We start from the raw sequence: 53766 nt of genomic DNA on the forward strand, positions 1-53766 counted from the left end.
GGGTGGAGGCAAAAGCGCACGACGACCAGGCGATGCGGCGCTGGGGCTGAGCGCGCGCGCCGCGCCCTTACCGATTCCGCCGATTCCTTTCAAGACATCGCAATGAAACTGACGATCAAATACTTTGCAAGCATTCGCGAACAACTCGATCTCGACGAGGAAATCGTCGAGATCGATGCGCTCGAACTCTCCGTCGACGCGCTGCGCGACATGCTGGCCGCACGCGATGCGCGCAGCGCGGAAGCGCTGCGGATGGACCGGCCCGTGCGCGCGGCCGTCAATCTCGAGATGGTGACGGGGGGATTCGTCGTGCGGGAGGATAGCGAGGTGGCATTTTTTCCGCCGGTGACGGGCGGCTGACATCATGGTGTGCCGGAAGGCACCCGGCATGACATCGATCGCCCGTTGCGATACGTGCGCATTGACGTCGCTTGTCAGCCGCTCGCGGCCCGGCTCGACAGGTAAAAAGCCGGCACAACGCCGGCTTCGTCGTCGAAACGCAAGATGCTGCTCCCGCCTGCTCACCGCATGCACGCCGAGGCCAGCTTGCCGACCGTGATCACCGCCTGCTCGATCTCCGGCGACCACGGGCTGCTGTAGTTCAGCCGGATGAAGTTCCGGTAGCTGTCCGTGATCGAGAACATGTAGCCGGGCCCGATCGTGATCCCCTGCTCCAGCGCGAGCTGGTACAGCCGCATCGCATCGACCGGCGCGGGCAGCTCGACCCACAGCACGTACCCGCCGGCCGGGCTCGAGATGCGCGTGCCTTCCGGGAAGAATCGCGACACCATCGCGCGCATCAGGTTCGCCTGCTGCGCATACGCCTTGCGAATCCGCCTCAGGTGATGCTCGTAGCCGTCGCGTTCGAGAAACTCCGCGATCGCGAGCTGCGGCAACGACGGCGTCGCGAGCGTGTTCAGGAATTTCAGCTTCTCGACCTGGTCACGATAGCGGCCCGGGAGCGCCCAGCCGATCCGGTACGCGGCCGTCAGGCTCTTCGAGAACGACGAACAATGCAGCACGATCCCGCTGCGGTCGTAGGACTTCAGCGAACTCGGATGCGCATCGCCGAAATACAGTTCGTTGTACACGCCATTTTCGATCAGCGGCATCCCGGCCTTCGCGGCGAACTCGACCAGCTCGCGCTTGCGCTCGTCCGGCATCTGGAAGCCGAGCGGGTTCTGGAAGTTCGGCATCACCATGCACGCGGCGATCGGCTGCGACTTCGCAATCGCCGCCAGCGCCGCGATGTCGATCCCGTATTCCGGATGCGTCGCCACCTCGATCGCCTTCATCCCCATCCGCTCGATCGCGTGCAGCATCGCGTAGAACGTCGGCGATTCCACCGCGATCGTGTCGCCCGGCTTCGCGACGGCCTGCAGGCACAGGTTGATCGCCTCCGTCGCGCCGACCGTCACGATGATCTCGTTCGGGTCCACCGACATCCCGTTTTCCAGGTAGCGTCGCGCGATCTGCCGGATCAGCCGCGGATGCCCCGGCGGCAACCCGTCCGTCACGCCCCACAGCGACTTGTCGCGGCCGGCCGCATACGCGTAGCGGTTCAGCTTCTCGAACGGGAACAGGCTCGGGTCCGGATACGGCGAGCCGAGCGGCACCGCGTCGTCGGCGCCGATCGAGCGCAGCGTCGACAGCACCAGCCGGCTCACGTCGACCGACGACGAGATCGCGATCGGCTTCGACGGCCGCAGCTCGCGCACCGGCGCATGGCCGTCGTCACGCCGCAGGTTCACGAAATAGCCCGACTGCGGCCGGCTTTCGAGCAACCCGCGGCTTTCCAGCAGCAGATACGCATGCAGCACGGTCGTGATGCTGATCCGGTGCTGCTGGCTCGCCTGCCGCACCGACGGAATCCGGTCGCCGTGCCGGTACACGCCCTGGCGGATCAGGCGCTCGATGTCGTCCGCGAGTTTTTCATAGAGCTTCATCGCGCGCCTCCCGCCGGCCTGCGCCGCCGTGCCGCCCTGCCGCGCGCGTCCGGCACGCACGTGTTCTGCCCGCCGACCGGGCCGTCGTGATTCCTGATCTTTCCCTCCGGTTTTGCCTTTTCCATCGCATTGGCTCGCTCTTGAAGATGCGCCAACAGGGTTCCGGTACAACGGGATCTGCGGCACTGTGCACTTGATGATGGAATCTTAAGAGCAGAACAGTTTGCGGCGAGAACACACATCGACCACGCGGACAAGAGTACAGTTCGGCGCGAATCGCGTATCGCGAGAAAACTGTACGTCTTATGAAACAGCTGGACGGACGGGAGCCTTGCACGACATGGCCGGATCGTCCTGGAACGCCCGCCGCACGGCCTTTCGCCCGGCTGCATCAATTGGGGTGCAATACTGTGCGTCCGCACGGTTTTCACTGCCGGAGTCAGACCATGCAATACACGATCGAACAGGCATCCGCCGTCGGCGGCATGATCCGCGCCGCCTGGAAAGTACAGAAACGGCGCCGGAACGACACGTCCGCCATGGAGACCGCGGATGACTGAACGCGCCCTCGTCGACCAGCTCGTCGCGCGGCTGACCGGCCGCACCGACCACCCGCACTTCACCGGCACGCCGATCGATCTGTCGACACTCGATGCGCACGGGCTCGGCACGGTCTGGCCCGCATTGCGCCGGGTCGAGCACGAGATCCTGGTGCGCGACCAGGCGTTCGACGATCCGCGCGCCAAATTCGCGCGCTGGCTGCACGATCAAATCGATGCGCTCGGACTCGTGCCGCTCGTCGACGCCGATGCCGCGCTCGAACTGTTCCGCGACATCCCGGCCGGCGAGTGGAAACGCGCGCTGGATGAGTTACCCTGCCTCGACACCATGCCGTCGCCGGCGCTGCAAGCCGAACTCGCGCGCATTGCGGGCGAACCGGAGGAAGGCGACGTCCGCTCGGGATCCAGCACGTATGGCGTGTATGCGCTCGATCGGTTCGCCGGCCGCCGCGACTTCTCGGCGCGACGCGACGTGTATGCGCAAGCGCTGGCGGATTCGCCGTTTCGCGTGCGCGAACTCGACGTACTGCCTGAACTCGGGCCGGCCGCGCTGCTCGCGCTGGCCGCGACGAACGACGGCTACTTCGCGCCGAAGCGACTGTGGCTCGACCTCAGCGATCCCGCTGTCACGCTCGCGGAAGACGCCGCGTACGTCGCGTTCGCGCGCGACGCACTGACCGAAGCCGCGCGGCAGGTCGCGGCGCTCCATGCGGGTGCCGTGCCCTACGAGGCCGATCGCGCGTTCACGACCGACGACGCGCAGGTCGTCGCGCGCGCCGCGCGCGTGGCCGCCTATCGCGACGAAGCGTGGCTGCGCCCGCTGATCGGGCCGTTGCTGACCGGCGTGTGCGTCGCGCCGACGGCCGCGAAGACTGCGCCGTCGCAATCGCTTGCGATCGCGCTCGGCCACGCGATCGAGACGATCCCGACACCCGAGAGCGTGCGTGCGCTACGCGATGCGCTCGCCATCGTGCGTCATGCCGGCGTGCAGAAGAAACTCGCGCGCAACCTGAAGCCGGCCGAACGCGCGCTCGGCGAGCGGCCGCACACCGCGCTGCGCATGACGCTCGACGCGAAACCCGACAAGAAGCAGCTTGCGATGCTCGCCACGTGCATGGAAGCCGGCTTCTGGCAGTCGATGACGCTCAGCCGTGCCGAATGGCGCGAGCGCCTCGTCGATGCGCCGGCCGGCGCGGCGTTCGCCACGCGCATGATCTGGCACGCGCGCGGCCCCGATGGGTCGACGCATTCGTTCATGCCGGACATCGCGAAAGGCAAGGTCGTGCTGCGCGACGTGGCCGGACACGCGATCGACCTCGCCGACGACAGCGAGATCAGGCTATGGCACCCGTTGCTGGCCGACGCGGACGAGCGACTCGCGTGGCAACGCGCGATCGTCGGTCGCACGCTGCGGCAACCGGTCAGGCAGGCCTTCCGCGAATACTACGTGCCGGCCGACGGCGACGCGCGGGCCAGCGAGTCCGCGATGTTCGAAGGCCACGTGCTGTCGAGCCGGCCGCTGATTGGCGTCGCGCGCCGCGAAGGCTGGTCGATCCGCGCGTACGACGACGGGCTCGTCCGCGAATTCGGCGACGTGCGCGCGACCTTCTTCGTCGATGCGCGGCTCTATCCGGGCTCGGAAAGCCACGGCACGTCGCGCCGGCTGCACTTCGAACGCCGCCACGACCAGCGCTGGGTGCCGCTGCCGATCGGCGAGATCGATCGTGTCGTGTTCTCGGAAGTGGCGCGTGCCGTCGACCTGCTCGTGAGCGTCGCCGCATTCGCGCTCGACGACGACGCGATGCGCGCGGCCGCCGCCGCACTCACGACCGACCCGGTGCGCCAGCGCGAACGCGAAGCGGAACGCTGGCAGCGCCTGAACCGGTTGTCGGAGATGCCGCTGGGCACGATGGCGCGGCATCGCCGGCACGTGCTGTCGCTCGTGTTCGCCGAGCCGGTGGCGCAAGGGAAGATGACGATCGACGAACGCCATGTGCGCGTCGGCGCGTGGTCGGTGCATTGCGCGACCGGGCGCGTGATGCGCGACGGCGAACCTGTCGAGCCCACGATCGAGCCGCCGCCGTCGCCGCTGCGCGCGGTGCCGTGGCTGCCTTACGACGAAGCGCTGCTGCAGCGGATCGTCGATGTGGTCGCCGGGTTGCTCGACTGAACGGCCGCCGTCAGATCGAACCGAACAGCGCGCGCGGCCGGTCTTTCAACGTGCCGGCGAGAATCCGCAGGCCGTTGACGAGTTCGTCGCGCGTGGCCGGGCACGCGAGGTTGATGCGCACGCCGTGCTCGATTTCCGCGCGATCGACCGCGAACGTCGACGACGGCATCACGATCACGCCGCGCGCCTTCGCATTCGCGGCGAAGTCGTCGGCCCGCCACGGCGGCGGCAGACGCAGCCACACGAACATGCAGGCCGGATCGGATTTCAGCTGCCCGACGGGCAGCAGTTCCCGCGCGAGATCGACGCGCGCGCGAATCTCCGCGAGTTGCGCGCCCATGATCCGCTCGGCGGTGCCGTTCTCGATCCACACCGTCGCGATCAGCATCGACGTGGGGGCCGGCATCCATGCCGTCGTGCGCACCGCTTCCGCGCACAGCGCGACGCTGTCGCGCGGGCAGCTCAGGTAGCCGAGGCGCAGCCCCGGCGCGAGGATCTTCGACGTCGCGCCGATATGGAACGTCAGCTCCGGGCACAGCCCCGCGATCGCCGGCAGCCGGTCGCGCACGAGCGGGCCGTATACATCGTCCTCGATGATCGTCACGTGATGACGCCGCGCGATGTCGACGAGCGCCATCCGGCGCGCCAGGCTCATCGTCGTCACGGTCGGGTTCTGCAGGTTCGGCACGACGAAGATCGCCTTGACCGGCATGCGCTCGCAGATCCGCTCGATCTCGTCGGGCAGCAGGCCGTCGTCATCGGAAGGCGCGCTGACGATCTCGAATTGAAACACCGGCGCGAGCGCCTTGAGCCCGTAATACGTGAGGCGATCGGCGACGATCACGCCGTCGGTGCCGATCAGGCTGTTGAGCACCGCGTACAGCCCGTGCTGCGCACCGCTCGTGACGACCACCTAGTCGCTCGACGGCGCGAAGCCGGGCGCGGCAAGCCACTGTGCGCCGGCCGCGCGCGCCCAGTCCGGGCCCTGCGGCGGCTGGTATTCCTGCAGCGCGGCAAAACGCGGATCGTTCGGCAGCGTGGCGAACGTCTGCGCGAGGCTCGCGAGAAATTCGCCGGTCGCCGGACGGTTCACGGTCAGGTCGAGCACGCCGTTGCCCGCCGCGAGCGACGCGCGGGCCGGCGCGATGCTCGGCATCGCGCCGCCGGTGACGAGCGAGCCGCGGCGCTTGCTGCCGATCACGAGGCCGCGCAGCTGCAACTCCTTGTACGCGCGGGACACGGTCGACACGTTGATCCCGAGTTCGGTCGCGAGCTGGCGTTGCGGCGGCAGGCGGCTGCCCGGCGGATACATGCCGTTGCGGATTTCCGCCTCGATCGAGCTCGATACCTCGACATAAGTCGGCCGCTTCGCCGGTGCCGGCAGGCTGCTATCCCGCTCGCCGGAAAGTTTGTCTGATGCCATTTGTCGCCCGTGACCACACAAAAAGCGTTTGTCTGCCATTTTGACCTGCCCAGCGATTGTATCCGACATCCCCTTCCCGTCAAACGTCAGTCCAAATATCCGTTGAATCGAGTAGTTGAGATCGGGTAAACACTAACACCACACAATCTCATTTTGATTGCACACAAAAATTTGCTGTGTGATTCTTTATCTCAACTTTGTGTGACTCATGTGGACCGGAGGAGATGCGTCATGGCGAACGTCGCCATCGTGGGTGCAGGCTTCATCGGGCTCGGCGCGGCGGCATGGCTGCAGCGCGACGGGCATCGCGTGACGCTGTTCGATCCGGCCGGCGTCGGCCAGGGCGCGTCGTTCGGCAATGCCGCGACGTTCGCGCCGTATGGCTGCGTGCCGGTGAACGGCCCGTCGGTGTTCCGCAACCTCCCCCATTTCCTGTTCGCCGCCGACAGCCCGCTGCGCATCCGCTGGCCGTACCTGCTGCACGGCGCGCCGTGGCTCGCGCGGTTCCTGCTCGCATCGACGCCCGGGCGCCACGCACGCAGCGCGACCGCGCTGGCCGCGCTGCTGTCGCGCGCCGCCGACGGCTATGCGCCGTTGCTGGGCACCGCGCGGCTCGCGGCGTTCGTGCGGCCGCGCGAATGCCTGTACCTGTACGCGCGGCAGGCGTCGTTCGACGCCGCGCAGCCGTCGCTCGCGCTGCGGCGCCGGCTCGGCGTGCCGTTCGAGACGCTCGACGCCAGCGCGATCCGCCAGCTCGAACCCGCACTCGCGCCGATCTTCACGCGCGGCGTGCGGTTCGCCGGAAGCTGGCATTTCTCCGATCCGGGCGGCTTTCTCGGCGAACTGTTCGCGCACCTCGCCACCGGCGGCGCGACGCTCGAACGCGCGCGGGTCGACCGGATCGAGCCCGCCGGTGACGGCGTGAACGTGCATGCAGGCGGCGCCGCGCGCGCGTTCGATCATGTCGTGATTGCCGCCGGCGCACGCTCGCGCGCCTTCGCGGCCGCGTGCGGCGACGCGGTGCCGCTCGATACCGAGCGCGGCTATCACGTGCAGTTCGGCGCGCATGAACCGATCGTCACGAGGCCGGTCGGCTGGGCCGAGCGCGGCTTCTACATGACGCCGCTCGACGAAGGGCTGCGCGCGGCCGGCACCGTCGAACTCGGCGGCTTCGACGCGCCGATGAATCCGTCGCTCGTCGCGCTGCTCACGCGTTCCGCACGCGAAGCCGTGCCGTCGCTCGGCACCCCGACGCGCAGCTGGCTCGGCTTCCGGCCGACGCTGCCGGACGGCGTGCCCGTCATTGGCCGCGCGCGGCGCAGCGCGCGCGTGATCCATGCATTCGGCCATCAGCATCTCGGCGTGACGCTCGCCGGCATCACCGGGCAAATCGTCGCCGACCTCGTCGCCCAGCGCGCACCGCCGCTGGACCTCACGCCGTACCGGGCCGCGCGATTCTGACGCGCGCCGCGACTTCCACCCCTGCAAGGAGGCATCATGAATCGTCGTAACTGGCTGGCATGGCTGGCGCTCTGTTCGATCGGCACGGTCGCCGCATCCGCGCACGCCGCGGATCCGGAAACCATCAGGATCGGCTTCGCCGGCCCGCTGACGGGGCCCGTCGCGCGCGTCGGCAAGGATCTGCAATACGGTGCGCAACTCGCGCTCGACGAAGAGAACGCGAAACATCCGACCGTGGGCGGCAAGCCCGTGCGCTTCGTGCTCGACGTGCAGGACGACCAGGCCGATCCGCGCATCGCGATCCAGGTCGCGCAGAAGCTCGTCGACGACGGCGTGGTCGGCGTGGTCGGCCACTACAACTCGGGCTGCAGCATTCCCGCATCGGCCGTCTACCGGCAGGCGAACGTCGCGATGATCACGCCGGGCTCGACCAATCCGCAGCTGACGATGCAGGGCTTCAAGAACGTGTTCCGCACGATGGGGCACGACGGCGTCGGCGGCGTGGTGGCCGGCCGCTTCGCGGTCGAGCAGTTGAAGGCGAAGCGGATCGGCATCATCGACGATCGCACCGCGTTCGGGCAGGGGCTCGCGGACGCGTTCGAGAAAGGCGTGAAGGACGCGCACGGCAGCGTCGTCGATCGCGAATACACGAACGACAAGGCCGTCGATTTTCGCGGCATCCTGACGACGATGAAGAGTAACAACATCGACCTGCTGTTCTTCGGCGGGCTCGACGAACAGGGTGCGATGCTCGTCAAGCAGATGCGCTCGCTCGGCATCCGTGCGCAACTGTTCGGCGCCGGCGCATTGAAAAGCAACGCATTCCTGACGATTGCCGGCAGCTCGGGCGAAGGCACGCAGGATCTCGAACCGGGGCCGGCGCTCGACAAGCTGCCGTCGGCCGTCGCGTTCGCGCAGCGCTACAAGGCGCGCTTCAACCAGGACGTCGAACTGTATGCGCCGTTCGCGTACGACGCGGCGCTCGCGATGATCGCCGCCATTCACAAGGCCGATTCGACCGATCGCGGCAAGATCGTCGCGAGCCTGCCCGGCGTATCGGTCACCGGCGTGACCGGGAAGATCTCGTTCGACGCGCGCGGCGACCTGATCAAGCCGCCGTACACGCTGTTCCGCGTCGAACAGGGGCAGTGGCACAGCATCCGCACGGTCGGCGGCGCGTCGAACTGATCGACGCCGAGCAGCCGGCAGCAGGCGGCGTCACCGCGCCGCCTGCTGCCGCTGCACCTCCTGCGCTTTCATCTGCATATACGCGCCGCGCTCGACCTCGTGCAGTTGCTGCGGATACTGCTCGGTGGCGTCGAACCAGCGCGCGAGGCGCTGGTCGAGCGGCTTGTCGAGCGTCGCGAGATAGGTATCGATCGCGAGGTAGTAGCGCATCGTGTTGCGCTCCAGCAGCCCGCGCACGCCGCCGACGTACTGCGGCGGCGCGGCCGGTCCGCCACCGATGTTCGTGAAGCCGACCTTGTCGCTGCCGACGGTCGCGAGGTAGGTCTTCATCGCCATGCGGCCCACGGTGCCGAAGCCATACGAATACGTCAGATGCAGGAACGTGCGCGACGCGCCGACCGGCACGGCCTCCAGCGCGATCCGGTAATCCTTCGTGCCCATCGGGCCGCTGTCGGCGGTCAGGTCGACCTGGAAATAGTCGGGCGTCGCGGCCGCCACGCGATAGCGGAACTGCACGCGATAGGTGTCCGACAGCTTCTGCTGGATCTTGCGGCCGAGGTTCACGTCGAGCACCGGGCCGTTGCCGCCGGTCGACGCATGGCAATACTTCGTGTTCAGGTGCAGGATCAGCACCGCGCACCAGTTCGCGGGGCCCTGCGCGGGATCGTCGAGCTGGCCACTCACGACCGCGTACGGATAGTCGACCACCGCGTAGATGTCGCCCTTCAGCGACGACGACGCTTCCGCCGATTCGAGGACCAGCGGCCGGTGAAACGCATTGTCCTTCAGTTGCGCGCCGAGGCTGTGGTAACGGTCGAGCAGCGCGGCCGCATCGTCCGCGCCGAACGACTGCGCGCTCCAGCCGACGCATAAGGCCGCGACGAGCGCGTGCCAGGCGCGGCGAGCAAGCCGCGTGCCGCGCGGATCTCCGGATGTCTTCATTCTTGTGCTCCCGCCTGGCGCGCGAGGGGCGCGCACATGTTTCACAGAATACGCCTGGCCGCAGCGCAACATGGCACGCGAGCGGGCCGTTATCGGCTCCGCTTGACCGGCACCGGCAACTGCGCGGCGGTGATCCGGATCAGCGCAGACAGCCATTCGCGATCGTCCCAGCGCTCGCCGCCGATCACGAGCTGCGGCTTCGCGCCCGGATACGGCGAACCTTCGTCGCACGTGCCGAGAAACGCGCGGCCTTCTGCCGTGGGCTTGACGAACAGCCGGTCGTCGCAGACAAGCGCGACCATCTTGCCGTCGCAATAGATACCGTACTCGCCGAACATCTTGCGTGCCGATACCGTGCCGGCCGCAGCCATCTGCTCGACAATGAAATCGACCGTACTTTGGCTCGATGCCATCCGCTGCTCCTTGCAAAAAGTTTATGACCGTCGTGTGCGGCGGACCGTTCCGCACAACGGGTGAATCCCGCTGCGGTGCGGCATTCATTCGTCGGCGGAACGCGGATTCACGCGCGGGCGACAAGGCTTGCCGGCCCATGGCGCGCCGTGCTCTGCGCCGTGACAGTTGCATGACGGTGCAACCTCCAGTCCGCGCTGAAAACTGCGCCGCTTGTTTTCCGTCCGGCCGAAACCGCACGCATTCGCCAGCGCCGCGCCACGGCCGCTCCACTGCCGAGCGTGGCGCGGAGACGCGCGCGGCAGAACACGCGCCGACAGCAGACATGCCCCGCGCGCGACCGCAGCAGCCGCCCGACCGGAACGATGCCGTTACTTGTCGGCCGCGAACGCGCTCGACATCTGCCGCGCCCGCTTCACGTCGTCGCCGTGCAGATAAATCGACGTCGTCGAGATCGATGCATGCCGCAAGTTGTCGCGCACGGTCGTCAATTCGACGCCGCGCGCCAGCGCATGCGTCGCGTGCGTATGACGCATCCAGTGCGGGCTTGCCTGCCGCAACTTCTGCGCGAGTGCGGGGTTGTCGGCATCGACCTGATCGGCCGTCTGCGTGAAGAAACGCTGCATCACCTTCCACAGCCGCACGCTCGTGATCGCGGCCGCGCCGTCTTCCGCGAGGCTCGGGATCAGCGGCGTGTCGGGCCGCCAGCGTGACGGCGTGACCGGCAGCCGGCGTGCGACCAGGAAACGGTCGAGCGCCGTGCGCGCGAGCGGCGGCAACGCGACGCGTGCGGCCTTGCTGCCCTTGCCGATCACCTTCAGCCACGCGTCGCCGTGCGCATCGGTCTCGATGTCGCCGAGCGTCGCGCCCACCAGTTCGCTCGCACGCAGCCCGGTCGCATAGCCGAAATCGAGAATGAAGCGCAGCCGTTGCGCGGCGGCCGGCGTCCAGCCCGACTGCGGCGCGGCCGTCGTGACCTTGCGGAACTCGAGCCCGTCGGCGATCGTGCGCACGAGCAGCCATTCGCCTTCGGTGAACGCATGCGACGTGTCGAGTGCGTTCGCGCCGCGCGTGTCGCGCACCTTGACGCCCGCGAACGGATTCGCGAGCAGGTAGCGCTGCTCGATCAGCCAGCGGAACAGCGCGCCAAGCACCGACAGCGTGTACGCGGCCGAGCGTGCGGACAGCGCGCCCGAGAACGGCCGCCAGTCCGGCGCGCCGCGCGGCCGCACGGGCCCGACCCAGCGCTCGTGTGGCGTCGGGCGCCGCACGAACGCGCGATACGCGAGCGCATCCTCGGTCGTCAGCGACGACAGCGCGCGGCCGCGCTCGACGATCGCCCACAGGATCAGACGCTCGGCCTCCTTCCGGTATGCACGCCGCGTCGCGGCCGATTCGTGCAGCGACAGCCACGCGTGCACGGCCGCGTAGTCGTTGTCCGCATCGAGCGTGCTGGTCGCGCGCGGCGCGCGGAACGTGCCGGCCGAGCCGTCGACCTCATGCGGCAGCTTCAGTTGCTCCCACGGCACGATGCTGCCGCGCGGCGTCGCCGCGATCAGCGCGCGCGCCCGTTCGGTCAGTTCCGGATGCGCGGCGAAAAACGCCTCGATGTGCCGCGCGCTCGCCACGCCGAGGCCCGCGATCGATCGCCACCACTGGCGCCGGCGCGGAATCCGCACCGTGAGATCCGCGAGCGTCGCGATCCCGTGCGCACGCAGCGCGACGACCGCACGCGCGGGCAGCCACAAGCCGACGTCGTCGCTGATCTGCGGGACCGGCGTGCGCGCGTGACGCAACTGGCCGATCGCTTCCGCGGCAGCCTTCGCCTCCTGTAAACGCTCACCGTCTGAATGACCGAGCCGCTCCGCGAGATCGGGACGGCCGACCTGCCGCGCGACGCGCACGAGGCGGCGCCGGATGCCGCCGATCACGCCGCGCGCCGACCGTCCTTCGCCAAGCCGATCGGGCAGGTAGCGCTCGACGGCCTGGCGCACGGTCATGCCCGCGTACCACGCGCGCAGCGCGGCCAGTTCGTCGGCGTCGGGAAAGCCTGCGGGCGCAGGCGCGGAATCGGAGGAAGGCGGTGAGATGAGACGCGGTTTCATAGGCGCCAGTTTGACAGAAGCGCGTGCGGCCGCAAACGTCGCGCGTCGCGCGCCGGGCGGGATACGCGTGCACGAGCGAGACGCTCGACACGGCCTGTTATGCTGCGCACTGCATTCGCGCGTCATCCGTCCGCCGCTTCCTCGCATCACGTGGCGGCGGGCGGGATCCGCATTGACTTGCGCTGGACGTTCCGGCCATCCGTATCGGTATCCGCAGCGGGATATCGAAGGTCGCGCGGTTCGTTCAGTGCATTTCCGGCCGTCGGTCAATAACACCTTTACCAACAAGAACCGCAATTTCATGACATCCCGCCTGCTTGCCGCGCTCGTTGCCGCGGCCTTGAGCTGCACTGCCCTGCCCGCCGCCTTCGCACGCACCTACGTCGCGCCGACGGCGTCGCTCGGAACAGGGGCTTACGTTCACCAGTTCGTGTTGCGCGACCCCGTCACGCGCGAGCCGCTGCCGAATGCGCGCTACCGGCTGTTCCTGCCCGGCCAGGTCATCGCGGGGCTGCCCGTCAAGCCGGAGCAGCATGACAGCGTGATCTTCGGCACGACCGACGCGGCCGGGCGCACTATCCGGGTCCGGCTGCCGAAACGGCATCCGGAGAAGCAATGGGTGTTCAACCCGATCGTCGGCGACGGCGATCTGGGCGAATCGTTCCGGCTGGTCAACCCGGGCGGCACGGCGCCGCTCGGCCATTTCCCGTACGTGCTGGACGTGGAGAACGAATATCTGGCGTGCGGCTATTCGGATGCGAACGGCTACACCTACTACGCGCAAACCCACACGCCGCGAAGCGTCAGTCTTTACGCCGGCACGCTGGCCGGGGCGGCCGACACCGACTGGTGCGCGGGCCCGGGCCTGACCATCGCGAACAGCGCGAACGCCCCGGGCGCGCCCGACCTGTACACGCAATACCTCGGCAGCCTGGTCGCCAACGGCGACCGGATCAGCAGCGAGCTGCGTCAGCAGATCGTCGCCAAGCTGCTGTCGCTTGCGATCGCCGAACGCGACGAGGGCCGCGTGGCCGCCGCGCTCGATCTCGACAGGATTCCCGACGATCGCCTGAACGACATCGGCTATCGGCTCGCCGACGCAGGCGTCGCAGTCGAGCGCGGACTCGCGATGATCGACGCGCATCTCGCGGAATCGCCGAACGATGCGTATGCGCTCGACAGCAAGGGCTGGGCGCTGTATCGGCTCGGGCGCAACGACGAAGCGCTCACGTGGTTCGATCGCTCGATCGCGATCTTCGCGAAGGACGGCGACACGGACAAGGATGCGAGCGAAGCCTATGCGACCGGGCTGACGCACAAGGGCGAAGTGCTGTGGAAACTGGGCCGCCGGAATGAAGCGCGCGATGTGTTCGCGCAGGCGCGCAAGGTTCAGCCGAAGAACGGGGAGCTGGCGGAGACGTTGAAGCGGCTGAACGTGCAGGTGAGCCCGGACAGCGCGGCGTCGCCCGGTACGAGCCGCACGTGACGGCACGCGCCGCGGGTCGTGATCGTCGGGACAACGCCAGTCACGGCTTGCATGGATCGTCGCGGGACAGCACGTGGACGTTCCCGGACGCGTTCACCCTCGCGTGACCGTTGGCGGCAAAGCGCTGCTTCGTGCCTGCGCGCACTCCTTCAAGGAGCGATGCGACGTTACGCGTCACCCCTCGCCTTTCGCGCCCGGGTTGAGCATCACGACAAAGCCCGCCACGCCGACGACCAGCGCGATCGCACCGCCGCGCAGCGCCGTCGTGTTGTCGAACAGCAACCCCGACACGACGGCCATCATCCCCGCGAGCGACACGAACACGGCGATCGCCGCGACGACGATCCGGTACTGGCGGCGTATCATCGCGCGCTCCGGGCCGGTCAAGCGGCGGCAGCGGTAGCCGCGACGTCGTCATCGTCGCCGCGGATCAGCAGCACCGGGCACTTCGAGCCGCGCACGAAGCGCTCGGCCACGCTGCCGAGCAGCACGCGCCGGATGCCGCGCCGCCCGTGCGTGCCGACCACCGCGAGATCGATCCCGCGTTCCTTCACGTAGCGCTGCAGGCGTTCCGCGATGTCCTCGCCGATGCTCTCGGTCTCGACGAGTTCGGCCTCGCCCTTCGCGCCGGCCAGCGCGATGACCTGTTCGGCTTCGCGCAACACCTTGCGCCCGTCGTCGCGCAGTTCCTCGACCAGCGCGTGCGGATCGAAACGGCCCGCGTAGGTAAAGAGCACCGACTTGTCGACGACGTACACGGCACTGACGTGCGTGTCGCCTGCCAGCGCGACCTTCACGGCCTCGGCAAGCGCCTGTTTCGACGAAGCGCTGCCGTCGACGGCCACCATGATCTTCTTGTACATGCGAACCTCACTGGGGTGAATGGCCGCGCGTCTGATCGCACACGGCCTGTCACCATCATCGGCGGATGGCCGGCTCGAATGTTGACGGCGATCAAGGTCGACCGGGAGCCGCACATGCGGCAAAGCGACGCGACGGGCAGCCGATACGTCGCGCTCGCGGCAAGGTCGCAAACCCGGCTGACCAAGCGCCCGAAACAGCGGGATCGAGCGCTCATCGTGCCGAAGGCGCTATCATCGAATGTGCGACTTTCGTCCGGCCCTTATTTGCCGGCCCACTTTCAACTCGCTCAACCGACATGACAACGACTACCGAACGCGTGGACGGCGCCGCCCAGCATCTCGTCGCCGCCCGCCATGCCGGCTCGCCCGGCCCGCTGCTGCCCGATGCGCTGCGCCCCGAGAACGTCGAGACCGCCCTCGCGATCCAGCAGCGCGTGGCCGACCTGCTCGGCGAACCCGTCGGCGGCTGGAAATGCGCGCTGCCGCCGCCCGACCGCGTGATCCTCGCGCCGATCTTCGCGTCGACGATCCGCGAGGCCGATGCGCCGTACCGCGTCGTCGGCGGGCCGATCGTGCGGATCGAACCGGAAATCGCGTTCGTGCTCGATCGCGACCTGCCCGCGCGCGGCGAGCCGTACGACGAGAACGACGTGCGCGACGCGATCCGCGACGTGCGCATCGTGCTCGAAGTGCTCGGCTGTCGCTATGCGGAGCCCACGCGCGCGTCGAAGTTCGAGCTGCTGGCGGACGGGCAATTCAACCAGGGGCTGTGCGTCGGCCCGGTCGTGCCCGACGGGCTGAACGTGCCGCTCGAGACGCTGGCGCTGTCATTCGAAGGCGCGCTGAACCGCGCGATCGACGGCCGCCATCCGGATGGCGATCCGCTGAAACCGCTGGTGTGGCTCGTCAATTTCCTCGCATCGCGCGGCGACGCCGTGCGCGCCGGGCAGATCGTGACGACCGGTTCGTACGCGGGCGCGATCGATGTGCCGCTCGGCGATGCGCTGACGGTGCGATTCGGCGAACTCGGCAGCCTGTCGGTGACGTTGACGGCGTGATGCGCGGGGCACGCGGGCACGGCTGGGCGGGCTGGTCGTTGCCCGCAGGGTGACGGCCGCGCCCCTCGCGTGGCCCGCTTTGTCGCCAGTGTCACGTGCGTCGCTACCCGCGGTACCGTGAAGGCAGCGTCATCGCGGCCGCGCCGACGATGAGCGAGCCGGCGTCGGCCGGCCGCGAGACGAAAACCTGACCATCGAGACGTTGACCAGGAACATCGCTCGCGACTGATGCCGCGCGCCCCGGCATCAATCCCCCTCGCAACGACACGCCCCGTATCCCGCCCGCCCCGGCGTGATAACGTTGCACATCATCGCGCGCGCAAGCCCGAACCCCGGGCATGCGCACCGCTTCCACGCCGATATCGACCATGTCGCTGACACCGCTTCCCGCCCTGCTCGACGAAACACTGCGCACCGTCGCGCGCCGCTACCGGCTGCCGCCGCTCGACAGCGCGTCGTCGCCGGCCGACGCAGCCAACCCGGCCGCCACGCTCGCGATCGTGATCGAGGAAGCGCGCAGGATGCGAAGCGACGGACAGACACCCGACGCGGCGCTGCGGCAGCGCTTCATCGACGCCCTCGCGCAGATGATCCGCGATGCAATGGACACGCGCGCCGGCGACCCCGCCTTTCAGGCCGCGGTGCTGCGGCACGATGCACCGAGCGTGCGCGAATACGCGTCGTTGTCCGCGCACGCCGAGCAGGACCGCCGCGCGCTGCACTCGGCCGTCAATGCGATCGCGCACCCGGCCAAGCTCGAGCGCAGCGCCCGCCCGTGGCAACGCGACGGGCTCGCGCGGCTGCATGCGGCCGCCACTGCCGCGTCGTGGGCCGAACTGCACGACACGCTGCGGCAACTGCTCGCGCTACCCGACATGGCGACCGACACCGCGTTCGAGCAAGACATCGTCAAGCTGAAAGACAGCGCAGCGCTCGAGCGCATGCTGCGCGTCGACACACTGGCGTCGGACGAGCACGTGCGTCGCTACCGTGCGCTCTGGGTACGCCAGGGCCCGCTCGAAGGCAGCACCGTCGCCGTCGCGCAGGGCGTCGCGTCGCAACAGCGCGGCGCAGCCGTCGAAGCGCTGGCCGCACAGGCGCTCGACGCGCTGGCCCGCCGGCTCGACGCCGTCGACGCACGCCGCACGTACCGGGTGGTGACGTCGATGCGCGTACCGTCATCGATACCGGGCCGCCACGATCGCGCGAAAACCGAATGGGACGCGATCCTGCTCGAACGCCCGCGCGGCGATGACCCGGCACCCGCGTGGAACGTGCGCTTCCTCGTCGAAGCGAAGGCGTCCGCGGATGCCGCGACGACCGACCTGCCGCGGCTGCTGCGCGGCCTGAACCTGCTCGCGCAAGCCGACCCGGATACGATCTATTCGTTCGAGACGCATCAAGGCACGGTGCGCGTGCACGGCGCGTCGCTGCACGCGCTGACGACCGACGAAGCGACGCTGCCACGGGAAGTGCTCTATTGCTGCGATGCATCCGCGGACGCGACGCCGCGCCTGCTGGGCGCCGCAAGCCGGATGCAGCTGCTGTCGGCGCAAGCCAGCCTCGAATACGCGAGCGCGCTCGCGCAGCGGCCGGATGCCGATCCGGACGGCCTCGGCGTCGTCTGGCACGCGCTGCTGACGCTGCCGCAATGGCACGCCGTGCTGCACCAGTACCCGTCGTTGCGGCAGGTCCGCGAGCTGATGGTCGCGATCGACGACTTGCGGGCCGCGATCGACGATGTGGCCGACGACGGCGTCGCCAGCAGCGTGTACGCGTAACACGGGAGCCGCACCGGCCATCGACACGACTTGCCGACCGGCGCGCACCGGTCCGGTCACCGGTGCGCCCGGCCGCGGCCCGCATCTGCGAAATTCATGCATCCATTGCGGTACGATACGCGCCGGGGCGACAACGCCTCACCTGAGAGACCCGGCCGCTGCGGCCCCACACCCGGCACAAGAAAAACATGCCCAAACACCCATTGCTGAACCGACGCCTGTTCGCCGCGCTGGCGGCCGGCCTGTTCTGGATTCCGGCCGCCCATGCCAGCGGCGACGACGGCTGCTATGCGCCGACCACGCTCCGGCAGACCGCCTACTCCTGCGCCAACGTGCCGATGCTGAGCCCCGCGAACGACACGCGCATCAACGCGATGCTGATGATGGTCGACAGCGCCAAGGTCGCGCAGGCGTTTCCGGACCCGAAGACGATCCCGGTGAAAGACCGGATCAACCAGATCATCGTGCCGTTTCCGATGGACTTCTCCGGATGGATCTATATCGGGCAGAAGGCACCCGATAAAGATGGCAACGCAACGGATGCCGAAACACCGTCGAACCAGTACGCCGACGGCGAAGGCAGCATCTGCCGCAGCATGACCTCGGGCGCCGACGCGTTCAACGACGCCCTGGGCAACGCCGGCGGCCTCCCCGCCGATGAAGCCACCCGCCTGCGCGCGGCACGCGCCGACATCGCGCAGAAGACCTGCGCGGCCGGCGGCGCAAGCGCCGTCTGGACGAAACCGCCGGTCAAGTCGCCGCTCGGCCAGCAGTTCGCCGCGTACCTCGACGGCACGAACGCGTTCTACCGCGCCGACTTCCTCACCGCGACCAAGGCCTTCGCGAGCGCGTCGCACAGCGCGAACCCGTGGCTGAAGGAAACCGGCCTCTACATGGCCGGGCGCGCGCAGCTGAACGCCGCGCAGGCCAACGTGTTCGGCAACGACAGCCCCACGCCGTCGCGCGGCCGCGTGGAGAAGGTGTCGCTCGACGCCGCGAATACGGTGTTTCGCACTTACCTGAAGGTGTATCCGCAGGGGCGCTATGCGACCTCCGCGACGGGGCTGTTGCGGCGTGTCGCATGGCTCGGCGGCAACGTGACGCAGCAGGCCGACCTGTACGGCCACGCGCTCGCGCGCTGGTCGCCGGCGACGTCGAACGTGCCGCTGATCCAGCTGGCGAACGAACTCGACAGCAAGCTGCTGTTCGGGTCGGAATTCGACGCGCGCCAGATCCAGTCGCCGACCGTGCTCGCGACCGTCGACCTGCTGCGCATGCGCACATCCGACAGCAGCGATTCAAGCCGCAAGCCGCTAACGCTGGACGACCTGCAGGCGCAGAAGCCACGCTTCGCGAACGCGCCCGCGCTCTACGACTACCTGCTCGCAACCTGGTATGTCCAGCTCGGCCGCAAGCCGGACGCCGCGCTCGCGTTGCTGCCGCAGACCCCGGCCGAGCCGCTCGACTACTTCGGCCTGAGCCAGCAGGCGCTGCGCGGGTTCGCGCTGGAGGACAGCGGCCAGACCGACAAGGCGCGCCAGCTGTGGCGCGACCTGATCCCGCTCGCCAAATTCCGCTTCCAGCGCGAAGCGCTGGAACTCGCGCTCGCGATCAACCTGGAGCAGGCCGGGCTCGTCAACGACGCGTTCGCCGACGATTCGCCGGTGCAGAACGCCGCGATCCGCGCGGTGCTGCTGCAACGCTCGGCCAATGCGGACCTGCTGCGCGCGCAGGCGCAAAACCAGGCGGCCGGCGGCGCGCTGCGCGACACCGCGCTGTACACGCTGCTGTACAAGGAACTCACGCGTTCGCACTACGGCGAGTTCATCGCGGACGCCGCGCTCGTGTCCGGCAAGCCTGCCGATCCGTTGAAGCCGTTCGTCGCAGCCGGGGCGAAAAACGAAGACGGTTATACGTGCCCGTCCGCGAACGACATCGCCGCGGCGCTCCAGCAGAATCCCGCCGATGCGAAGGGGCTGAACTGTCTCGCCGATTTCGTGCGCCTGCACCCGCCCGCTGCCGGCCTCGAAAGCGATCCGGTGCCGCCGTGGCTGCGCAACGCGTCGGCGGCCTCCACCACGCGCATCCCGCCGACGCTCGGCGGTGCGCCGTCGCAGTTCCCGGGCAAGCCGTACGAGCGGATGTCGAGCTACGTGACGGTGATGGCCGACGCGCAGGCGAACCCGAACGACCGCGCCTACGCGTACTACCGTGCGATCAAGTGCTATGCGCCGGCCGGCTACAACGAATGCGGCGGCAAGGACGTGCCGAAGAACACGCGCAAGCGCTGGTTCGACACGCTGAAGGCCAGCTACCCGGGCAGCCCGTGGGCGCAGAAACTTCGCTACTACTGGTGAGCGCCGCGTGACGCGTATCGCGTGCCTGGCGTGCGTCGCACTGCTGCTGGCCGGACGCGTCGCTCTGGCCGGCACCGTCGATGCCGCACGGTACGACGCGTTCTGGCTATGGGCGGGCGTCAAGCCGCAGGCGGTCGTGCGCGACGCACGCACCCTCTACGTGCTGCAGGGGCAGATCGAGGCGTCGCCGCGGGACGAGTCGCAGGTCCGCGTGATCGCGCAGGGCGTCGCACTGCCGCCCGCCCCGCAGGCGCGCGTGTGGCTCGTCTATCGTGCGCATACGCTGCGGTGGACGCCGCGCGTCACGCAGATCATGCTCGCGCAGCTCACACGCTGGCGCGCATCGGGCCGCACGATTACCGGCATCCAGATCGACTTCGATGCGCGCACGCGCCACCTGCAGGATTACCTCGAATTCCTGCGGTCGCTGCGCGAGACGCTGCCCGCCGATTGCCGGCTGAGCATCACGGGGCTGCTCGACTGGAGCAGCCGCATCGATACCGACCAGGTCAACCAGCTCAGGGGGATCGTCGACGAAGTGGTCGTGCAGACCTACCAGGGCCGCAGCACGATCCCCGACTACGCGGACTACCTGCCGCGCGTCGCGCGGCTGCAGCTGCCGTTTCGCATCGGCATCATCCAGGGCGGCGAATGGGACGCGCCGCCGTACCTGGCGACGAACCCGTGGTTCCGCGGCTACGTCGTGTTCCTGCGCAACGGCTAGCTCGGAGAAAGCCGGGACGGTGCCGGACATGATGGCACTCGATAAAGGCGTTCGGGCAAACGAAGCGCAACGCCGATCGCCGCCGGGCTTACGCGGCACCCGCGATCGCGCCGCCGAGCCCGGCGAGCGCAATCACGAGCAGCGCGCCCGCCGACGAAGCCGTGATCCAACGCTGCTTGCGATGAATCAGCGGATGCTTGATCGCGGCCATGTAGGCGGTCAGGATCGTGAAATCGACCGCGATCCACAGCGCGGCCAGGATGGCCAGGCTCACGCGCGAATCCGGCGTGATGGCGACGAACTGCGGAAAGAACGCGACGAAGAACAGCAGGTCCTTCGGATTCGCGATGCCGACGAGAAAGCCGCGCACGGCACCCGGCAAGCGCCGCGCCCGCGATGCCGGTTCGCCTTGCGCGGCGTCGTTGCCCTCGCGCGCACGGCCGGCGCGCCATTCGCCGAGCAGCGTCCGGACGGCCAGCACCGCGATGAAGAGGCATCCCGCTACATGCAACCCCGTGAGCAGGCGCTCGCTGACGAGCACGACGCCGAACACCATCAGCATCGCCCCCGCGATCATCACGAGGCTCGCGGCATTCGCGCCCACCGCGGTCAGCATGCCCTGGCGGAAGCCGCACCGCGCGACGGTGCCGACCACGAGCATGACGACCGGGCCGGGCGTCGCGATGAGCAGCACGATCGCGGCGAGATAGGCGAACAGCAGCGGGTAATGGAGTGCCATGACAAAAAGTTGTTGAATGGATTGACGCGCGCGCCCGGCGCGATGGCATCATCGGGATTCAGCGCGGCGGATTGCGCGGTTTCATGAAGTATTGCGTGCCCGGCCCGCAGCCGAAAAACGGAAAATCCTGCCGGATGACATGAGTTTTATTCATATTCGAAACCCGTGAAGGCCAAACCGCTCCCCCCTGTCTACGCGCTGCGTGCGTTCGAAAGCGCGGCGCGCACCGGCTCGTTCACGCTGGCCGCCGAGGAACTGAGCCTCACGCAAAGCGCGGTGAGCAAGCACGTCAGGACACTCGAGTCCTACTTCGGCCGGAAACTGTTCGTCCGGCACGGCCCGAAAATGACCGTGACGGCGGAAGCGCACATCCTCGCGTCAGGCCTGCGGCGCGGCTTCCGGCAGATCGAGGAAGCCTGCGTGCTGTTCCAGTCGCAACGCGACGTGCTGAAGCTCAAGGCGCCGTCCACGCTCACGATGCGCTGGCTGCTCGACGCGCTGGCCGCGTTCCGCGGCACGCGGCCGGCGTTCGAGGTGCAGATCGCGAGCGTGTGGATGGATGTCGATACCGTCGATTTTTTCAGCGAATCCTACGATTGCGCGATCCTGCTCGGCGCAGGCAGGTTCGGCGAGGCCTCGCAGTGCGTGAAGCTGTTCGACGAATGGCTGATTCCGGTGTGCTCGCGGGCGACCGCGACGGTTGCGCGCACGAATCCGGCGGCGTGCGAGCTGATCCACCCGTCGCCCGATCGGCGCGACTGGCGCCGCTGGCTCAAGGGCAGCGGCCATGATCTCGACGTGGACATCACGCGCGGGCAGGTGTTCGACATGCTCGAACAGGGGATCGCGGCGGCCATCGCCGGCCACGGCCTCTCGATCGGGGATCTCGCGCTGTGTGCGACGGCCATCGACGAAAAGCAGCTCGTGCTGCCGTTCAAGACGGCCGTCAATACCGGCGACGCGTACTATCTCGTGTGGCCGGAAGACTCCGCCAAGGCCGCGCAGGTACGCGCACTGCTCGCGTTCCTGGAGGGCCGGATGCCGCGCCTGACGTTTCCGGGCATCCGCTTCAACGGCCCGGGTTGACCGTTGCGGCCGGCGACCCGGCCGCGTTGCCGACGGCGCGACTGGCGCAACCTCGCGCCGCCGGCCCGCAACGACAGCGCGGGCCCGCCTGGGCTGGCCCGCGCCGACGACATTACGCCTGCACGAAAGCCAGCAGGTCGGCGTTGAGGACGTCCGCGTTGACCGTCAGCATCCCGTGCGAGTAGCCCGGGTACGTCTTCAGCGTGCCGTTCTTCAGCAGCTTGATCGACTTCAGCGCGGCATCCGCGATCGGCACGATCTGGTCGTCTTCGCCATGCAGCACGAGCGTCGGGACGGAGATCGACTTCAGGTCTTCGGTCTGGTCCGTTTCCGAAAACGCCTTGATGCCTTCGTAATGCGCTTTGGCGCTGCCTTCCATCCCCTGCCGCCACCAGTTGCGGATCACGCCCTGATGCACGGTTGCACCTTCGCGGTTGAACCCGTAGAACGGGCCGCTCGGCACGTCGAGGAAGAACTGCGCGCGATTGTCGGCGAGCGCTTTCCGGAAACCGTCGAACACCTCGAGCGGCAAGCCTTCGGGGTTCGATTCGGTTTTCAGCATCAGCGGCGGCACCGCGCTGACCAGCACCGCCTTCGCGACGCGGCCGGCCGGCTCGCCGTGCTTCGCGACATAGCGCGCCACTTCGCCGCCGCCGGTCGAGTGGCCGATGTGCACCGCATTGCGCAGGTCGAGCGCTTCGACGACCGCGAACGCGTCTGCCGCGTAGTGATCCATGTCGTGGCCGTCCGACACCTGCGCCGACCGGCCGTGGCCACGACGGTCGTGCGCCACGACGCGATAGCCCTTCTGGACGAAGAACAGCATCTGCGCGTCCCAGTCGTCCGCGGATAACGGCCAGCCATGATGGAAGACAATGGGCTGCGCGTCCTTCGGGCCCCAGTCCTTGTAGAAAATCTCGACGTGATCCTTCGTTGTGACGGTTGGCATCGCGATGGACTCCTGTAAGGTGGATGAACTCGGCGCAGTGGCCGGCAGCCATTATCGGACAGGTTTGTTAAACGATGATGCGACGATGCAAATGATCGTCGACACTTTCGATAACGTGGACGGCCCCGCGACGGGCGAACGATCGTGCGACGCCGCCCGTCAACCATCCGTCGACAGCGTGACGGCCTCCCACGCCCGGATTTCCTCGTCCAGCGCCGCCAGCTTGCCGCGTACCAGCCGCAGCGCATCGCTGCCGAGCAGCAGGTGCGCGGGCGGATGTTCCGCCGCGATCGCCGCGAGCATCGCCCGTGCGGCCTTCGCGGGATCGCCCGGCTGCTTGCCGCTCTTCTCCTCGCGCGCCTGACGAATCGGGTCGAAGATCGCGTCGTAATCCGCGATCGAGCGTGGCGTGCGCAGCATCGAGCGGCCGGCCCAGTCGGTGCGGAACGAACCCGGCGCCACGGCCGTCACGGCGATGCCGAACGGCGCCAGCTCCTTGCCGACGGTTTCGGAAATGCCTTCGAGCGCGAACTTGCTGCCGCAGTAGTAGGCGATGCCCGGCATCGTGATGTGGCCGCCCATCGACGTGATGTTCAGGATGCGGCCACGCCGCCGCTCGCGCATGTACGGCACGACCGCCTTCATCATCGCGACCGCGCCGAATACGTTCACGTCGAACTGCCGGCGCAGCTCCGCGAGCGGCGCTTCTTCCATGATCCCTTCGTGCCCGTAGCCGGCGTTGTTCACCAGCACGTCGACGGGCCCGACGTTCGCCTCGATTTCCGCGACGACGCCGTCGATGCGATCGAAGTCGGTCACGTCGAGCACCCGCGCGAATGCCCGCGCGGACAGCGCGTCGAAATCCCGCGCCGCCTGCGCGCCTCGCACGGTGCCGACCACCGTGTGACCCGCCGCGAGCGCCTCCTGCGCGAGCGCGCGGCCCAGGCCGCTGCTGACGCCGGTGATGAGGATGAGGTTGCCGGATGCCATGTGAGCTTCTCCCGAATGTCGATAGGAGCGTGCATACTAGTCTGGTGAACCCCGTCGAATAAGCCCGATTCCACTGATTTTCTTGCACAAAACTATGAGCGCCGACCCTGCCTCCGCCCGAGCCCCATCGCTGCCGCCGCGCGACCGGAAGCGCCTGGTGGCGCTGCTGCGCGCGCTGGCGCCCGACGAAGGCTACAACCTGACGGCGCTGCCGAGCGTGCGCATCCTGCGTTCGAACCGCGCGCTGTCGCGCACGCCGGTGCTGTACGACCCGGGCATCGTGATCGTGTGCCAGGGCCGCAAGCGCGGCTACTTCGGCGGCGAATGCTACCTGTACGACGAACACCACTATCTGGCAGTGTCCGTGCCGGTGCCGTTCAGCATGGAAACCGACGCCACGCCCGGGCACCCGCTGCTCGCGCTGTACCTGCACCTCGATTTCACGATGGCCGCCGAACTCGCGGCGCAGATCGACCGCGCAGGCACGGCGGAGCCGGTGCAGGCGCCCAGGAGCATGATGTCGACGCCGATGGATGCAACGATGCACGCGTCGGTGCTGCGTTTCGTCGAGGCGATGCACCGGCCGCTCGACGCCGCGGTGCTCGGCCCGGCATTGCTGCGCGAGCTGTATTTCCGCGTGCTCACCGGCGCGCAGGGCAGCGCGATGCGCGGCGCGCTGGCGATGCGCGGGCAGTTCGGCCGGATCGGCCGGTCACTGCGCGTGATCCACGCCGATTACGCGCAACCGCTCGACGTGCCGCAACTGGCCAACGCAGCCGGCATGAGCGTGCCGAGCTTTCACAGCCACTTCAAGGCGATCACGCAGGTCTCGCCGATGCAGTACCTGAAATCGACGCGGCTGCATCAGGCGCGCTTGCTGATGGTGCGCGAGGATCTGACGGCCGAGGCGGCCGGCTACGCGGTCGGTTATGGGAGCCCGTCGCAGTTCAGCCGCGAATTCAAGCGCCTGTTCGGCCTGACGCCGGCGAAGGAAACGCAGCGCATGCGCGCAAGCTTCGCCATTCCGGCGGCATTCGAGGATGCGGCGTTCGTGTCGTCGCATTGAGGTGCGTCGACACCTGCCGTCACGCATGCCGTCAGCGCGCGGCGGCGCGCACCAGCCCGGCGAGCGAAGTCAGGATGAAGGCCGTCACGCCCCAGATGTCCTGCGCCTGCTCCGCCCAGTACCACGCGCCCTTGCGTTCGCCGTCCGTGTATTGCCGGGGCAGATCCGGATTCAGCAGCGCGGAGAACGGAAACTCGAAGATCTCCGCAACTTCCGCGGGCGCCGCCTCCCATTTCGCCGTGTCCGGCACGATGCCGATCACCGGAAAGATCGCGTGATTGCGCTTTCTGGTTCGATGAATCGGCAAGCTGCCGGCCACGCGAACCGCGTCCGGCGCGAGGCGGATCTCCTCGAACGCCTCGCGCAATGCCGTCGCGCCGATATCGCGGTCGGACTCGGCCGGGCGTCCGCCCGGGAAACTCACCTGCGACGAGTATTCGCTGAGATCCGACGCGCGCTTGGTCAGCAGGATCGTCGGCTCGTGCCGCGCGACGATCGCGACCAGCACCGCCGAGAATTTCCACTGCCTGTCGTTGTCCGCGAGGATTTGCTTCGCTGTCGGCCAGTCGGTGCCGGCCGGGATGCCGCAGCCTTCCACGCCGCGGACGATCACGTCCAGCAGCGCCTGCGGCGAGCCGGTTTCCGCATGCGCGCCGAGCCACCCGCCGCTGGCGTTCGAGGCGCTTCCGTCTGGTTCCATGTCTTCCTCCTGCGTACGGCAACCGGCACGCGCCGAACGACACGGAGCCCGACACGTGTTGCACGGGCACGGCGTCGTTGTGGCCCATCCTATGAGCCCGTGTTCGCGTGCGGTCGCGCATGACATGCGCGGGAGCGTGAATGCCTGTTCCAACGCGAAAATATCCGCCAGCGTTGCGGAGGGTCGAATGCCGGAGCCGGATCGCCGTCGATCAACGGTTAATGCCGATCATGCACGAAAAATGAAGTTCCGATTCGATCGTCCGCGCACGCAGGTCGGGCCCGCCCTCAAGCGGCGGAGGTCGGCTCGCCCCGCGCGTCGATGCGGGTCGATGCGGTACCGATCAACCCGGCCGCCGCGATTGTCGCAGCCGTCACGACCATCATCGCGCCCCACCCGACCCGCGCGTTGAGCAACCCTGCCGCCGCCGCACCGCCGGCACCGGCCGCGTAGTAAAGCGTCAGGTACGCTGCGCTCAATGCCCCGGCCCGGGACGGCTGAATCGCGACCACACGTGCCTGGTTCGCGACCTGCGCGGCAAAGCAACCGGCATCGAACATCGCCAGCCCCACGCCCAGCCATCCGGGATGACCGAGCGCAACGGCAAGCAGCAAGGCCGACACGGCCGCCACGAAGAGCCCGCCCCGGATAACCGCGCGATCGCCGAATCGATCGGCGAGTTTTCCGGCCACGCGCGTCACGCCGAGACCCAGCACGCCCGCGAGACTGTACGCGCCGATCGCCGCGGCACCGAGGCGATACGGCGGCTCGGCCAGGCGAAGCGCGAGCCCCACCCAGACCAGGTTGAACGCGAAGAACCAGAGCATGCCGGCGCAGGTACGGTGCCTCAATTGCGCGCTATCGCGCAGCAACCGCACAACGGTACCGAGCGCGTTCGCACGGCCGGGCAGCCCTTCCGGCCGGCCGCCGGGCAACAGCGCGGCACAGCCGATGGCGGCCAGTGCAACGCACCCGGCCAGCGCGAGCAATGCGCCGCGCCATCCGCACCATTGCGACAGCACGCCGCCCACGAAACGGCTCAGCAGGATCCCGGCGGAAATGCCCGCCGACACGGCCCCCATCGCCACGCCACGCCGCTGCGGATCCGCATGTTTGCCGGCGACGGCGCTGCATTGCGCCGCCACCGTCGTCGCCGCGCCCACCAGAAAGAAGCAGGCGTCGAGCGCGAGCGGCCCGGGCGACCACGACGCGCACGCCAGCAACCCCGCGAGCGCGCCCATCTGCGTCGAGCCGAGCACGCGCGGACTGAACCGGTCGACCAGCGGCACCAGCCATGCAAGACCGACCAGGTAACCGAGCATCGTCACGGACGAGAGGGCCGCCATGCGCGACGCAGCCACGCCGAACTCGCTCGCGATGGCCGACAGCGACGGCTGCAACGCATAGCCGTTCGCGATCGCCACGCCGGCCGCGAGTGCCAGCACCACCGTCGCGGTGCGGGACAGCGGCACGCGGTTGCCGGCGACGGTCACGCCGCGGCCCTGACCGCGATCGCCTCGACTTCCACCAGGATCTCCGGATCGACGAACGGAAGCGCATGCACGAGCGAAAACGCCGGCCGGATATCGCAGTAGATTTCGCCATGTGCGCGCGCCGCGGCTTCCCAGTTGTCGAAGTCCGCCACCACCAGACGGCTCTGGACAACGTCCGACAACGCGAACCCGCTGTCCGCCAGCACACGGTCGATCGTCGCCAGCGCATCGCGCGTCTGCGCGTACACGTCCGCGCCTTTGCCGGCCGTCCCCGAAATGTAGATGGTGTTGTCGACGACCACGGCGCGCGAGTAGCCGACCTTGGGCTCCCACGGGGAGCCGGTGCTGATCCGTTTACGCATCTTGAAGATCCCCCCAGTCAGGTTGACGAACATTGCTTACTACTTGGGTAGTACTTTCGAGCGATTGTATACTACCTCAGTAGTTAATCAAGTCCCATGCAGGTCGTCATGGGCGCAGGAGCCGATACACATGAGCGAGAACACGGAGCTGATCACGTCGTTGATCCGGCTTGGATTCACCCAGTACGAGGCGCAGGCTTACGCGGCCCTCGTCGGGCAGGCCGCGCTGACGGGTGCGGAAGTGGGCCGGCGCGCCGGCATGCCGCCATCGAAGATCTACGAAACCCTGGGTCGCCTGGAAACGCGCGGTGCGGTGCTCGTGAACCGGTCGGAACCCGTCCGATATGCGGCCGTGCCCCACCGGTCGTTGCTCGAGGATTTGCGCACGCGCTTCAATGCGGATCTCGAACTGGCCGCGGACGCGCTCGATCGGCTGCCGGTTCAACAGGAGCCGGGGCTCGTCTGGTCGTTGAGCGGGCGGGAAGCGATCGCCAGCGCATTCGCGCGCGTCATCGTCAACGCGAAAACGCAGATCTTCGCGGGTGTCTGGGACGAAGAGATCGACGATCTCGGGCCGCTGCTCGAGGCCGCCGCGGCACGGGGCGTCGACACGCACGTGGCGATTTACGGCAATCGCACGCTCAACGGGCCGCGCCTCTACGACATGGCCAAATGCGGCGCCAGCGCGAGACTCAGGCTGTCCGGCCGCCGGCTCGCCGTCGCGGTGGCGGACAACACCGAGGCCGTGGTGGCGGAATTCGGCGATCATTCACCCGATCACGCCACCTTGACGACCAATCCGGTCATCGCGCTGCTCGCGGTCGAGTACATCAAGGCGGACGTGAGCGGGCGCGTGTTGATCGACGCAATGAGTCCGGCGGAGTACAGGAAAATCCTGAAGCACCCCGACATGCAGGCGATGCTTGCGCCGCTCGACAAGCCGAACTGACCCATTCGACGCTGCGCGGTTGCCGGTGCATCGAGCCGCGCGCACCTTCCCCAGGTACGGTAATCCTCACATGACCTCGTATGCCTTCCGCCTGCTGAATGTCTTCGCTGAATCCACGTTCGGCGGCAACCCGCTTTGCGTATTCGAAGATGCGCGCGGCATGGACGACGCGACCATGCGGGCACTCGCGGTGCAGTTCAACCTGTCCGAAACGACCTTCGTGCTGCCGTCGGAGCGCGCGCACGCGCGGGTTCGCGTCTTCACGCCGGGCCATGAAATGGCCTTTGCAGGCCATCCGACGCTCGGCACCGCGCATGTCGTGCGCGACCTGCTGGGTACGGGCAACGATCTCGCGCTCGAATTCAAGGCCGGCGTGGTCGACGTCAACGCGCGCGACGACGTGTGGACGTTCACTGCGCCGCACGCAGGCATGCCGAAGACGGCGCCGTGCGAGTTGCCCGACGCCCGCATGGGGGCGGTGCTGGGACTCGCGGAAGACGATCTGCTCGCCCCGCCGATCTGGGTCGACACCGGTGCCGACCAGTTGCTGGTCGCGCTCACGGATCCCGCCGCCGTGCGCCGCGCGCAGCCCGACAGTGCATGCCTCGACATCTGGCCGACCAGCAGCCTCGGCCGCAAGACCGCCTATGTGTTCGCGTTCGATGCCGAGCGGCCGGGGACGGTGGTGTCGCGCTATTTCTTCGTGAAGCAGGGCAGCGTCTCGGAAGATCCGGGCACGGGGTCTGCGTGCGCGAATCTGGGCGGGTGGCTGCTTGCGATGAAGCGCGACTTGCCTGCCGCGTTTCAGGTCGAGCAGGGTGAAGCCGTCGGCCGGCCTTGCCTGCTGCGGTTGTCGGTCAGCGCAGCCGGTGTGATCGGCGTCGGCGGGCGCGTGATCGAACTCGGGCGCGGCTTCGTCAACGTGTAGCGGCCGCGTTTGCTATGCTGCGCGCATCGCCAGCCCGAGCCGATTGCCGCCCATGCACGACCTCGCCCCCGACCTTGCGCGCACACTGAACGACGCCTGCGACGCCTGCTTCGGCACGACCGCCGTCTGGCCGCTCATCGAGCACGCGTATGGCGAGCCGCAACGCTACTACCACACGCTCGCGCACCTGGCCGAGCTGTTCGCGCATCTCGCGCCGTATCGCGCGGAACCGCTGTGGCCCGCGATCGAGCTCGCGGTATGGGCGCACGACTTCGTGTATGCGACGACGCTGCCCGATCATGCGGACAACGAAGCACGCAGCGCGCAATGGCTCGTGCAGGTCACGCACGCACACTGCGGCGAATCCTGGTTGCATGCGCACGCATCGCACGTGTGCGTTGCGCACGATCTCGTGCTCGCGACGAAGTCGCACCGGCTGCCCGATACGTTCGCGTCCGACCCGGATCTGCAGCGTGCCGGGCGGATTTTTCTCGACGCCGATCTGGCGATCCTCGCGGCCGCGCCCAGCCGGCTGCGTGAATACGACCGCGCGATTGCACGCGAGTGGGCGCAGGACCCCGATGCGCCATCCGCGGCGTTCCGCGCGGGCCGCAGGCAGGCGCTCGAACATCTGCGCGCGCAGGTCCCGCTGTTTCAATCGGCGGAATTCGCGCCGCTCACGGCGCGTGCGCTGCGCAATCTCGATACGTTGATCGACGTGTACGCGTGAGTGTCGGGTGCGCCTGCGTGAACCCGCCCGCGTTGCCACCGCCGGATCGGGCGAACTGACGTCCAATTTTCCACATCCGACCCGCCCAAACCACTGTGCTGCAGCCGCAATGAGTTCGCTAGCTGGAGTTGTCTGCTAGCCGAGTTGCTGCAGCAAGGGGGCGATTGCGGCGTGATCCGGTAATCCCCCGCTTTCCGCGGCGCGCAGAAGTAGAAACTAAGCGACCATGGCCAGCCGCTGTTTTGGCGTGAGTCCGCCAAGGGCCATGTTCGGGCGGTCGTGATTGCCAGTCCGCATCCAGTGAGACGCCGTACGTGGTCCAAGTCTTCCCAGTGGTACTGCGACAGCCATTCGTACCGCACGGCCCGGTGGTATCGCTCGACATACACATTCTGCCGGGGCTTGCCCGGCTGGACACCGCTCGCATGGCCATCTTGCGCCGGCAAGATGGCCCCCGTCTTTTTTGCGAGCGCCTCCGCCACGATCTTCGCCTTGAGCTTTCCCTCGACGTACAGCTTGCCCAGCCGCGCATTCTCGGCTTCCAGTTCCTTCATCCGCGCGACCAGCGACACATCCATGCCGCCGTACTTCGAGCGCGATTTGTAGAACGTCGCCGTGCTGATGCCCGACTCCCGGCACTGGTCCGGTACCGTCAGCCCCGCTTCCACGCACTTGAGCGCGTCCATGATCTGGCAGTCCGTGAATCTCGACTTCTTTATTCTGTAGAACTCCGTCAACGAGAGAATTCTACTTCTGGTTCCGTCGGTTTTTCGGGGGGATTACCATACGACGTAACGAGCCGGGCCTGCAGCGTTTCGATTTTGTTTGCCTTATTGCTTACTTTTACGGCAATGATCCCCACCAAGACTTCGGCGCGATCACATAAATTATCGAACTCGTCGTCCGAACTCGCGGCAATCGCCCATTCGAAAAGCGGTCCCATCGTTTGCTTTTCCTCTATCCGAATTGGACCTCGACTTTGATATCGGGCACCGTGTAACGGCTCAACGACCCGGGATATCTTCCCGCTCACCCAAACGAAAACGCCACCCGAAGGTGGCGTTTGTTGTTTTCCGAAATTCTTAGTCATTTCCGGCTTCGACCGGACGCCGAACGCGCAACTTCGCCCGGCACCGCGATCGAAGTGGGCGCGCCGGCAGCGATCCTTTCTCCACGGCGACTTCCGTGTGTTGAAGTACCGCTGCGAGGCCGAACTTCTTCAGTTCGACCATCTTCGTGCGCAACTTGCCCGATGCGTTCATAGCCATAGAATCCTTCCTCGTCGCTGGAGGGGCGCGTCACGCAACGGAATGCGGCGTCGTTTCGCGAATGGGCACGATTTCGTTGTGGCCCCCCCCTGGACGCCGCATTCAGTGTCAAAAAACACTTCACGGAAGCGTTATGGTTCTCCCTTCCGTGACAACTGCAGAACCAGATGCACCTGAACCATTCAGCCAGACAATAAAAAGGCACTTGTCGTGACCGGGAGATGGGTCCCCCCATTTTTTGTTGTCTGCAGGAAATTGCCTTATGCCGTCCGCATACATTTTCGTTACCTGGCTTGTCACGTCGTATGTGTCAGTATTTACGCCATAACCTGCAAAAGATATCTTAATCATTATCTCACTCCAGTAGGTAGCAAGGCGAGTCTGCAATATAATCCAAATATTCAGGAATTGCCAAAAAAGATCTGATGCCTGCAGGTGCAAAGCGAGATTCGAAAATTGAAAAAATTCGCTGGGCATACTGGCGGCTACCCCGACTGATCGCCTCGGCACCGCACACGGAACACGAAGCGGTGCAGGCGCTGGTCCGAATCTCGTCGCGCAGAAAGTCGTTGCCGATGCAGTTGACGCAAATCGGCACGTCGTCGGGATCGCATTGAGAATGTATTGGTCATTGTTGTTTTCTCTTCTCGCGAACGTTCCACCGACCCTGCCTGGACTGGCCGATCGTCAGCAGGCGCGGGTCGTAGACAAACGGACCCTCGCTGCGAATCGATACTATTGAACCGCGAAATTGGGGATGGTCGGGATCCAGGACGATGTTCCGCTCCGCTGGAATTAACGCGGAAGGAACCTTGAAAACCGAGCTTGCCGGTAGGACCGAGCAGTTTGCTCCCGAATTGGTGGCAGCGCGCAAGCGCATCCCGTTCATGCCAGTTACGTGGCCCGTCGGCGATCTTCATCGCCAAAGTCGTCGTCGTGCTCCGGCTCATCGCGCAGTTCAAGTCGAACCATACGCAGTTCTGGAACGTCTTCAACGTCGCCAACATGACGAGATACTCAAGGGTGCACAACGCCCGCGACGCCCCGAAATAACGGTCCAGCCAGGGTGGCGGATTGATATCAATCAGTTACCTCGATTTGTCACATAGTGGAATGCGAGGCGTGGTCATTTTTGCGCATTTCCGCCCCCTTCTCGTAAGTGCGACCCTTTTTGTACGTCGACACCGTTCCGCACCCATATTGCACCTCCCCCTCGCCCACCAAGCGTCACCCCCAAAACACTGCATGATTGCATTTTTACATTTTATGTGATTCTATTATCACACCTTGCACGCCGCGGCCGCCCCTGCGCGCGGCGCATCCCATACCAAGGAAGACACGCAGATGGAGACAATCGCCGTCATCGGCAGCAACATGGTCGACCTCGTGACTTATGTCACACGCATGCCCGCCCGGGGCGAAACGCTCGAGGCGCCGAACTTCGCGCTCGGCTGCGGCGGCAAGGGCGCGAACCAGGCCGTCGCGGCCGCCCGCCTCGGCGCGCGCGTCGTGATGGTCACCAAGGTCGGCGACGACGTCTTCGCCGACAACACGATCCGCAACTTCGAGCGCGAAGGCATCGACACCACGCACGTACGCAAGGTCGCCGGCGTGCCGAGCGGCGTCGCGCCGATCTTCGTGGAACCCGATTCGAGCAACAGCATCCTGATCGTCAAGGGCGCGAACCGCCACCTGACGCCGGCCGACATCGATGCAGCCGCACCGCAGCTCGCCGAATGCGCACTGATCGTGCTGCAGCTCGAAATCGAGCTCGCCACCGTCTATCACGCGATCGAATTCGGCGCGCGGCACGGCATCCCCGTGCTGCTGAACCCCGCGCCTGCGGTGGCCGATCTCGATTTCGAGCGGATCCGCACCGTCGAATTCTTCGTGCCGAACGAAACCGAGCTCGCGATCGTGTCGGGCATGCCGGTCGATTCGCGCGACACCGCGGCGCGCGCCGCCGAAGCGCTGGTCGCACGCGGGCTCAAGCACGTGCTCGTCACGCTCGGCAGCCACGGTTCGCTGCTGGTATCGCGCGACGGCGTGCGGCACGTGCCGGGCGTACCGGTCGACGCGCGCGACACGACGGGGGCCGGCGATGCGTATATCGGCTGCTTCGCGCGCTACTACGCCGCGTCGCGCAACGCGCTCGACGCGATGCGCTACGCGTCCGCGTACGCCGCGCATTCGGTCACCGGCCTCGGCACGCAGAAGTCGTACGCCGACACCGCGACGTTCGAATGCTTCCTCCGCGACGCCGGCATGTAAACGGCGCCTTCATCGACGAGACAATTGGGAAGGAGACACCCATGGGCCGAGCCAGAATCGAACACACACCCGACGGCTATTACCTGAACCGCACGCCGCTCTTCGCGTTCACGCTGCTGTGCTGCCTGTTCGCGCTGTGGGGCACCGCGGCGAACCTGAACGACGTGCTGATCGCGCAGTTCAAGAAGTCGTTCTTTCTATCTGATTTCGAATCGGCGTTCGTGCAGTCCGCGTTTTATCTCGGCTACTTCTTCCTCGCGATTCCGGCCGCGACCGTCGTGAAGAAGTTCAGCTACAAGACGACGATCCTGGTCGGCCTGCTGCTCTACACGACCGGTTGCCTGCTGTTCTTCCCTGCCGCGTCGATGGCGAAGTACGGGATGTTCCTCGTCGCGCTGTTCGTGATCGCGGCCGGCCTGTCGTTTCTCGAAACCGCATCGAACTCCTATTCGACGCTGATGGGCCCGCGCGACACCAGCACGCGGCGGCTGAACATCTCGCAGACGTTCTATCCGTTCGGCGCGATGGCTGGCGTCTACATGGGCAGCTTCCTGATCTTCAAGGAAGGCGATGCGTCGCACGCGCAGCTTGCCGCGATGTCGGCGGCCGAAGCCCGCGTGCACCAGCTCGCGATGATCCAGGCCACGCTCGAGCCGTACAAATGGCTGATCGTCGTGCTCGTCGCCGTGTTCATCGTGTTCGCGCTCACGCCGTACCCGGCGTGCAAGGGCAACGGCCCCGGCGTGGCCACGCACCGGATCGACGCGCGCGGCACGCTTGCACGCCTGTTCGGCAACCGGCGTTTCGTCGCGGGCGTCGTCGCGCAATTCCTGTATGTCGGTGCGCAGGTCGGCGTGTGGAGCTTCACGATCCGGCTGGCGATGCAGATCGGCGGCCTCACGGAGCGCGGTGCGTCGCATTACCTGCTTGCCACGTTCTTCGCGTTCTTCGTCGGCAAGCTCATCGCCACGCTCGTGATGAAGCGCGTCGGCCCGGCCAAGGTGCTGATCGTCTACGGCATCCTGTGCATCGCGCTGCTCGCGTACACGATCAGCGTGCACGACATCACGGCCGTCTATGCGGCCGTGGGCGTGAGCGTGTTCCTCGGCCCGTGCTGGCCGACGATCTACGGCCTCACGATCGACGGGCTCGGCAAGGACACCGAATACGGCGGCTCGATCCTCGTGATGAGCATCGTCGGCGGCGCGGTCGTGCCGCTGATCCAGGGGCTGATTTCCGATCACACGGGCGGCAACATGCAGCTCGCGTTCGTCGTGCCGCTCGCGTGCTTCGCCGTGATCGTCTACTACGGCTTCTACTGCCTGCGCCACCTGCCGGCCGCGACGCCCGACGCGGCCGCCGACGGCAACGCGCCCGCGCGCTACGCCGCCACCCGCAACACGTCGGGAGCATGAGCATGCAAGGCGAAATCGACCTGCGGCGCGACGACTTCCGCGACACGCCGCACACGCTGTACCGCACCGACGGGCTCGTCGTCACCGCGTTCGCGTATCCGTCCGGCGTCGAGGCGCTGAAGCTCGAGAACCGCCGCGGCCACCTCGTCGTGCTGCCGTATCTCGGTCAGATGATCTGGGCCGCCGCGTTCGACGGCCGCGACCTGACGATTAAGCACATGTTCCGGCAGCCGAAGCGCGCGGCATCGATCATCGATACGTACGGCTGCTTCATGTTCCACAGCGGGCTGCTGCGCAACGGCTGCCCGGGGCCGGACGACACGCATGCGCTGCACGGCGAGATGCCGTGCGCGCCGATGGATCGTGCGAGCCTCGTCGTCGGCGCGGATGCGCGCGGTGCGTTCGTCGAAGTGACCGGCGAATACGAATATGTACAGGGTTTCGGCAGCCACTATCTGGCGCGCCCATCGGTACGGCTCGCCGAGCACGACGCGCGGATGACGATCACGATGGACGTCACGAATCTCGGCGGCGCGCCGATGGACCTGATGTACATGGCGCACCTGAACCATGCGTACGTGCCGGGCGGCCGCTTTGTGCAGTCGCTGCCGCGCGGCGGGATGCGGCTGCGCGACAGCGTGCCCGCGCACGTGAAGCCGACCGCCGCGTGGCGCGACTATACGGCCACGCTCGCGCGCGAACCGGAACGGCTTCACACGCTCGATGCGCCCGCGCTGTACGACCCGGAGATCGTGTTCTTCATGAACGACGTGGCAACGGATGCAAACGGCGTCGCGCATTTCCTGCTCGAGCATCCGGATGGCGGCGCATTCCACACGGCGTACCGCCCCGCGCAATTCCCGCATGCGACGCGCTGGATCCTGCACAACGCGGACCAACAGGTCGCCGCGTTTGCGCTCCCGTCGACCTGCGAGCCGGAAGGTTATGAAGCCGAACGCCGCAAGGGCCATGTGGCAGCGCTCGCACCGGGTGCGACGCGCCGCTTCGAAGTCGTCACCGGCTACCTGAGCGCGGCGGAAGCCCGCAATGCGTGAAGCGATGCGCGGCCGTGCGGCGTCAGGTCACGAGCGCGATCCCGTGTTCGCGGATCGCCGTTTCGTAGCGGCGGCTCAGTTGCCCGTCGGAGATCACGTAGTTGAAGTCGGTCAGTTCGGCGAAATAGGCCGCGCGCACTTCGTCGAACTTCGTGTGGTCGACCAGCAGAAAGCGGTTCTGCGCGCGCGCCATCACCTTCTTCTTCGCGTCGACCTCGTGGAAGTTGAAGCACGTGACACCGCAGCGCTCGCTCACGCCGGCCGCGGAGATGAATGCCTTCGACACGCGCACCGTGTCGAGGATGCCCGTTTCGGCCACCGACTCGAACACCATGTTCTTGCGGTGGTACGCGCCGCCGCACAGGATCACGCTGCAATGCGGCTTCTGCTGCAGCTTCGCGAACACGTTCAGCGAATTGCAGACCGCCGTGAATTCGAGGTCGTCCGGAATGAAGTCGACGACGAACGGCGTGGTCGAGCCGCAGTCGACGAAGATCGTGTCGCCGGTCGTCACGAACTGCGCGGCCAGCTTGCCGATGCGGCGCTTCTCTTCGGTCTGCCGGTTGTTCTCGGCGCTGACCACATACTCGCCGATATCGCTGCGCTGCGCGGCGAAGTGGCGCGTCACGTAACCCCCGATCAGGCTCAAGCCGTGCGGGTTGTCCGCGAGATCGCGGCGGATCGTCATTTCGGAGACGCCGAACAGCTCGGCGACTTCCCTCAGATGAATCGCGTTCTGCCCTTGCAGCACGTTCATCAGTGTCTTGATCCGTTCGCCTTTCTTCGTTTCCATGCCAGTATCCTGCGTGCCCGTCGCATCCGTCGCTTGTCGTGCCGGGCACACAGACCCGGCCGGAATGTCGTATTTGTAACAAACCGATGTGAAAACATCAACTTTACGTGTGCCCGTCCGGCACACGCTCCGTGGAGTCCTGAAACATGCCGCTTTCCAACGCCCAGCTCGCTCAAACCATCGATCACACGCTGCTCGCGCCCGACGCGAGCGATGCGCAGATCCGCGAACTCTGCCGCCAGGCGGCCGAGCATCGCTTTTACTCGGTCTGCGTGAATTCGGCGAACGTGCCGCTCGCCGCGCGCGAGTTGTCCGGCACCGGCGTGCTCGTCTGTGCCGTGGTCGGCTTTCCGCTCGGCGCGGGGCTGTCGGCCGCCAAGGCATTTGAAGCAACCGCCGCGATCGCGGCGGGCGCCGGCGAGATCGACATGGTGATCAATATCGGCGCGCTGAAGAGCGGCCGCGCCGACGACGTGAAGGCCGACATCGACGCCGTGCACCGCGCCTGCGGCGCGGTACCGCTCAAGGTGATCCTCGAAACGGGGCTGCTGACCGACGACGAGAAGGTGCGCGTGTGCCAGATGTGCCGCGATCTCGGCGTCGCGTTCGTGAAGACGTCGACGGGGTTCGGCCACGGCGGCGCGACGCTCGCGGATGTCGCGCTGATGCGCCGCACGGTCGGCCCCGTGCTCGGCGTGAAGGCATCGGGCGGCGTGCGCGACCGCGCGGCCGCGCTGGCGATGCTCGAAGCCGGCGCGACCCGGCTCGGCACGAGTTCGGGGGTGGCGATCGTGACCGATCAGGGTGGCAGCGACACGGGGTACTGACGCGTGAACACCGGCTTTCGCCCGCGCGCGCCGCAAGCGAAGGCCGGTTGCCCGAACCAGCGCCCGGACAACGCCGCACCGTCGACGGAACCGGCGCCGCGGATCGGCCCGAGTCATACGCGCCCGGCCCCGGCGCGTCGTTCAGGCGGCGATATCCGTCTTGAACGCGTCCGGCGCGTGCCTGCGCAGGATCTCGAGGCATTTTTTCCGGTCGTCGATGCACATTTCGACAAAAGGCAGCCTGACCTTGCGTACCTTGCTGCCGCCCGACCGCGTCGCGACACGATAAAGCACGATCAGCGAGAAGGGGCCGCGCGTCGCTTCGACGACATCGCGATACGGCACGGAGATCCGTTGCACCTTGAAGGTGTTGGCGAAGAGCACCGCGCGCGTCATGACGAACATGTACCCGAGGCCGCCCAGCGCGCCGATGAACGGCATGATGAACGTCGTGACGCTGAAAAACGGATCCGCGCTGGCGGCTCAGATGCAACCGCCGCCGATCACGACCAGCGCAAACACCAGCATCGGCAACGCAAAACGGCTGCCGCGCACGATCAACTCGGGTTCGGATTGCTGCGCCAGATCATTCATGTTTGCCTCCCGGCGTGGACATGTGTGGGTTCTTGAATGCGTCTCGCGATGCACGGTCCCGCGATGCCGATGCACGTGGCACGTGCCACGGCGCCGGCAATTCTACTCGCGATCGATGCGGCCGCCACCGCGCCCGGTTCGGCAGCGCGACGCCGCCCCGCGTCTTCCACCCGCGCGGCAACCCCGGCACAATGCCGCTCATGCGCTACGACAACACCTTCGTTTACCCGTCCGCCGGCCTGATCGGCCGGCTTGCCAATCGAATCGTCGCGAGCGGCCCGCTGCTGCGCGCGCGCCGCGCGCTGCTGTCGCGGCTACCGTTCCTTCAGCTCGCGAGCGATGTCGAGAACGTCGTGTATTGCACGTGGGTCGTCGATGTCGCGGCCGTCGCGCACCTGGTGCCGCGCGGCGTCGCGCTTGCGAGCCGCGACGGCCGCACGCTGTTGACGACGCTCACCTATGCGCACCGGCACTTCGGCCCGCGTGTCGCGGGCCCGCTGCGACGCATGTTTCCGTCGCCGCTGCAGAGCAACTGGCGGCTCTACGTCGATGCGCTGCCGGGCGGGATGCCGGCCGACCGCTCGGTGTTGTTCGTGAAGAACGTGTTCGACCACCCGCTCTATGCGCTCGGCAGCCGCCTCTTCAGCGACGCGCTGCCGTCGCATCTCGCGCGGCGCTTCACGCATACCGTGCGCGACGGACGCTACGACACGCGGCTGGCGAGCGGCGGCGGCAGCGCGCCCGACTTCCACTGCACGGCCGAAGCATCGGACGATCGCACGCTGCCCGACGCGTTCGCGCCGTTCTTCAAGAACTGGCGCGATGCCGTCGCCTCCCTGTCGCTGCAGCACGCGGCGGTCGCCCATGTCGCGGACTGCGACCGCCTTGCGTACGCGTCGATCGACCTGCCGATCGACGTCGACGCGGTCCGGCCGCTGAAGACGGTCGGGCCCGCGGGCGGCGGCGACTTCCTCGCGCGCATCGGCGCTACCGGCGAACCGATGTGCTTCGTCGTGCCCGACGTCGCGTTCCGCGTGCTCTCCGAGCGGCTGCTGTAGCGCGGCGCTCAGCCCGTCCGCCGCACGGTCTCGTATTCGTCCGCGTCGTCTTCTTCGCCAAGCCGCCCTGCATAATCACGCGCGAACTGCACGGCGATGCGGCCCGAGCGCGCGCCGCGTTCGAGCGCCCACTGCAGCGCGGGCTCGCGCGCCGCGCGGATCCGCGCGGCATCGAAACCTGCCGCGCCGAGACGGCTCTCGACGACGGCCAGGTATTCGTCCTGCGTGAAGCCGTAGAACGTCACCCAGATCCCGAAGCGCTCCGACAGCGAGATCCGCTCCTCGACCGCATCGCCGGGATGCAACTCGCCATTCTCCGCGCGGGACACGTTCGCGTTGTCGCTCGCCTGCTCGGGCATCAGGTGGCGGCGATTGGACGTCGCGTACACCAGCACGTTCGACAGGTCGCTCGCGACCGATCCGTCGAGCACGGTCTTCAGCCCCTTGTAGCCGGTCTCGCCCGCCTCGAACGACAGGTCGTCGCAAAACACGATGTAGCGCTCGGGCCGCGCACGCACCAGCTCGACGATCGCCGGCAGGTCATTCAGCCCTTCCTTGCTGACCTCGATCAGCCGCAACCCGTGCGCCGCGAACGCGTGCAGGCACGCCTTCACGATCGACGACTTGCCGGTGCCGCGCGCGCCGGTCAGCAACACGTGATTGGCCGCGAACCCGCGCACGAACTGCCGCGTGTTCCGTTCGACAATCGCCGCCTGCCGGCCGACATTGCGCAGCGCGTCGAACGCGACGAGCGCGGGCGACGGAATCGGCTCGAGCGGCGCCACCTGAGGACCGCCGCCGAAGCCGCGCCAGCGGAACGCGACGGCCGCATCGAAATCGACGGCCGCCGGCCGCCCGGTGGGCGCCATCGCTTCGAGCGCGGCCGCGATCCGTTCGAGCTGGCGCGCGAGCGATGCCACGGCAATGGGTGCGCGCCCGTCCGGCAGCGCGGCGATCAGGTCCTGCATGTCGCGCTCGCCGCTCATTGCCGGGCACCCTGCGACACGCCTGCCTGAAACGGGAACCGCTGCGCGATCGCCACGCCGAACAGCGCGACGCCGCCGCCGACCAGGTGATAAAGCCGCAGCGATTCGCCAAGCAGCACGATTGCGCCGCCGGCCGTCATCACCGGCAGCAGGTTCATGAACATCGCGCAGCGGCTCGGGCCGAGCAGCCGCACGCCCTGCATCCACAGATACGGCAGCACCACCGACGCCAGCACGCCGGCATACAGGATCAGCGGCACACTCGCACGCGTGGGCCACGCCGCCTGCGCGGGCAGCCGCAACAGCATCGGCACCATCAACACGAGCGCGGCGAGCGCCTGCACGTAGGTCGACTGCCATGCCGGCAGCGCACCGATGCGCCAGCGCTTGAGCAATACGCCGTAGAGCGCATACGCGGCCGACGCGGCCAGCATCAGCAGGTCGCCCGCCTGCACGCCGCGCGCGGCGATCGTCGTCGGATGCCCCTCGGCAATCAGGTAGATGACGCCCGCGAGCGACAGCACCCCGCCGCCGACCATGCCGGCACCCGGCGGATCGCCGAGCAGCAGCGAGCTGAGCGCCATCGTCATCAGCGGCACGAGCGCCGTGATGATCGCCATGTTGGTGGCGCTGGTCGTTTTCGCGGCCTCGTAGGACAGGCTCTGGAACAGCGCCATCGCGAGAAAGCCGAGCACCGCGAGCTTCGGCAGGTGCGCGACGAGCGCCGCGCGGTTGCGCCACGCGGGGCGCAGCGTGAACACGCTCATCAGCGCGACGGCGAGCAGCAGCCGGTAGAAGGTGATCGCCGACGGGTCGATCGTCGACGCCGACAGCTTCGACACGACCACGTTGCCGGCCCACAGCGCGATCGCGCAGAAAGGAAACAGAAAAGGAGACTTGTTCATCGCATTTGACGGATTAATATCCTGACAGGGGTGTGGCGTGAATGGGAATGCCATCGTGCCCGCTCGTCCAACTGCCTGTCTCACGCCAAAATGTCACGACTTGTCGCCAATCGGACACTCGAGTCCACCCCGCCCGGTGCGCACCTGCGCTTCGAATCGACGCCGATGCCCGTATCGGCGATGGCGGCGACGTACGCGCACGGCACGTCGATCGCGCCGCACCGGCATCGCCGCGCGCAGCTGCTCTATGCGATCGAGGGCGTGATGCACGTGCAGTCCGAAGGCGCGTCGTGGATCGTGCCGCCGACGCGCGGCGTGTGGCTCGAAGCCGGTCTCGACCACACGGTGCAGATGAGCGGCGACGTGCAGATGCGCACCGTCTTCGTCGAGCCGGGCGCGGTCGAGCACCTGCCCGCGCGAAGCTGCGTCGTGGAAGTGCATCCGCTGCTGCGCGAGCTGATCCTCGCCGCGGTCGACATACCGCTCGACTATGCGCCGGGCTCGCGCCACGATCACCTGATGCACCTGCTGCTCGCCGAGGTGACGGTCGCGCCGCTGCTGCCGCTGTACCTGCCGTGGCCGCACGACCCGCGCCTGCGCACGATCTGCGACGCGCTCGTCGCCGCGCCCGACGACCTGCGCACGATCGCCGAATGGGCCGACCTGCTCGGGTTGTCGGTCCGCACGCTCCATCGCGCGTTCCGGCGCGAGACGGGGCTCAGCTTCCGTCGCTGGCGCGAACAGGCGCGGCTGCTGCTCGCGCTCAAGCGCCTCGCGCACGGCGAGAAGGTGCTGACCGTCGCGATGGATCACGGCTACAGCAGCCAGAGCGCGTTCTCCGCGATGTTCAAGCGGCATTTCGGCGTGTCGCCGTCGGCGTTTTATGCGTAAGGTGTGCGCGGCGCGGGCATCGTGGACGGTAGAATCGCGACCATGCATCCGACCAGCCCACACCGGTCGTCAGCGACGACGAATGAACCCCATCCCGTGAACATGCTCACGTGGGAACACGCGCCGATCGTCGAGACCTGCGCCGTTCAGGCCGGCTACGGGCATCTGCTCGTGTTGACGATGGACGGTTCGCTGTATCTAACGACGCCCGCCGGCACGACGATCTGGCGCATCGCCTCGGGTACGCCGCCCGGCACGCTTCCGAGCTTCGTCGCTCGGCGGCACGATCCGGTACGCGGCTCGCTGATCGCATTCGACGCCGGCACGATCGCCGAATACCGGTTGCCCAGGCAGGCCTCAGCCGCCGCCTGACGCGCGCCGTTACCGCGCCGCAATCCCCACGATGAAAAACACGCACGCGGCCGCCGACGCCACCATGCGCACGTGATTCCACATCGTCCAGTCGTGCATGTAGCGCGCCCACAGCGCCGCGCCTTGTGCGGTCGACGGATCGGCCGCGGCGAGCGCATCGTTGAGCGGCACGTTGACGGCCATCGTCACGGCGAACATGCCGAATACGTACAGCACGCCGCCCGCGACCGCCGCCATCGCGCCCGGCTGCTCGCGATCGAACAGCGCGAGCCCGACCAGTGCGAGCGCCATCAGCGTCGTGAAGAGGAACAACGGCATGAACGGCGAACGCACGATGTCGACGTTGATCGCGTTCATCGCGGCCACGCCGGCCTGCGGCGCGATCCGTCCGAGCGACGTCATCACGAACGTCGAGAACGCGAAATACACGCCGGCCATCAACCCGCAGCCGATGGCCGAGCCCCACAGCAATGCGGCGGTCGCGAACGCGATCATGATCGCGCGCCCCACACGCCGGTCGCGGCCGTCGCGCGCGCATAGTCGGCGAAATCGCGTGCCGGCCGCCCGAGCGTTTCTTCGATGCCGTGCGTCACCGCGCTGTTGCGCCCGTCGAGCACCACGCTGAACAGATCGTCGAGCAGCGCGACGACCGGCTCGGGCACGCCCACCTCGCGCAGTCCGGCAACGAACGCGTCGGCCGGGATCTCGCGATAGACGATCGGCCTGCCAGCGGCCCGCGCGATTTCGGCGACCGCCTCGGCAAACGTCAGCGCACGCGGGCCCGTGACCTCGATCACGCGGTTCGCAAAACGCGCATCGGTGAGCGCGGCCACGGCGACGTCCGCGATGTCGTCCGCATCGACGAACGGCTCACGCACCGCGCCGGCCGGCAGCGCGACTTCGCCGGCCAGCACGTCGTCGATCAGGTAGCCCTCGGAGAAGTTCTGGTTGAACCAGCTCGCGCGCACCACGCCCCAACCCACGCCCGACGCCTGCAATGCGGCCTCGGCGGCCTGCGCGCGGGGCTCGCCGCGCCCGGACAGCAGCACCACGCGCTCGACGCCGCTTTCCCGCGCAAGCCGTGCGAATGCGGCGATCGCGTCCACCGCGCCTTCGACCGCCAGGTCGGGCTGGTAGGTCACGTACGCGGCCGATACGCCTTCGAGCGCGGCGGGCCACGTCGCGGGCGCCGTCCAGTCGAAGCGGACAGCCGACGTGCGCGACACGGGCCGGGTTGCGATGCCGCGCGCGCGCAGCCGTGCATCGACGCGGGCGCCCGTCTTGCCCGAACCGCCGACGATGAGGGTGGGAAGTGCCGACATGACCGTCTCCTTTGATTGAAATACGAGAATATCTCGCGTTTCAAAAACACGATAGACTCTCGCATTAGCAACGTCAAGTTTTCCGGAGGCGGCATGGGCCGACAAAAATCAGGGCCGAACGACGCGCCCGAAGCAGCGGCTGACCCGGCGACTACGCCGGCGCGCGCGCGGCTGGTGCCGACGCAGCAGCGCAGCCGCGAGCGATTCGAGCGCATCCTCGCGTGCGCGTCGGAGGTGATGATCGAGAAAGGCTGCGACGCGTTCCGGATGAGCGACATCGTCGAACGCACGGGCATCTCGTTCGGTTCGCTGTACCAGTACTTTCCGGACAAGGCGGCCGTGATCGGCACGCTCGCGGAGCGCTACAACGAAGCCGGGCACGTCTGCGTGCGGCGCGACCTCGCCAAGATGAAGACGCTCGACGATCTGCACGCCACGCTCGCCCGCATCACCGACAGTTACTACCGGATGTTCGTCGACGAGCCGCTGATGCGCGACATCTGGCGGGCCACGCAGGCCGACCGCGCGCTGCAGGCGCTCGACCGGGCTGACGGGGCGTTTCTGGCGGGGTTGTTCGCGGATGCGCTGGCCGACGTGGCGCCCGGCACGACCCGCTCGCAACGCAGCGCCTTCGCCGAGTTGATGATGATCCAGATCGCGGCGGCCGTGCGCCATGCGATCACGCTGCCGCCGAAGGCGGCGCGGCAGATCCTTGCGATGTTCAAGCGCGGGCTGCCGCGGGATCTGGCGGTGCTTGACGCGTAGCGGCCGGACGACGCCGAACGGTCGTCCGTCGCGCGATGCTCAGGGGAGTGTCGCGATCAGATTGCCTGCAATGTCGGCAGCGCGCTTCTTTTCCCCATCATCCAGCCGTCGGAAAATGCGCGCCTCGGCGAGCATCGCGGCAACGCCGTACTGCCCCAGGCCGGGCGTCGCATCGAAGCTCGCGCGCGCACGCTCGACCCATGCCGCGCCGAGCGCCCGATCCCTCGGCAAGCCGTTGCCGGTCAGGTACCGGATACCGACCGCATACTGCATGAACGGATCGCCGCGCAATGCCTCGTTCAGGCTCGACAGGCCGTCCCATTGACGGTTGGCGGCCGCCAGCGCATTGATCGGCGCATCGCTCCACAGCGTCACCGCCGGATCGGCCGGCACCAGCCAGCGCCGCGCCCCGGCCGGCAGCCCCGCCTCCGTTCCCAGCGTGACGCTGCGCAGCGCCAGTGCGACCTCGGAAATCGTCGAGCCGCGACGTGCGGCGCGGCGATGCAGGTCCGTCGCGGCCGTTTCGTTCACGGGCACGCCGTCGCCCGTCTCGTACATCAACGCGAGGTCGCTTTCCGCCCACGACGATCCGGCAGAAGCCGCTCGTTCGAGCCACACGGACGCCTGCTTCGGATCGCTCGCGACGCCACGCCCGCGCAAATAGGCGACACCCACCATCCGCTTCGCGTCGGCGCTCGACGGTGCCGCGCGCAACGCCCATGCGAACGCCTCGTAGTCGTCGGCGCGGCCGCCGAGCCCGTTCGACAGATGCCAGGCTAGCGACCCCTGTGCCGAGACGTCCCCCCGCTCCGCCGCGCGGCGAAACCAGTACATGGCGGCATCAAAGTCCACCGGTACGCCATCGCCCAGGTCGTACGCATCGCCGAGCATCGACTGATACGCCGGTTCGCCGCGATCGGCGAGCTTCCATCGCCAGTAAGCGCGCTCGGCCGCGGCAACCGCGTCGTTGTCCACCGACGCCAGGACGTGCATCGCGCCGACGTTGTTGCCGGCGGCTGCCGCTCGGCACCAGCGCGCGGCCTCGACCGGATTGCGCGGCGTACCGTTGCCATCCAGATACATCGTGCATAGCATCGCTTGCGACGCGGCGTCGCCCAGCTTCGCGCCGCGCCCGAACCAGTCGAACGCGATCGCCGGCTGTGTGCGCCAATACACCGAACCCAGCGCCGAATAGGCGGCGGGCACATTGCGGCTCGCCAGATCCGTCAGCCACTGGGGCCCCGTCCTGCCTGCGAACGACATATGGTGCTCGCTCAGGTAGAAGCCGACCAGCACGCCAGCGGCCTGATCGCCGGCCCCGGCGGCCTGTGACAGATAGCGCAGACCCGCCTGCTCGTCGCGCGGCACGCCGTCGGTACCCGTCAGGTACTGATGGCCGACCCAGCGCGCCGCCTCGACATCGCCATGGTCCGCGGCCAGCCGGAACCACTGCATCGCCTGCGCCCGGTCGATGCGCGTGCCCTCTCCGCGCCACGCCATGCCGGCGGCGATCAGCGCGCCGGCTGCGTCGCCGCGCTCCGCACCGCGCCGCGCCAGCCGGAACGCCTTGCCCAAATCCACCGGTTCACCGTCGCCGTGCGCCGCATAACGGGACAGGTTGGCTGCCGCGGCGCCATCGCCCTGTGCGTCGGCCTTCTCGAACCACGGTTTGGCGGCCGACGGATTCGGCTGTGTCCCGAGGCCGTTTCGCAGCATCGCCCCGAGATCGTTCTGCGCGGCGGCCAGGCCCGCATCGGCCGCGCCCTGCATCCATCCCAATGCCGCCGGCTGGTCGACCGGGCCACCCCGACCGAACAGATAGAACTTGGCCAACGCATGACGCGCCTGCGCGTCCCCGGCAAGCGCCGCTTTCCGGTACCAGTCGCGCGCCTTCGCGTCGTCGCGCGGCACGCCTGTCCCGCTGGCATACAGATCGCCGAGCCTGCGCTGCGCGTAAGGCGAACCGGCCTGTGCCGCAGTCGACATCAGGCCGAAGCCGCGACGCTCGTCTCGCGGCACGCCGATGCCCTCGAGACAGAGATTGCCCAGCACCGCCTGGGCCTCTGCATGGTTCCGGTCCGCCGCCGCGCGCAGCCACTTCGCACCCTGGGCGGCATCGCGCGGCACGCCGTCGCCCCGGACCAGCATCAGCCCAAGGACAAACTGCCCGTTCGGCTCGCCGTCCGCCGCGGCACGCGACAGCCACGCGGCCGCGACCGCCGGGTCGCGCGCCACACCGCGGCCCGTCAGCGCGAATTTGCCCGCGTTGGTCGCACCCACCGCCGACCCGCGCTCGGCTGCCGTCACGAAGTAGCGATAGGCTGCGACATCGTCGGCCGGTTGCCCTTTGCCGTCCGCACTCATCCCGCCGAGCTGGTTCGTCGACGCCGGATCGCCATCGCGCGCCGCCGACGCGAACCATGCGTGCGCCACCGCGTAATTGCGCGGCAGCACGCCACCATCGAAGTAGAGATAGCCGAGTGTGCGCTTGGCCAGCGTCGAACCGTCGCTCGCCGCCGATTCGATGATCGTCATGCCGCGCGTCCGATCCGGCCGGCCCGCATAACCATGCAGCACCATCTGCCCGTAGAGCGCGCGGGCCGTCAGGTTGCCAGCCTCGGCCTCGCGCCGGCAGAGGCTGCGCCGCTGCTCCGGTCGATCGGGCGACGGGACGCTGCCGAACCACGCGCTCAACGCCAGCACGCACGGCGTCGTGTCGTCGTCGACAGGAATGGATGGATGCCGTTGAATGGACGGCGTCGCCGCGTAGCCGGTGGCCGCCGTCGGCGACCACCCGGGTTGCGATGCACCAGCGCTGCCGGTCCCGACGCTCAATCCCGCCACCATGCCGAGGACGCCCATCGACCATTTCAGCGCATAGCCGACGCCACCGGGGTGCCGGCGGCCGGCCATCGCGCCCGTTGCCGCTGGGTCGTCCCGGGCGGGATCGCCGCCGAACGCCGCCCGCACGCCGGCGACAGTGCGCCGCCCCTGTTCGCCCGCCCGCCTCATGGCTTCACGATCGTGACGTTCTTGATGATGACGTCGGTTCTGCCGTCCTGGTCGTCGATCGTCCGGCTCAGCTCGATCCCGTAGTCGGCCAGCCATACGGAGCGCACGCGAGTCGTCGTGCCGTCCTTGCGGACCTCGCTGCAATCCAGATTGACGGCATTGCCGGTCAACGTACCGAACACCGCCGACGCGGGCTCCGTCTTGCCGATCGTGCATCGCCGGGTCAACTGGCCGTGGCTCGACGGCTGGGGAAGCGCGATCTCGAACCGCTTGCCCTCGGTCAGCGGATCGTTCCCCAAGGCCATCGCCGACGCGATCGCCGCTGCGTCCTTCTGCATCCGCAGAACCGTTGCGCTCCGGGGCGTACGCACGATCTGACCCAGCAGGTCCGCGAGCCCGAAGCCCATGCCGAACGCCGCCCAGTTCGCATTCCCCGACGCGTCTTTCGTAGTCATCAGCTCGACGACCACGCCGTTGTTGCGTCGATTGACGTAGGTGTCGACATACGGCCCGGAATCCGCCGGCGTCGTCTTGTTCACCCATTCGCCGTCGATGCTCAGGCGGGCATACGGCAACGGCCGGCTGCCGTCGGCCGGCAACCGGCTGCGAATGGCATCCGGCAGGCGCTGCTCGTCGAACACGTCGTCCAGATACGCATCGGGATCGGCCAGCACGACCTCGGGCGCCGACTTCCCGCCGGCGATCGCCCTGAAAAGTTCATAGGTCGCCCGTCGCTGGTCCTGCTCCGGAAACGTGTCGAGCGAATCAATGGCGAACCTGACCAGCGCGCACATGTCCGGCTTGCCCTGCTTCGCCAGCCACGGCGGCAGGTCGATCGCGTCCAAGCGCGCGTAGACTTCGAGCAATTCGGCGACGGTGTAATGCTCGTCGTCGCCGGACGAGGCGCTCTGCCGCTCGCCGATCAGGTCGATCAGTTCGAACGTGCTTCGCAACAGCTTCGGTGACGACGTCTTCGCCATCGTCGCCAGATTGTTGCCGACCAGCTTCGACATCTCGCAGCCGTTCTTCGACTCGCCCGCGAGGTCCCGCATCAGCCGCAGGAACCTTAGCCGTTCGGCCGGCGGCAGGATCATGTCGCTGCCGTCGCCGGATTTGCCGCGCATACTGGACAGTCGGGCGAGATAGTCCGGGTTCTGCGCGACCCGGGTGAACCACGCGGCGATGATCCGCCCGTTTTCCGAATCGGGATCCACGCCGATCTGCACCAGATAGGCACGCGCCCGTTCGGTGACCTGCGCCGGCGTCAGCTTGATGGCCGGATTCGCCGCCGGCGCGGCAGCCGCCGGCTCGGCCGGCGTGCTCTGCACGCCCAGTCCATATGCCGTTGCCGTCGCGATGGACAGCAACACCCCGAAAAGGCCTGTCTTTATTTTCATTCTGTTGATATTCGATTACGTTGGTCGGACGACCGCGATTCTGCCTCGGATATGCACTGGAAATCCAGCGCCCGTGCGGCAGCCGGGCAACGCTTCGCGTGTCACGACACGTTGCCGATGCAACGCTCGCGCATCGACGGGCCGCCACGAATCGCGAGCGCGCATGATGCGCTGTCGTCGAGACTGCCCTGCTCAGATCCCGCAGCCTGATTCGAATCCGGACTCGCAGGGCATATCCACCCATCTCGTGCGCTGGATGACCGCCGCACGACCAGGCGATCGACGACAGCGATCTGCCCCACTTCCCCCTGGACAAGAGATGCGACTCGTCCGCCCCAAATGAAAAACGCGGATGGCGAACCGCACCGGATGAATCCACCATCCGGCACGACTCGCCACCCGCGTCGAAGACTTTCCAGCCCTCTGCTTACTTGCTGTAGTCGTACACCCCACGCCCCGTCTTGCGCCCGAGCCTTCCGGCCGTCACCATCTCGCGCAGCAGCGGGCATGCACGATACTTCGGATCGCCGAAGTCCTTCACGAACACGTCCATCACCGCGAGGCACACGTCGAGGCCGACGAGGTCGGCCAGCGCGAGCGGCCCGATCGGGTGGTTCGCGCCGAGCTTCATCCCCGCGTCGATCTCCTCGGCCGACGCGATCCCTTCAGCCAGCACGAAGAACGCCTCGTTGATCATCGGCACGAGAATCCGGTTCACGACGAAGCCCGGCGAGTTGCGCACGCCGATCGGCGACTTGTCGAAACGCTCGGTCAGCTCGCGCACCGCCGACGCGGTCGCGTCGCTCGTCTGCAGCCCGCGGATGATCTCGACGAGCGGCATCAGCGGCACCGGGTTGAAGAAGTGCATGCCGACGAAGCGCGACGGATCGGCGAGCGGCGCCGCGAGCGCGGTGATCGAGATCGACGACGTGTTGGTCGCGATGATCGCTTCGGGTCGCGCGACGGCCTCGATCTGCTTCAGGATGCGGCCCTTCAGCTCGACGTTCTCGGTCGCGGCTTCGATCACGATATCGGCCGCTGCGAGCTTCGCGTAGTCGGTCGACGTCGTGATGCGCGCCAGCGCCGCATCGCGCGTGGCCGCGTCGAGCTTGTCCTTCGACACGAGCCGCTCGAGGCTGCCCTTCAGCGTCGCGACGCCCTTCTCGAGCGCGGCGTCGCTGACGTCGATCATCACGACATTGAGTCCTGCAACGGCGGCGGTCTGCGCAATGCCGTTGCCCATGGTTCCGGCGCCCACGACGCCGACAATTTCGATGGCCATGAAATTTCCTGTGTGTTCGGGTGCTCAGCGTTCGATTATCAGATGTTCTCGAAGATCGCCGCAATCCCCTGGCCGCCGCCGATACACATCGTCACGAGCGCGTAACGCCCGCCGATGCGCTTCAGTTCGTACAGCGCCTTGACCGTGATCAGCGCACCGGTCGCGCCGATCGGGTGACCGAGCGAGATGCCCGAGCCGTTCGGGTTGACCTTCGCCGGATCGAGGCCGAGTTCCTGCGTGACCGCGCACGCCTGGGCCGCGAACGCCTCGTTCGCCTCGATCACGTCGAGATCGCCGATCTTCAGGCCCGCGCGTTCGAGCGCCTTCTGCGTGGCCGGCACGGGGCCGATGCCCATGTAGGCCGGATCGACACCCGCGTGCGCGTACGCGACGAGGCGGGCGAGCGGCTTCACGCCCTGCGCGCGCGCGGCATCGGCGCTCATCATCAGCACGGCCGCGGCCGCGTCGTTGATGCCCGATGCGTTGCCCGCCGTCACGGTGCCGTTCTCCTTCGCGAACACCGGGCGCAGCTTCGTGAAATCGTCCGCGCTCGCGTCGTGACGCACGTGCTCGTCGGTGTCGAACGCAACCTCGCCCTTCTTCGTGCGAATCGAAATCGGTAGGATCTGGTCCTTGAAGCGCCCTTCCGCGATCGCGCGCGCCGCGCGACGATGCGATTCGAGCGCCAGCGCATCCTGCGCGTCGCGCGAGATGCCGTACTTCGCCGCGACGTTCTCGGCCGTCACACCCATGTGGATCGTCTGGAACGGGTCGTGCAGCGCGCCGAGCATCATGTCGACGAGCTTGCCGTCACCCATGCGCTGGCCGAAGCGCGCGGCCGGCACGGTGTACGGAGCGCGGCTCATGCTTTCCGAGCCGCCGCCGATCGCGACGTCGGCGTCGCCGAGCATGATCGTCTGCGCGGCCGACACGATCGCCTGCAGGCCCGAACCGCACAGGCGGTTCACCGTCAGCGCGGGCGTGTGCTGCGCCACGCCGCCATTGATCGCTGCGACGCGCGCGAGATACATGTCCTTCGGCTCGGTGTTCACGACGTGGCCGAACACGACATGCCCGACCGCGTCGCCCGGCACGTTCGCACGCGACAGCACTTCTGCGACCACCTTCGCACCGAGGTCGGTCGGCGAGAAATCCTTCAGGCTGCCGCCGAAATCACCGATCGCGGTACGGACACCGCTTACCACCACGACTTCTTTCGCTGCATTGCTCATCGTCTCACTCCGGTTCGTTCGCGCCCGCAGGCGCGGGGATGCGTTGCGTTACATGTTCGGGTAATTCGGCCCGCCGCCGCCTTCCGGCGTGACCCACACGATGTTCTGCGTCGGGTCCTTGATGTCGCAGGTCTTGCAATGCACGCAGTTCTGCGCGTTGATCACCAGGCGATCGCTGCCGTCGTCGTTCTTCACGAACTCGTACACGGCCGCCGGGCAGAAGCGCCCCTCCGGCCCCGCGTAGGTACGCAGGTTCACGTTCACCGGCACGTTCGCATCCTTCAGCGTCAGGTGTGCCGGCTGGTTCTCCTCGTGGTTCGTGTTCGAGATGAACACCGACGACAGCCGGTCGAACGTCAGCTTGCCGTCCGGCTTCGGATACTCGATCGGCTGGCATTGCGACGCCGGCTTCAGCATCTCGTGGTCCGCGTGCTTGTGGTGCAGCGTCCACGGCACGTTGCCGCCCATCACCTTCTGCTCGAGCCCGACCATCAGCGTGCCGAGGTACAGGCCCTTCGCCATCCACTGCTTGAAGTTGCGCGCGCGGTACAGCTCCGTGTACAGCCACGACTGCTTGAAGGCGTCCGGGTACGCGTTGAGCTCGTCGCCCTGGCGGCCGGCCTGCACCGCGTCGAACGCCGCATCGGCCGCCAGCATGCCGGTCTTGATCGCCGCGTGGCTGCCCTTGATCCGGGATGCGTTCAGGAAGCCCGCGTCGTCGCCGATCAGCGCGCCGCCCGGGAACACCGTCTTCGGCAGCGACAGCAGCCCGCCGGCAGTGATCGCGCGCGCGCCGTACGACACGCGCTTGCCGCCTTCCAGGAACGCGCGGATCGACGGGTGCGTCTTGTAGCGCTGGAATTCCTCGAACGGCGACAGGTACGGGTTCGTGTAGCCGAGGCCCACCACGAAGCCGACCACGACCTGGTTGTTGTCCATGTGATACAGGAACGAGCCGCCGTAGGTATCCGACTTCAGCGGCCAGCCGGCCGTGTGGATCACGAGGCCCGGCTTGTGTTTGGCCGGATCGATCTCCCACAGCTCCTTGATGCCGATCCCGTACGCCTGCGGATCCGCGTTCGCGTCGAGCTTGAACTTCGCGATCAGCTGGCGGCCGAGATGGCCGCGGCAGCCTTCGGCGAACAGCGTGTACTTCGCGTGCAACTCCATGCCGAGCTGGAAGTTCTCGGTCGGCTCGCCGTCCTTGCCCACGCCCATGTTGCCGGTCGCGACGCCCTTCACGGAGCCGTCGTCGTTATAGAGAATCTCCGCGGCCGGAAAGCCGGGGAAGATCTCGACGCCGAGCGCCTCGGCCTGCGCTCCCAGCCAGCGCGTGACGTTGCCCAGCGAAATCACGTAGTTGCCGTGGTTCTGGAAGTTGGCGGGCAGCGCCCAGTTGGGCGTGGTGACCGCGCTTTTCTCGGACAGGAACAGGAAGCGGTCTTCCGTCACCTCGACGTCGAGCGGCGCGCCGCGTTCCTTCCAGTCGGGGAACAGCTCGGTGATCGCGCGCGGGTCCATCACCGCGCCCGACAGGATGTGCGCGCCGATCTCGGAACCTTTCTCGAGCACGCACACGCCGATCTCGGCGCCTTTCTCGGCGGCCAGCTGCTTGAGCCGGATCGCCGCCGACAGCCCGGCGGGGCCGCCGCCGACGATCACGACGTCGTATTCCATCGATTCGCGCGGGCCGTACTGCGCGAGCAAGCTCTGTGTGGTCAAAATCCTGTCTCCTCCTGCGTCCCGACCGTCAATCGATCAGAACTGGTCTTCCGTCAACGCGAGCACGCCCTCGTTGCCCTTCGTGCCGACGATCGACGCTTCGAGCGCGCCGGCCTGCACCAGCACGTGCTC

At 67.6% G+C, this 53766-nt stretch carries 48 protein-coding genes and 2 pseudogenes (1 of these 50 running past the window's edge); 23 read left to right on the forward strand and 27 right to left on the reverse strand.

The features are described 5' to 3' along the window. On the forward strand, nucleotides 1–50 hold the end of the coding sequence (locus tag HWX39_RS25705; protein ID WP_175970602.1) for a molybdenum cofactor biosynthesis protein MoaE. It extends 520 nt beyond the left edge of the window; the window shows 50 of its 570 coding nt (coding positions 521–570); its start codon lies beyond the left edge, outside the window; the stop codon is at nucleotides 48–50. Between the two features lie 52 nt (nucleotides 51–102). Continuing rightward, the gene (locus HWX39_RS25710) at nucleotides 103–360 is read left to right on the forward strand and encodes a MoaD/ThiS family protein (protein WP_175970603.1); all 258 of its coding nucleotides are present in this window, start codon (nucleotides 103–105) and stop codon (nucleotides 358–360) included. A gap of 161 nt (nucleotides 361–521) precedes the next feature. Here HWX39_RS25710 and HWX39_RS25715 read toward each other — a convergent pair whose 3' ends face one another. Next, a complete protein-coding gene (locus tag HWX39_RS25715) occupies nucleotides 522–1946 on the reverse strand; it encodes a PLP-dependent aminotransferase family protein (protein ID WP_175970604.1) in 1425 nt (474 codons plus the stop codon). A 552-nt stretch (nucleotides 1947–2498) separates the two neighbouring features. On the opposite strand from HWX39_RS25715, the gene HWX39_RS25720 reads away from it, so the two are divergent. Continuing rightward, nucleotides 2499–4676: a DUF4132 domain-containing protein gene (locus HWX39_RS25720; protein WP_175970605.1), complete on the forward strand. Its 2178-nt coding sequence runs from the start codon at nucleotides 2499–2501 to the stop codon at nucleotides 4674–4676. A gap of 10 nt (nucleotides 4677–4686) precedes the next feature. Here the strand turns inward: HWX39_RS25720 and HWX39_RS25725 are convergent. Continuing rightward, nucleotides 4687–6099, reverse strand: a pseudogene (locus HWX39_RS25725) (PLP-dependent aminotransferase family protein). A gap of 231 nt (nucleotides 6100–6330) precedes the next feature. Here HWX39_RS25725 and HWX39_RS25730 point away from each other — a divergent pair. Next, nucleotides 6331–7560, forward strand: a complete 1230-nt coding sequence (locus HWX39_RS25730; RefSeq protein ID WP_175970606.1) for an FAD-dependent oxidoreductase — start codon at nucleotides 6331–6333, stop codon at nucleotides 7558–7560. 36 nt (nucleotides 7561–7596) lie between these two features. Continuing rightward, nucleotides 7597–8748 carry a branched-chain amino acid ABC transporter substrate-binding protein gene (locus tag HWX39_RS25735; RefSeq protein ID WP_175970607.1) on the forward strand — a complete coding sequence of 384 codons (1152 nt, stop codon included), beginning with the start codon at nucleotides 7597–7599 and terminating at the stop codon, nucleotides 8746–8748. Nucleotides 8749–8778: 30 nt separating this feature from the next. On the opposite strand, the gene HWX39_RS25740 is transcribed toward HWX39_RS25735, so the two are convergent. The 3 genes from HWX39_RS25740 to HWX39_RS25750 all read right to left on the reverse strand — a co-directional run bounded on the left by HWX39_RS25740 (nucleotide 8779) and on the right by HWX39_RS25750 (nucleotide 12206). Next, the gene (locus HWX39_RS25740; protein WP_175970608.1) at nucleotides 8779–9690 is read right to left on the reverse strand and encodes a hypothetical protein; all 912 of its coding nucleotides are present in this window, start codon (nucleotides 9688–9690) and stop codon (nucleotides 8779–8781) included. An 89-nt stretch (nucleotides 9691–9779) separates the two neighbouring features. Continuing rightward, nucleotides 9780–10103, reverse strand: a complete 324-nt coding sequence (locus tag HWX39_RS25745) for a TfoX/Sxy family protein (RefSeq protein ID WP_175970609.1) — start codon at nucleotides 10101–10103, stop codon at nucleotides 9780–9782. A 369-nt stretch (nucleotides 10104–10472) separates the two neighbouring features. Further along, complete coding sequence (locus HWX39_RS25750) at nucleotides 10473–12206, reverse strand: site-specific integrase (RefSeq protein ID WP_175970610.1); 1734 nt, start codon at nucleotides 12204–12206, stop codon at nucleotides 10473–10475. 301 nt (nucleotides 12207–12507) lie between these two features. On the opposite strand from HWX39_RS25750, the gene HWX39_RS25755 reads away from it, so the two are divergent. Continuing rightward, entirely contained in the window at nucleotides 12508–13692 is a 1185-nt protein-coding gene (locus HWX39_RS25755) for a tetratricopeptide repeat protein (protein WP_175970611.1), read from the forward strand. 174 nt (nucleotides 13693–13866) lie between these two features. On the opposite strand, the gene HWX39_RS25760 is transcribed toward HWX39_RS25755, so the two are convergent. Together HWX39_RS25760 and HWX39_RS25765 are read right to left on the reverse strand one after the other, a co-directional pair. Next, a complete protein-coding gene (locus HWX39_RS25760) occupies nucleotides 13867–14058 on the reverse strand; it encodes a DUF2964 family protein (RefSeq protein WP_175970612.1) in 192 nt (63 codons plus the stop codon). A gap of 17 nt (nucleotides 14059–14075) precedes the next feature. Beyond that, nucleotides 14076–14555 (reverse strand): universal stress protein, encoded by a 480-nt coding sequence (locus tag HWX39_RS25765; RefSeq protein ID WP_175970613.1) that lies wholly within the window; start codon nucleotides 14553–14555, stop codon nucleotides 14076–14078. A 296-nt stretch (nucleotides 14556–14851) separates the two neighbouring features. On the opposite strand from HWX39_RS25765, the gene HWX39_RS25770 reads away from it, so the two are divergent. Continuing rightward, nucleotides 14852–15613, forward strand: a complete 762-nt coding sequence (locus HWX39_RS25770; protein ID WP_175970614.1) for a fumarylacetoacetate hydrolase family protein — start codon at nucleotides 14852–14854, stop codon at nucleotides 15611–15613. Between the two features lie 103 nt (nucleotides 15614–15716). On the opposite strand, the gene HWX39_RS25775 is transcribed toward HWX39_RS25770, so the two are convergent. Then, nucleotides 15717–15983 (reverse strand): hypothetical protein, encoded by a 267-nt coding sequence (locus HWX39_RS25775; RefSeq protein ID WP_175970615.1) that lies wholly within the window; start codon nucleotides 15981–15983, stop codon nucleotides 15717–15719. Between HWX39_RS25775 and HWX39_RS25780 the strand changes: the two genes are divergently transcribed. The 3 genes from HWX39_RS25780 (at nucleotide 15982) to HWX39_RS25790 (ending at nucleotide 20475) form a co-directional block, all read left to right on the forward strand. After that, nucleotides 15982–17394 carry a 3-deoxy-D-arabino-heptulosonate 7-phosphate synthase gene (locus HWX39_RS25780; protein ID WP_175970616.1) on the forward strand — a complete coding sequence of 471 codons (1413 nt, stop codon included), beginning with the start codon at nucleotides 15982–15984 and terminating at the stop codon, nucleotides 17392–17394. The genes HWX39_RS25775 and HWX39_RS25780 overlap by 2 nt on opposite strands. Before the next feature lie 188 nt (nucleotides 17395–17582). After that, entirely contained in the window at nucleotides 17583–19751 is a 2169-nt protein-coding gene (locus HWX39_RS25785) for a hypothetical protein (RefSeq protein WP_175970617.1), read from the forward strand. Between the two features lie 16 nt (nucleotides 19752–19767). Next, nucleotides 19768–20475 (forward strand): DUF3142 domain-containing protein, encoded by a 708-nt coding sequence (locus HWX39_RS25790; RefSeq protein WP_175970656.1) that lies wholly within the window; start codon nucleotides 19768–19770, stop codon nucleotides 20473–20475. Nucleotides 20476–20563: 88 nt separating this feature from the next. Here HWX39_RS25790 and HWX39_RS25795 read toward each other — a convergent pair whose 3' ends face one another. Beyond that, the gene (locus HWX39_RS25795) at nucleotides 20564–21214 is read right to left on the reverse strand and encodes a LysE family translocator (RefSeq protein ID WP_175970618.1); all 651 of its coding nucleotides are present in this window, start codon (nucleotides 21212–21214) and stop codon (nucleotides 20564–20566) included. 165 nt (nucleotides 21215–21379) lie between these two features. Between HWX39_RS25795 and HWX39_RS25800 the strand changes: the two genes are divergently transcribed. Continuing rightward, nucleotides 21380–22300, forward strand: coding sequence for a LysR substrate-binding domain-containing protein (locus HWX39_RS25800; RefSeq protein WP_175970619.1), 921 nt, complete (start codon nucleotides 21380–21382; stop codon nucleotides 22298–22300). 112 nt (nucleotides 22301–22412) lie between these two features. Here the strand turns inward: HWX39_RS25800 and HWX39_RS25805 are convergent, their stop codons facing one another. Together HWX39_RS25805 and HWX39_RS25810 are read right to left on the reverse strand one after the other, a co-directional pair. Further along, complete coding sequence (locus HWX39_RS25805; protein WP_175970620.1) at nucleotides 22413–23249, reverse strand: alpha/beta hydrolase; 837 nt, start codon at nucleotides 23247–23249, stop codon at nucleotides 22413–22415. A gap of 159 nt (nucleotides 23250–23408) precedes the next feature. After that, nucleotides 23409–24239 (reverse strand): oxidoreductase, encoded by an 831-nt coding sequence (locus tag HWX39_RS25810; RefSeq protein ID WP_175970621.1) that lies wholly within the window; start codon nucleotides 24237–24239, stop codon nucleotides 23409–23411. Nucleotides 24240–24333: 94 nt separating this feature from the next. On the opposite strand from HWX39_RS25810, the gene HWX39_RS25815 reads away from it, so the two are divergent. After that, nucleotides 24334–25305 carry an AraC family transcriptional regulator gene (locus tag HWX39_RS25815; protein WP_175970622.1) on the forward strand — a complete coding sequence of 324 codons (972 nt, stop codon included), beginning with the start codon at nucleotides 24334–24336 and terminating at the stop codon, nucleotides 25303–25305. 31 nt (nucleotides 25306–25336) lie between these two features. On the opposite strand, the gene HWX39_RS25820 is transcribed toward HWX39_RS25815, so the two are convergent. From HWX39_RS25820 to HWX39_RS25830, 3 genes are all read right to left on the reverse strand, one after another. Beyond that, entirely contained in the window at nucleotides 25337–26005 is a 669-nt protein-coding gene (locus HWX39_RS25820) for a CoA pyrophosphatase (RefSeq protein ID WP_175970623.1), read from the reverse strand. Nucleotides 26006–26292: 287 nt separating this feature from the next. Beyond that, nucleotides 26293–27498, reverse strand: a complete 1206-nt coding sequence (locus tag HWX39_RS25825) for an MFS transporter (protein WP_175970624.1) — start codon at nucleotides 27496–27498, stop codon at nucleotides 26293–26295. Beyond that, complete coding sequence (locus HWX39_RS25830; protein WP_175970657.1) at nucleotides 27495–27860, reverse strand: RidA family protein; 366 nt, start codon at nucleotides 27858–27860, stop codon at nucleotides 27495–27497. The genes HWX39_RS25825 and HWX39_RS25830 overlap by 4 nt, the downstream gene beginning before the upstream one ends. 130 nt (nucleotides 27861–27990) lie before the next feature. Here HWX39_RS25830 and HWX39_RS25835 point away from each other — a divergent pair, with 130 nt between their 5' ends. The 3 genes from HWX39_RS25835 to HWX39_RS25845 all read left to right on the forward strand — a co-directional run bounded on the left by HWX39_RS25835 (nucleotide 27991) and on the right by HWX39_RS25845 (nucleotide 30467). Continuing rightward, on the forward strand, nucleotides 27991–28809 hold the full coding sequence (locus HWX39_RS25835) for a TrmB family transcriptional regulator (RefSeq protein ID WP_175970625.1): 819 nt from the start codon (nucleotides 27991–27993) through the stop codon (nucleotides 28807–28809). Nucleotides 28810–28879: 70 nt separating this feature from the next. Further along, nucleotides 28880–29737, forward strand: coding sequence for a PhzF family phenazine biosynthesis protein (locus HWX39_RS25840; protein WP_175970626.1), 858 nt, complete (start codon nucleotides 28880–28882; stop codon nucleotides 29735–29737). Nucleotides 29738–29789: 52 nt separating this feature from the next. Next, entirely contained in the window at nucleotides 29790–30467 is a 678-nt protein-coding gene (locus HWX39_RS25845) for a hypothetical protein (protein WP_175970627.1), read from the forward strand. A 216-nt stretch (nucleotides 30468–30683) separates the two neighbouring features. Here HWX39_RS25845 and HWX39_RS25850 read toward each other — a convergent pair. Beyond that, a pseudogene (locus tag HWX39_RS25850) lies at nucleotides 30684–31186 on the reverse strand (transposase). 14 nt (nucleotides 31187–31200) lie between these two features. Continuing rightward, nucleotides 31201–31557 (reverse strand): hypothetical protein, encoded by a 357-nt coding sequence (locus HWX39_RS25855; RefSeq protein ID WP_175970628.1) that lies wholly within the window; start codon nucleotides 31555–31557, stop codon nucleotides 31201–31203. A 1522-nt stretch (nucleotides 31558–33079) separates the two neighbouring features. Between HWX39_RS25855 and rbsK the strand changes: the two genes are divergently transcribed. From rbsK to HWX39_RS25870, 3 genes are read left to right on the forward strand one after another with little or no spacing between them, the layout of a single operon-like run. Next, entirely contained in the window at nucleotides 33080–34006 is a 927-nt protein-coding gene (gene rbsK, locus HWX39_RS25860) for a ribokinase (protein ID WP_175970629.1), read from the forward strand. A 41-nt stretch (nucleotides 34007–34047) separates the two neighbouring features. Then, nucleotides 34048–35421 carry an L-fucose:H+ symporter permease gene (gene fucP / locus HWX39_RS25865; RefSeq protein ID WP_175970630.1) on the forward strand — a complete coding sequence of 458 codons (1374 nt, stop codon included), beginning with the start codon at nucleotides 34048–34050 and terminating at the stop codon, nucleotides 35419–35421. A gap of 2 nt (nucleotides 35422–35423) precedes the next feature. After that, nucleotides 35424–36476 carry an aldose 1-epimerase family protein gene (locus HWX39_RS25870; protein WP_175970631.1) on the forward strand — a complete coding sequence of 351 codons (1053 nt, stop codon included), beginning with the start codon at nucleotides 35424–35426 and terminating at the stop codon, nucleotides 36474–36476. Nucleotides 36477–36498: 22 nt separating this feature from the next. Here the strand turns inward: HWX39_RS25870 and deoR are convergent, their stop codons facing one another. Further along, nucleotides 36499–37269, reverse strand: a complete 771-nt coding sequence (deoR, locus tag HWX39_RS25875; RefSeq protein WP_175951984.1) for a DNA-binding transcriptional repressor DeoR — start codon at nucleotides 37267–37269, stop codon at nucleotides 36499–36501. Between the two features lie 146 nt (nucleotides 37270–37415). Between deoR and deoC the strand changes: the two genes are divergently transcribed. Beyond that, nucleotides 37416–38096: a deoxyribose-phosphate aldolase gene (gene deoC / locus HWX39_RS25880; protein WP_175970632.1), complete on the forward strand. Its 681-nt coding sequence runs from the start codon at nucleotides 37416–37418 to the stop codon at nucleotides 38094–38096. Between the two features lie 141 nt (nucleotides 38097–38237). Here deoC and HWX39_RS25885 read toward each other — a convergent pair whose 3' ends face one another. Further along, nucleotides 38238–38537 (reverse strand): hypothetical protein, encoded by a 300-nt coding sequence (locus tag HWX39_RS25885; RefSeq protein ID WP_175970633.1) that lies wholly within the window; start codon nucleotides 38535–38537, stop codon nucleotides 38238–38240. 344 nt (nucleotides 38538–38881) lie between these two features. On the opposite strand from HWX39_RS25885, the gene HWX39_RS25890 reads away from it, so the two are divergent. Further along, nucleotides 38882–39748, forward strand: a complete 867-nt coding sequence (locus HWX39_RS25890) for a DUF2071 domain-containing protein (RefSeq protein ID WP_175970634.1) — start codon at nucleotides 38882–38884, stop codon at nucleotides 39746–39748. A gap of 8 nt (nucleotides 39749–39756) precedes the next feature. On the opposite strand, the gene HWX39_RS25895 is transcribed toward HWX39_RS25890, so the two are convergent. Both HWX39_RS25895 and HWX39_RS25900 read right to left on the reverse strand, forming a co-directional pair. Further along, nucleotides 39757–40734 (reverse strand): ATP-binding protein, encoded by a 978-nt coding sequence (locus HWX39_RS25895; protein WP_175970635.1) that lies wholly within the window; start codon nucleotides 40732–40734, stop codon nucleotides 39757–39759. Next, on the reverse strand, nucleotides 40731–41639 hold the full coding sequence (locus tag HWX39_RS25900) for a DMT family transporter (protein ID WP_175970636.1): 909 nt from the start codon (nucleotides 41637–41639) through the stop codon (nucleotides 40731–40733). Before HWX39_RS25900 ends, HWX39_RS25895 begins: the two co-directional genes overlap by 4 nt. A 90-nt stretch (nucleotides 41640–41729) precedes the next feature. Between HWX39_RS25900 and HWX39_RS25905 the strand changes: the two genes are divergently transcribed. Both HWX39_RS25905 and HWX39_RS25910 read left to right on the forward strand, forming a co-directional pair. Then, the gene (locus HWX39_RS25905; protein ID WP_175970637.1) at nucleotides 41730–42530 is read left to right on the forward strand and encodes a helix-turn-helix transcriptional regulator; all 801 of its coding nucleotides are present in this window, start codon (nucleotides 41730–41732) and stop codon (nucleotides 42528–42530) included. Nucleotides 42531–42626: 96 nt separating this feature from the next. Further along, entirely contained in the window at nucleotides 42627–42902 is a 276-nt protein-coding gene (locus HWX39_RS25910) for a hypothetical protein (protein WP_175970638.1), read from the forward strand. A 9-nt stretch (nucleotides 42903–42911) separates the two neighbouring features. Here the strand turns inward: HWX39_RS25910 and HWX39_RS25915 are convergent, their stop codons facing one another. Continuing rightward, complete coding sequence (locus HWX39_RS25915) at nucleotides 42912–43397, reverse strand: anthrone oxygenase family protein (protein WP_175970639.1); 486 nt, start codon at nucleotides 43395–43397, stop codon at nucleotides 42912–42914. Next, nucleotides 43394–44224 carry an NmrA family transcriptional regulator gene (locus HWX39_RS25920; protein WP_175970640.1) on the reverse strand — a complete coding sequence of 277 codons (831 nt, stop codon included), beginning with the start codon at nucleotides 44222–44224 and terminating at the stop codon, nucleotides 43394–43396. The genes HWX39_RS25915 and HWX39_RS25920 overlap by 4 nt, the downstream gene beginning before the upstream one ends. A 93-nt stretch (nucleotides 44225–44317) precedes the next feature. Between HWX39_RS25920 and HWX39_RS25925 the strand changes: the two genes are divergently transcribed. Continuing rightward, the gene (locus HWX39_RS25925; RefSeq protein ID WP_175970641.1) at nucleotides 44318–44989 is read left to right on the forward strand and encodes a TetR/AcrR family transcriptional regulator; all 672 of its coding nucleotides are present in this window, start codon (nucleotides 44318–44320) and stop codon (nucleotides 44987–44989) included. 39 nt (nucleotides 44990–45028) lie between these two features. Here the strand turns inward: HWX39_RS25925 and HWX39_RS36865 are convergent, their stop codons facing one another. The 5 genes from HWX39_RS36865 to HWX39_RS25945 all read right to left on the reverse strand — a co-directional run bounded on the left by HWX39_RS36865 (nucleotide 45029) and on the right by HWX39_RS25945 (nucleotide 53634). Beyond that, entirely contained in the window at nucleotides 45029–48097 is a 3069-nt protein-coding gene (locus tag HWX39_RS36865) for a tetratricopeptide repeat protein (protein ID WP_347879602.1), read from the reverse strand. Further along, on the reverse strand, nucleotides 47998–49371 hold the full coding sequence (locus HWX39_RS36430) for a hypothetical protein (RefSeq protein WP_244135102.1): 1374 nt from the start codon (nucleotides 49369–49371) through the stop codon (nucleotides 47998–48000). Before HWX39_RS36430 ends, HWX39_RS36865 begins: the two co-directional genes overlap by 100 nt. Nucleotides 49372–49825: 454 nt before the next feature. Beyond that, nucleotides 49826–50680: a 3-hydroxybutyryl-CoA dehydrogenase gene (locus tag HWX39_RS25935; RefSeq protein WP_175970643.1), complete on the reverse strand. Its 855-nt coding sequence runs from the start codon at nucleotides 50678–50680 to the stop codon at nucleotides 49826–49828. Nucleotides 50681–50718: 38 nt separating this feature from the next. Next, nucleotides 50719–51912 (reverse strand): beta-ketothiolase BktB, encoded by a 1194-nt coding sequence (gene bktB / locus HWX39_RS25940; RefSeq protein WP_175970644.1) that lies wholly within the window; start codon nucleotides 51910–51912, stop codon nucleotides 50719–50721. 48 nt (nucleotides 51913–51960) lie between these two features. After that, nucleotides 51961–53634 (reverse strand): electron transfer flavoprotein-ubiquinone oxidoreductase, encoded by a 1674-nt coding sequence (locus tag HWX39_RS25945; RefSeq protein WP_175970645.1) that lies wholly within the window; start codon nucleotides 53632–53634, stop codon nucleotides 51961–51963. Nucleotides 53635–53766 lie beyond the last annotated feature (132 nt).

Origin of the sequence: Burkholderia sp. BCC0322 (assembly GCF_902833045.1) — a bacterium.
Taxonomy (GTDB): Bacteria; Pseudomonadota; Gammaproteobacteria; order Burkholderiales; family Burkholderiaceae; genus Burkholderia.

Coding starts and splice junctions, on each gene's coding strand:
- HWX39_RS25715 (WP_175970604.1), bottom strand. CDS start 1,946: ATGAAGCTCTATGAAAAACTCGCGGACGACATCGAGCGCCTGATCCGC.
- HWX39_RS25735 (WP_175970607.1), top strand. CDS start 7,597: ATGAATCGTCGTAACTGGCTGGCATGGCTGGCGCTCTGTTCGATCGGC.
- HWX39_RS25820 (WP_175970623.1), bottom strand. CDS start 26,005: ATGGAACCAGACGGAAGCGCCTCGAACGCCAGCGGCGGGTGGCTCGGC.
- HWX39_RS25895 (WP_175970635.1), bottom strand. CDS start 40,734: ATGAGCGGCGAGCGCGACATGCAGGACCTGATCGCCGCGCTGCCGGAC.
- HWX39_RS25840 (WP_175970626.1), top strand. CDS start 28,880: ATGACCTCGTATGCCTTCCGCCTGCTGAATGTCTTCGCTGAATCCACG.
- HWX39_RS25785 (WP_175970617.1), top strand. CDS start 17,583: ATGCCCAAACACCCATTGCTGAACCGACGCCTGTTCGCCGCGCTGGCG.
- HWX39_RS25925 (WP_175970641.1), top strand. CDS start 44,318: ATGGGCCGACAAAAATCAGGGCCGAACGACGCGCCCGAAGCAGCGGCT.
- HWX39_RS25810 (WP_175970621.1), bottom strand. CDS start 24,239: ATGGCATCCGGCAACCTCATCCTCATCACCGGCGTCAGCAGCGGCCTG.
- bktB (WP_175970644.1), bottom strand. CDS start 51,912: ATGAGCAATGCAGCGAAAGAAGTCGTGGTGGTAAGCGGTGTCCGTACC.
- HWX39_RS25890 (WP_175970634.1), top strand. CDS start 38,882: ATGCCGCTCATGCGCTACGACAACACCTTCGTTTACCCGTCCGCCGGC.
- fucP (WP_175970630.1), top strand. CDS start 34,048: ATGGGCCGAGCCAGAATCGAACACACACCCGACGGCTATTACCTGAAC.
- HWX39_RS25815 (WP_175970622.1), top strand. CDS start 24,334: ATGAGCGCCGACCCTGCCTCCGCCCGAGCCCCATCGCTGCCGCCGCGC.
- HWX39_RS25750 (WP_175970610.1), bottom strand. CDS start 12,206: ATGAAACCGCGTCTCATCTCACCGCCTTCCTCCGATTCCGCGCCTGCG.
- HWX39_RS25870 (WP_175970631.1), top strand. CDS start 35,424: ATGCAAGGCGAAATCGACCTGCGGCGCGACGACTTCCGCGACACGCCG.
- HWX39_RS25885 (WP_175970633.1), bottom strand. CDS start 38,537: ATGCCGTTCATCGGCGCGCTGGGCGGCCTCGGGTACATGTTCGTCATG.
- HWX39_RS25805 (WP_175970620.1), bottom strand. CDS start 23,249: ATGCCAACCGTCACAACGAAGGATCACGTCGAGATTTTCTACAAGGAC.
- HWX39_RS25755 (WP_175970611.1), top strand. CDS start 12,508: ATGACATCCCGCCTGCTTGCCGCGCTCGTTGCCGCGGCCTTGAGCTGC.
- HWX39_RS25835 (WP_175970625.1), top strand. CDS start 27,991: ATGAGCGAGAACACGGAGCTGATCACGTCGTTGATCCGGCTTGGATTC.
- HWX39_RS25760 (WP_175970612.1), bottom strand. CDS start 14,058: ATGATACGCCGCCAGTACCGGATCGTCGTCGCGGCGATCGCCGTGTTC.
- HWX39_RS25845 (WP_175970627.1), top strand. CDS start 29,790: ATGCACGACCTCGCCCCCGACCTTGCGCGCACACTGAACGACGCCTGC.
- HWX39_RS25770 (WP_175970614.1), top strand. CDS start 14,852: ATGACAACGACTACCGAACGCGTGGACGGCGCCGCCCAGCATCTCGTC.
- HWX39_RS25780 (WP_175970616.1), top strand. CDS start 15,982: ATGTCGCTGACACCGCTTCCCGCCCTGCTCGACGAAACACTGCGCACC.
- HWX39_RS25905 (WP_175970637.1), top strand. CDS start 41,730: ATGTCACGACTTGTCGCCAATCGGACACTCGAGTCCACCCCGCCCGGT.
- HWX39_RS36865 (WP_347879602.1), bottom strand. CDS start 48,097: ATGGCTGGCCGACTACGGGATCGAGCTGAGCCGGACGATCGACGACCA.
- HWX39_RS25855 (WP_175970628.1), bottom strand. CDS start 31,557: ATGACTAAGAATTTCGGAAAACAACAAACGCCACCTTCGGGTGGCGTT.
- HWX39_RS25900 (WP_175970636.1), bottom strand. CDS start 41,639: ATGAACAAGTCTCCTTTTCTGTTTCCTTTCTGCGCGATCGCGCTGTGG.
- HWX39_RS25830 (WP_175970657.1), bottom strand. CDS start 27,860: ATGCGTAAACGGATCAGCACCGGCTCCCCGTGGGAGCCCAAGGTCGGC.
- deoR (WP_175951984.1), bottom strand. CDS start 37,269: ATGGAAACGAAGAAAGGCGAACGGATCAAGACACTGATGAACGTGCTG.
- HWX39_RS25740 (WP_175970608.1), bottom strand. CDS start 9,690: ATGAAGACATCCGGAGATCCGCGCGGCACGCGGCTTGCTCGCCGCGCC.
- deoC (WP_175970632.1), top strand. CDS start 37,416: ATGCCGCTTTCCAACGCCCAGCTCGCTCAAACCATCGATCACACGCTG.
- HWX39_RS25765 (WP_175970613.1), bottom strand. CDS start 14,555: ATGTACAAGAAGATCATGGTGGCCGTCGACGGCAGCGCTTCGTCGAAA.
- HWX39_RS25915 (WP_175970639.1), bottom strand. CDS start 43,397: ATGATCGCGTTCGCGACCGCCGCATTGCTGTGGGGCTCGGCCATCGGC.
- HWX39_RS25745 (WP_175970609.1), bottom strand. CDS start 10,103: ATGGCATCGAGCCAAAGTACGGTCGATTTCATTGTCGAGCAGATGGCT.
- rbsK (WP_175970629.1), top strand. CDS start 33,080: ATGGAGACAATCGCCGTCATCGGCAGCAACATGGTCGACCTCGTGACT.
- HWX39_RS25920 (WP_175970640.1), bottom strand. CDS start 44,224: ATGTCGGCACTTCCCACCCTCATCGTCGGCGGTTCGGGCAAGACGGGC.
- HWX39_RS25730 (WP_175970606.1), top strand. CDS start 6,331: ATGGCGAACGTCGCCATCGTGGGTGCAGGCTTCATCGGGCTCGGCGCG.
- HWX39_RS25935 (WP_175970643.1), bottom strand. CDS start 50,680: ATGGCCATCGAAATTGTCGGCGTCGTGGGCGCCGGAACCATGGGCAAC.
- HWX39_RS25710 (WP_175970603.1), top strand. CDS start 103: ATGAAACTGACGATCAAATACTTTGCAAGCATTCGCGAACAACTCGAT.
- HWX39_RS25775 (WP_175970615.1), bottom strand. CDS start 15,983: ATGGTCGATATCGGCGTGGAAGCGGTGCGCATGCCCGGGGTTCGGGCT.
- HWX39_RS25720 (WP_175970605.1), top strand. CDS start 2,499: ATGACTGAACGCGCCCTCGTCGACCAGCTCGTCGCGCGGCTGACCGGC.
- HWX39_RS25795 (WP_175970618.1), bottom strand. CDS start 21,214: ATGGCACTCCATTACCCGCTGCTGTTCGCCTATCTCGCCGCGATCGTG.